The sequence below is a fragment of the Rickettsia endosymbiont of Ceutorhynchus obstrictus genome (assembly GCF_964026565.1).
Lineage (GTDB): Bacteria > Pseudomonadota > Alphaproteobacteria > Rickettsiales > Rickettsiaceae > Rickettsia.
Genome location: NZ_OZ032162.1, coordinates 1 through 56,318 on the forward strand (window position 1 = coordinate 1; position 56,318 = coordinate 56,318).

Genomic DNA, 56,318 nt, shown 5'->3' on the forward strand with positions numbered 1-56,318 from the left:
TGAATCAAATTTTTGAGCTTCTGAAGAACAACAATACTAATACTCCTATTTGGCTCATGCGGCAGGCAGGTAGATACTTACCGGAATACATGAAAATCAGGAAAACGGTAGATAGTTTTCTTGAGTTATGCTACGATATTGATAAAGCAACTGAGATAACCCTGCAGCCGATAAGACGTTACAATTTTGATGCGGCAATAATTTTTTCCGATATTTTAGTATTACCGCATGCACTTGGTTGGGATATAAGGTTTGAAGAAAATATAGGTCCTATATTACGCCGATTCAAATCGCACGATGATTTTAGATATTTAGAAAATGATCATAATAAAAAACTTTTTCCTATCTATGAGATAATCAGAAAAGTAAAAGCTGAGTTACCGAAACATACTTCTTTAATCGGTTTTACAGGTAGCCCGTGGACAGTGATGAGCTATATGTTAGAGGGAAAAGGCAAACAGGATTTTAAAATAAGCAAAAAGTTTATTTACGAAAATAAACAATTAGCCAAAGAGCTTTTAGGTTTTATTACCGAAAAAACTGCTTATCATCTCATAAATCAAGCAAAAGCCGGAGCAGATATATTAAAGCTTTTTGATTCATGGGCAGGAGTTTTGAGCAGCGAAGAATACGTAGATTTTGTATTACAACCTACAAAAAAAATAATAACGGAAATACGAAAATATTTTCCTAATATTCCGATTATCGGTTTTCCGAAAAACTCCGGGTGGCTATATGAAAAATACATAGCGGAAACAGCTATAGATATTATAGCTTGTGATCAGTATGTACCGCTTGAGATAATGAAATCGTGGAGCAATAAAATAATAGTACAAGGCAATTTAGACCCGATAGTGCTACTTACCGACAAGGATATAATTAAAGAAAAAGTGAATAAGATTTTATCGAATTTTAACGGTAAGAAGTTTATTTTTAATCTCGGACACGGTATTATGCCGGAAACCCCTCCTGAAAATGTTGAATTTTTAGTGAATTATGTTAGAGATTTTAAAGTAACATAACGCGAACTATGGATAATTCTTATCTATAGTTCGGTTTAAAATATTATAGTCTAAAAGGTCTTGTTGTATGGCTCGAATTTTTGCAAAGCGTTCGGTGTCATGCCGTGGCTTGACTCACTAGTGTACGAACGTTTAAATAAAGAGGTAAAAATTCTGTCATTCCGTGGCTACGACCACGGAATCCAGCTTATAATATCATAAAAAGATTCTAAAATAAGTCTAATATGGCTTTATTTTCCTGGATGCCGTGATCAAGTCACGGCATGACACAGCCTTTTTTCAACGTTCGTACAGTAGTGGGCTTGACTGGCCTTGTTGCCTGGCTCGAAAAGTAATAAAAATCCGTCATGGCGAAGCCACGAAGTGGCTGTGGCCATCCAGACTATCCCGAATTACATTCGGGATTTAATTAGAATACTAAACAAGTTTAGTATAAAAATATATTTATACTTAGATGGCCACGGCGCCAAGAGGCGCCTCGCCATGACGATTTGGGTATCCACACAACAATGCTGATCAAGCCACGGCATACACCATACTTATAATAACCATAATACGGTAAATTATGAGCCATGCAACAAAGCTTCATCAACTATGTATAGCAAAAAAATAAAATAAAATAAAATTCGTTTACTTTGACCTCTTATTTGTTATATCATATTTTAGACCTACAATTAACTATCTTTAAGGAATTTAAAGTTAGGTAAAAATATGAATCAATTACCGATAATAGCAAGACAAGCTGCAGAAATAGCCGAGAAGACACAAAATTTATCGGATAAATTAAAAGATTTAGTAATAGACGGTAGTTGGCAGGCAAGCAGCGGAGGTATTGATCCGTTAGTTTTTGCTATAACAATTTTTGTATTAGCTTCTTTTGTGGGATATTATGTAGTTTGGAAAGTAACGCCGGCCTTACATACGCCCCTGATGTCAATTACTAATGCTATTTCAGGTATTATAGTTATTAGTTCGATGATCGCGGCAAGTAGTGCCGCTTTTAGCTTCTCTAGTTTACTTGGATATTTTGCAACTTTTCTTGCATCTATAAATATTTTCGGCGGTTTCATAGTTACAGAAAGAATGCTTGAGATGTTTAAGAAAAAATGAAATTGTTTATTTATTGGATCGAGCAACAGCGCCGTCTGCTTCACCTATCATTTCCACAGATTCATTATTATCACTGAATTTATTTCAGGATATATTAAAAAAGATGCGCAAAACTTGTTCAGCATGACAAAGATTAGATTGCCGCGTCGGCATAAATGCCTCCTTGCAATGACGATTCCGGGGTTACTTAAAGACGTTGCAAGCTAAAATTTATGATAAAGCTTTTAAAAGCTTTATCATAAACCGGTTAAAATAATAAAAAATTAGCTATTAATTTTGTGATAATAAAACTTTATTTCATTATTTTTAAATACATCCTTTTTATTTTTAAAGCCCTTCTTTAATGAACCGCAGGAAAAATTATTTATACCGGCTTGCGCAATATCAGGTCCTTCTTGTTTAATTTTTTCCACATCTTTATTACTCGGTATAACTATAGAAGTATGGCCGGGTCTTTTAGGATTGATATTTTTATATATTGCGACAACTAAATATCCTTGGTTAGCTAATTTTTGTGCTTGGATAAAATTATTGTCCTTATCTTTATTTTTAATATAATTCCATCCTTGTTTACTTCCTTCTCTCTCATACCAATCGGCTTGTTTATTTGCAAGGAACGGAATAAAATCCGTATCGGTCTTAGGGTGAGGAGGTAAAGAATCTTTTGCTATATTAAGAGAAGATGCTACAGCATAAACAAAACAACTATCATGTGTAATACGACTACCGGTTTTTTTATGCTCACCGGTATATCCTTCTATAATTTCACCGGTTTTGCAATTAATAGTTTCCCCTTTTTGCCATTTTTCTTCAACTTTTAAGGAATTAACTATTTCTAAAATTTTTTTAGCCGGCTCTGCTATAGTTTCAGCTTGAGCTAAGCTACTAATAAAAAATAAGCAAGTTATTATAAATTTAAAAAGTTTAGTCATTATCTCTCTCATATTAATTTTATGCACACTATATATATTTTATTTATTTAAAATATTCAACTATTAATTGTATATATTTGTAATAATTTTAGTGATTTCTTTAAAAAGCATGTTTCCTTGACAAGTGCCGAGCTTTTAGATATGCTGCAAAGCGATAATAGTGTATATTATTAAGTAAATTATACTATTAATCCGCTCTTAAATATTAAATTGTTATTTTCATTTACCCGTGGTTTTTGGGCTTTGCTCATTACACATTTCACTTGAAAATACATTTATTCACTAGCACCCGTAGCTCAATTGGATAGAGTATATGACTACGGATCATAAGGTTAGGGGTTCGACTCCTCTCGGGTGCGCCAATCATTATTTTCGGATAAATTTACGAAATTATTGAACGGCGGGCGTAGATTATAATCAAGTTTCTCACTGTTTAATTCCAGGTTAGCAAATACCAAATTTACTAAACCCCTTTTGTCCTCGACAGTCGAACCTGTAAACCTGTCAAAGGTGTTGGAAGCTAACTCAATCAAGGAAATCAACGTTTTTGCAAAGCTATTATCTGCTTTATGGTGCGCTTCGATTTCTCTAATTATCTCTTCTTTTTTTTGTATTAATTGTAAGTGTTTATCCTCATGTGTTTTTTTGTCTAACTCTCCATCAAGGTATAAATCCATTAGCCTACCTACACGTGTTTTTATTTTTGTATCTTCGGCATATAACGCACTTAATCGTTGCTTATGATAATCTTTTTCTGCATTTGCCGAGTCCTTTATATATAATTGTATTTCTTCTAATAGATCGGGCTTTAACTGTATCGATTTAAAAACCTTCTCTACTTCTTTTAATAATACTTCTTCCCTCATATAAACCTTCTTATTATGATTATTTTTATCCCAACTGCCGAGATATGTTATTTTATATTCCGATCCATCCGGGCGTTTTCTCGTCTTAGTTTCGGCTTATGCTACTCTACCGGTATTGGCACAGGTAACTATTCCCCTAAATATATAATCTTTACCGCTGAACTTTATGGGTTGCTTCTTAAAGAAACCACCGGCCGAGTTTTTAGATTAAGCTAACCTCACTGACATCTTACAATAATATTCCTTAGTTATCGCCTCACTTTTTAACGTCATATTTAATTTGTTAATCTTTTTTTATTTGACTTGTTACTGATATACTTGTAATTATTTTAGCAAATATAAAGATTAATTTATGGTTAGCGGATATTAATAAATATAAGCTAAAGAGGGGGTTATGTTTACACCCAAGAAATCAATAAAATCATCATTTGAAAAAATAATAGAAGCTATAAAGTCAGAAAATCCAATAGAAGCACAAAATTTAATAAGCCAAATGAGTCAGAGCGAGTTAAGCAAAATTGATTATAAAGGCAATACGGCTTTAATTTTTGCTGCCTTTAATGGCTTAGCAAAAGTTTGCGAGATGCTTATTTCTAAAATGTCTGATCAGGCTATTAATCAGATTAATAAATACGGCAATACGGCTTTAACTTTAGCTGCCCGTAAAGACTTAGCAAAAGTTTGCAAAATGCTTATACCTAAAATGTCTAATCAGGCTATTAATCAGGTTAGTGATGATGGTTTTACGGCTTTAATTTGGGCTATCGATAATGGCTTACAAAAAGCTTGCGAAATGCTTATCCCTAAAATGTCTGATCAAGCTATTAATGCTATTGAAAAAACTTACGGCCATACGGCTTTAACTTTAGCTGCCGGTCACGGCTTAGCAAAAGTTTGCGAAATGCTTATTCCTAAAATGAACGAGCAAGCTATTAATGCTGTTGAAAAAACTTACGGCAATACGGCTTTAATTTGGGCTATCGATAATGGCTTAGAAAAAGTTTATGAAATGCTTATTAACAAAATGTCCAATCAGGCTATTAATCAGGTTAATAATGACGGCAATACGGCTTTAACTTTTGCTGCAAGGAAAGGCTTAGAAAAGGTTTGCGAGCTGCTTATTTCTAAAATGTCTGATCAAGCTATTAATGCTGTTGAAAAAACTTACGGCAATACGGCTTTAATTTGGGCTATCGATAATGGCTTAGAAAAAGTTTATGAAATGCTTATTAACAAAATGTCCAATCAGGCTATTAATCAGGTTAATAATGACGGCAATACGGCTTTCACTTTGGCTGCATCTAAAGGCTTAGAAAAAGTTTACGAAATGCTTATACCTAAAATGTCCAATCAGGCTATTAATCCGGTTAATAATGATGACCTTACGGCTTTAATGTGGGCTATCGATAATAGCTTAGCAAAAGTTTGCGAAATGCTTATTAACAAAATGTCTGTTCAGGCTATTAATCAGATTAATAAATACGGCAATACGGCTTTAACTTTAGCTGCGGGTAAAGACTTAGAAAAAATTTGTGAGCTACTTATTCCTAAAATGTCTGATCAAGCTATTAATGCTGTTGAAAAAACTTACGGCAATACGGCTTTAACTGTGGCCGCGGGTAAAGACTTAGAAAAAATTTGTGAGCTACTTATTCCTAAAATGTCTGATCAAGCTATTAATGCTGTTGAAAAAACTTACGGCAATACGGCTTTAACTTTGGCTGCCGGTAAAGCCTTAGAAAAAATTTGTGAAATGCTTATTTCTAAAATGTCTGTTCAGGCTATTAATCAGGTTAATAATAAGGGCTTTACGGCTTTAACTTGGGCTGCCGGTAACGGCTTAGAAAAAGTTTGCGAAATGCTTATTCCTAAAATGTCTGACCAGGCTATTAATGCTATTGAAACATACGGCTATACGGCTTTAACTTGGGCTGCCGGTAACGGCTTAGAAAAAGTTTGCGAAATGCTTATTCCTAAAATGTCTGTTCAGGCTATTAATGCTATTGAAAAAACTTACGGCAATACGGCTTTAACTTTGGCTGCCGAGAAAGGCTTAGAAAAAGTTTGCAAAATGCTTATACCTAAAATGTCCAATCAGGTTATTAATCATGTTACTAATGACGGCGATACGGCTTTAACTTTTGCTGCCGGTAAAGGTTTAGAAAAAGTTTGTGAAATGCTTATACCTAAAATGTCTGACCAGGCTATTAATCAGGTTAATAGTAAGGGCTTTACGGCTTTAACTTGGGCTGCAGGTACCGGCTTAGAAAAAGTTTGTGAAATGCTTATTTCTAAAATGTCTAATCAGGCTATTAATCAGGTTAATAAATACGGCAATACGGCTTTAACTTTTGCTGCCGAGAAAGGCTTAGCAAAAGTTTACGAAATGCTTATCCCTAAAATGTCTAATCAGGTTATTAATCACGTTACTAATAGCGGTAATACGGCTTTAACTTGGGCTGCCGGTAACGGCTTAGAAAAAGTTTGCGAAATGCTTATTCCTAAAATGTCTAATCAGGCTATTAATCACGTTACTAATAGCGGCAATACGGCTTTAATTTCGGCTATCGGTAATGGCTTAGAAAAAATTTGTGAAATGCTTATCCCTAAAATGTCTGATCAGGCTATTAATATTGTTGAAAAAATTTATGGTCACACGGCTTTAACTTTAGCTGCCTATAGGTCCTTAGAAAAAATTTGCGAAATGCTTATCCCTAAAATGTCTACTGAGGCTATTAATGCTATTGAAATAGCTTACGGCAATACGGCTTTAACTTTGGCTGCCGAGAAAGGCTTAGAAAAAGTTTGCAAAATGCTTATTTCTAAAATGTCTGTTCAGGCTATTAATCAGGTTACTAATAGCGGCAATACGGCTTTAACTTTTGCTGCCGAGAAAAGCTTAGAAAAAGTTTGTGAGCTACTTATTCCTAAAATGTCGGATCAAGCTATTAATGCTATTGAAAAAACTTACGGCAATACGGCTTTAATTTGGGCTATCGGTAATGGCTTAGAAAAAATTTGTGAAATACTTATCCCTAAAATGTCTGATCAGGCTATTAATATTGTTGAAAAAATTTATGGTCACACGGCTTTAACTTTGGCTGCTTATAGATCCTTAGAAAAAATTTGCGAAATGCTTATTCCTAAAATGTCTAATCAGGCTATTAATCACGTTACTAAGAATGGTGAGACAGCTTTAAGTTTAGCTCAACAAAATGGTTTTAAAGATATATGTAACTTATTACTTTTGAGAACAAACGAAATAACAACGTGGGCAGTAAAAGAAATAATTTATGACAAACCGCTTTTGAATCATCCGGAATTGCTAGGGGCTGCTAGGGATAAATTTAGCTTAAAGGAAATAGGCGAGCGGATTGATGAATTAAGCCCGTGTTTAATAGATGCAGCAATTAATAGCGAGGAGGGGGAGCTTATTATATTGGGTGGTTTGATGAGTTTAGACAATAGCGCAGCACCTACGGGCTAAAGATGTTGCTTGGCAGTATATTATTTAATCTTTTAAAGGAGGAAGATATGAAAGAGCTAATAGAGTATCTAGAAAAGAAAGGGTTTACTAAGGAAGCTAATAGCTTACGAAACGGCGGCACTTCTCTTAAACTTTCCGAGAAAAATATAGGAGATGTAGAAATTAAGGAAATCATCGAGTTACTAAAGAAAAATACTACTCTTATTTCTCTTAGTTTTTGGGGTAACAAAATAGGCAATGCAGGAGCTAAGGAAATTGCTAAACTGCTCAAAACTAATAAAACTATTACCTCGCTTGATCTTGGGTATAATAATATAACAGGAGCAGGAACAAAAGAACTTGAACAAGCTTTAAAAACAAATCTTACTCTTATTTCTCTTAATCTTGCGTGGAATCAAATAGACGCATTAATAGCTAAAAAGATTAGAGGATATTTATTAAGGAATCTCGGCATAGCAAACATAGCAAAGGAAAATGATAAAAAAGAAAGTTGTGTAATGAGTTTTGAAAGTATAGAGGTTTAGGGTTTAGCTTAAGAAAGGAGCAAATTGCCCCCGCTTGTTGAATAGGTTTTTATTACGATTACGCATAACCTTGTTTTATGGAAAAAGTGTTGTAAATTCCTATAGGAGGGACCAAAATATTTTCTTATTTCCATATATTATTTCCCCATAACATATCTAGAAACTCTCTTATAGGCCAAATAGTAATTTCTTTATTTTCTATAGTAATTACGCGTTTTGTTTTTTCATTACTAATAACATGTAATTTACAATCATGTTCTTTACCAAATTCTAAAAGTCCTTTTAGATGATTTTTTTGTATAGAAGAGGAAATTTTAACTTCAAATGCATTATCCTGTACAATAAAATCAACTTCATAACCTTCTTTTGTACGCCAATAAAATAACTGCTCTCTTTTATCGTTTAAGTATTTATAGGCTATCAATTCTAGAAACACATAATGCTCAAAAGCTTTACCTGCTTCAAATCCTACCATCTCTTGATATTCATATTTTCTTAAATAATTGACAAGAGCTATATCAAACAGATAAAATTTTGGCGTTTCCGTGATAATTTGTCGTTTAGCACGTGATTTATAAGGATATAAATGATAACCAAGATACATATCTTCTAATATTTCAAAATATGTCCTAACGGTTTTTGCGTCTACTGCACAATCTCGGGCAATATTACTATAATTTATCATCTCACCGTTAGAAATTCCTATAATTTCTAAAAACCTAGCAAAAGCTTCCCTTTTTCTAAGATTTGCCTCAAATTGAACTTCCGGTAAAATATAATCATATAAATATGAGGCTAAATATTTATGGATATTCAAAGGAGCTAAATAATGGTCAGGAATAAGTCCGTGATTAAATATTTTATGCCAATTCAGTTCTTTTAGTTCGGGATAACATAGCGGTAGAAACATATATCTCCAAGCTCTACCTCCAAGTAAATTAGCTCCGGTTGATTTTAATCTTCTTGCACTTGATCCGCAAAGAATAAACTGTAGAGATTTATTTGGTTCTATTAAATGATGGACTTCATCCAGAAGTAAAGGTACTTTTTGTACCTCATCGATAATAATAGTAGATATTTCAGTCTTTGCCTCTATTTCCTCACGTAAACGTTCAGGGTGCTGAAAATAAATTCGATATATATCCGCTTGTAATAAATCTATATACAGAGCTTTAGGAAAGCGTTCTTTTAAATATGTTGATTTACCGGTTTTGCGAGCTCCCCATAAAAAACAAGATTGTCCTTTCGGTAATTCCAAATTTAAAAATCTCTTTATAATCATGAGTATATTCCTAATAAATCCGATATTTAAGGATTATACTCCTAATATATCCATTTGTCTCTCATTTTTTATATAACAACTACCTTAAATTCTTACATATGTAATTCATTATAAATTTAGAATTTTGTTTTTATATAACTTTTAGTGCTGTATCATAAATTAATAAGTATGTTAAGTTTTAAATAAACTTTATTCAAAGCCATTTATGAGTTCGATATATCACATCCTTGACCATGCGCCGGCTATTTATGCCGAGGAGATGCAAATAGAATATGAATTATTAGCGCAGCAATTGATTAAGTCGGGAAAGCTGCGGATAGACACGGATGATTGTTGTAATTTTGCGCGGTTTTCCGATCCCACATTTAATATTAGTTTAATGGTCAGCAAAGAGGAGTTAACCTCGACTGATTTAATTCCTCACACTATTAATTTTTTTAAAGCTCTATATAAAAATTCAATTTCCGATAAAAAAATAGAAGCGATTTTTGCCGATTTAAAAAAACAAATCCATAAATTACGCCCCGTAAATAAAGAGGTTACAGAAAAATTAACGCGGATTTTTGTCCAATCAGCTCACCCGATCGTGATAAAATGGCTGTTATATGGCAAAGTCGAGGTATTTATTACTTACTCCCATAATATCGGCGACATGATGGATATTGTCGATTGGCAGCGTGCCGGCTCTAATAGCGGTATGCAAAGTACTAATGGTAAAGACGTTGCTATTTTTGTCTCATGCGGAGGTAACCCCTTCGGTGAGATAAGCAAAGATCATCCGACTTACGGCAACGGTTGGCCGGCAGTTGCAAGACTGCAAATTATAGCCGCTCAAGAGTTAGGTCATTTTGCCGATATACAACGCGATAATTTGGGGCGGCAAGTCGGTCGCCATTCCGCTAATTTTTCGGGTACCAAGGCATCCCCTGCAGCCAGCCAAAGCAGGAAAGACGATATAATAAATTGTAACACCTTACTTCATAAATTGCTTAAAGCCGGTATGAACAAACAAATACAATATGAAACAAAACTTAAATTTTATCATAAAAATAATATTTACGGTTTAAAAATTTATTGGCTCAAATTAATGATCTTTATATATAAATATCAACTTTTAAATTATGCCGATAAACACGATCTAATTTTTATTAGAAAATTCAAAAGCGATCGATATATGGGGTTAATGATTGAAGCAATGTTTAAGGATATGCAAGCTAATTTGTCCCCGATGGCAGATGTTTATAAAAATAAAAATCCGGAAATTGAAGAAGCTATCGCTTGTATCGAAGCACTAGCTAGGGTTCCGCAACAAGTGATGAAGTGGGGCTATTTAACGACAATGGCGACTATGAAAGACCTTTATAAAATATATTATAACGAGGTTATACCATCGCTGATTACAAGCTATACTCTCGTGACCGGCAGGTCTTATAAACGTAATTTAAAAAAACCGCAATCTCTGACTAATCTATTTTCCACAATAAATATTTTCGGCAATAAAAAATCAGTGCTAAAGCCACACAGAGAGTTATAGCTTTTATACTTTTTATGAGATTATTCACTGCATGGATACCGGAATCGTCTGAGCTAAGGAGGTACGTAGTACCGACGCGGCAATCAAGTATAAACATATTTTTATACTAAACTTGCCACCTATATAAATTTTTTGGTATTCTAATTAAATCCCTCATTATATTCGGGATAGCCTGGATTGCCACAGCCACTTCGCAATGACGGGTTTTTTGTGTTAATTTCTGAGCCATGCAACAACGCCCCACGTCGATGCTAAAGCATTTCCTCGCAATGATGACTTGGAGTTAACTACGGCTAAATTCAGAAAGCATAAGAGCTGATGAATTTAAAGACCGCTATACCATATCACCTTAACCCGCCACTTTTAAGCCGCCTTTTATTTTCATATCATTTTGCTTTATTGCATAATTTATAAGCTCATCAACAATAGAATTCTTAATAGTATTTGCTATATTTCCTTCTGAATTTTTTTGGATAGTTTCGGCAGCTAGCTTATCCAAGCTTATTGATTTGATATGCGCAAAATAAACTTTATTACCTATTTGAAAAACCGGCGTATTACTACCGGTTTTAGTTCTGAAAATCGATAATAATATCTCCGGAGATAATGTTGTATCATTTTCAATTTCAGATCTTATATAGCTTTGCCGGCTTACCTCGATTCCTACTCCGTTAAGGGTTTTAATATCTTCTTTATCTGATTTATATTCCTTTGCTAAATCTTTTATAGTTTGCAAATTAATATCTGCTAAATATTGTTTATTCCAGCTAACTGCTACTTGATTTTTGATAATAGAAAACTCCGGAATTTTTGCCGGTTGAATCGCTTTTAACTCTACTAATATAAGGTAACTTTTATCTTCAGATTCTATAGGATATGATAATTCGCCTTCTGCAAGTTCAAAAATACTATCGACATTCTCGGCAATTATTTTATTTTCAATGAGTTCTTCGTAACTTACGTAATTAACATTCTGCAACGGTAATTCATATTTTTCGGCAATCTCGACTAAGGTTGAGCCGGCGGCTACGTCATCCTCTAGATTTTTCGCAAGCTCCATATTAAGCATGTCAATTTTTTGACTTAGTAATAAATCATATAATTGCTTTTGTACTGCCTCAAAACTCTTATCACCGAACTCTTCTTTATTCTCATTATAAAAATCTAATAATTCTTCTTTAGTAATACTAATCTTTTTCTGTAAATTTTGATTAGATATCTTAATATAAGAAAAGCTACGTTTTTCCGGTATTTCAAATAAATTTTTGTTATTTTTATAAAAATCCTCTAGTTGTTCATCACTCGGCAGGGGAATTTTTAAATCTTTCGGTTTGTTTTTCAAATTTATTTGTAACAACTCAACATTTCTTTTTTCCGCCATATAATTAACGATGTTTTGCGTCATTACCTTAGGGACATAAAAACTTTCTAAAAAAATACTGACAAGAATATTTTTTAAAGTTTTTTCTTTGAAATTTAATAAATATTCTTCTTCATTAAGATAAGAATTTCTGAAATAAGTTTTAAAAATTCTTATATCAAAAACTCCTTGTTCATTTTTAAAAACAGGTGATTCCCTAACTAATTCCGTAACGGTATTATCGCTTAAATCAAAATCATAATAGGCAACTAAATAATCTAAAATATTATTATATATAAGCCTTTTCATAACTTGCTTATCGATATTTAACTGATTTATCTCTTCTTCGCTTAAATTCGTACCCATTTGTTTTTGAATAGCATTAATTTCCATAGATTTTGCTTTCAAAAAATCTTCTCGGCTTATATTTTCGGCATGAGTAAAAGTAACGAAGTCGCCGCCGACCGCTCTAGGTAGGATATCTTTAATCCCCCATCCGACAAAGGCAAAAGCAATCATGGCAAATAAAACGCGCATTACAAAGCTATCGGCAGTTTTTCTAATATTATCGAGCATAAATTTTTACTTAAACATTTTAAAAGGATAGGAATACTAATATAAAATAGTTATGAAGAGCGTTATCTGCAAGTTATTTCGTTTTAAAAGTGATTATTGTTTATTATATGGATAATTAAAACGTCACTGCGAGGAGGCATTGTTGCATAGATCAAAAGCGTTGCAAAAATTCCCGTCATTGCGAGGAGATGCGTAGCATCGACGTGGCAATCCAGAGAAAAAATAGCAAAAAATGCTATGAAATTTATTATTTTCTGGATTGCCGCGCTCCTTACAGTCGCTCGCAATGACGGACTTATGTTTTTGCTCCTTAAGTTGACACCCATGCACCACAGCTAGAAATGACATTGATGTAAAGCCAAGTTGCAAATAATACAAAGCTAGTATATAGTTAGGGCTTGGAATTAGAAAATATAGGTTACTTAATGATAAATATACTTCTTTTTATTCATATTGTCATCGCAGTTTTATTAATTATAGTTATTTTAATGCAACGTAGCGGTTCCGACGGGATTAGCGGGCTAAGCGGCGGTAATAATATGGGAGTAGTCAGTGCTAAAACGGTCGGTAACTTTCTAACTAAAAGCACCGTGGTACTTGCAACGTTATTTTTGGTGAATGCTATAGTACTTGCTAATCTTTCATCCAAGAAAAGACCTGATTTAGCTACTAAGATTAACCAAGAAGTTAATCAAGAAGGGAATAGTTTACCGATAGCGAAGTAATATAGGTTTTTCGATGTCATTCCCGTGCAGGTGGGGCGTTGTTGCATGGCTCGAAATCCTTATAAAAATACACCGTGCAATCTAGGAAAAAATAGCAAAAAATGCTATGAAACTTATTATTTTCTGGATTCCCGCCTTCGTGGGAATGACATACGGCACTTTTTTAGAGCCATGCAACAATGCCTAGAGGTATAGGGAATGACATATATACAAAATGTATCAATTAAGTTAGGAATATATGCAAAAAATAGTAGAACTAAAGAATATAAAAATAGGGAACGAACTGCCTTTTACTTTAATTGCTGGTCCTTGCCAAATTGAAAATTTAGATCATTCATTATTTTTAGCGGAAAAAATTGTAAAATTAACTAGCAAACTCGGCATTCCTTTTATTTATAAATCTTCTTTCGATAAAGCTAATAGAACTTCGGCAAACGGCGTTCGAGGTCTTGGACTTGAGCAGGGTCTAAAGGTGTTGGCTAAAGTAAAAGCAACCTTTAATTGTCCTATCGTTACAGACATTCATACGGCAGAGCAGTGCATAGAAGTCGCAAAAATAGTCGATATATTACAAATACCGGCCTTCTTATGCAGGCAGACGGATTTACTACAGGCAGCAGCACGAAGTAAGAAAATAGTGAATGTTAAAAAAGGTCAGTTTTTAGCTCCTTGGGATATGAAAAACGTGCATGCAAAATTGCAGGCTTTCGGCGCAGAAAATATTTTGCTGACGGAACGAGGCGCATGTTTCGGTTATAATAACTTAGTATCGGATATGCGTAGCCTTGCAATAATGGCAGAGACAAACGCCCCGGTAATTTTTGATGCTACCCACTCTGTTCAGCAACCCGGCGGCATGGGCAGTAGTAGCGGGGGGCAACGGAAATATGTTGAACTGCTAGCAAAGGCCGCTATTGCCGTCGGTGTTGCAGGGATTTATATGGAAGTACATCAAGATCCCGATAACGCGCCGAGCGACGGGCCTTGTATGATAAGGCTTGATAATTTAGAATCAGTCCTTATTAAGCTTAAAAAATACGATGAAATTACTAAGAGCTGAAACCCGTCATCAACAAGTGTAATTTTCTAGACAATGATAGTATCATATGATACTATCATCTTATGAATAATAAACCTCCTTTTCAAATAACTAATAAAATCCTAGAATTATTACAAAATATTTCTCATGAATTAGGTGTTTTATTCGGTGCTAAACTTTACTGCCCTCCCATAAAACTTAGAAAAAATAATCATATTAAAACTATACACTCTTCTCTTGCAATTGAAGGGAATACCTTAAGCATAAACCAAATAACCGATTTAATAAACGGGAAGAGAGTATTAGCTCCTGAAAAAGATATTATTGAAGTTAACAATGCTATCAAATTATATAATAATTTGAATATATTAAATCCCTTATCAATAAAGTCATTATTAGAAGCTCACAAACTACTGATGCAAGGTTTAATAACTGATAATGGGTGTTGGCGAAAAAGCGGTGCAGCTATATTTAAAGGTAAGGAAATAGCTCACCTTGCTCCTCCTGCAAATCGTGTATCTTTATTAATGGACGATTTGTTCTATTTTATAAACCGCAATAATAATATTCCGGGAGTGATTAAAGCTTGTGTGTTTCATTATGAATTAGAATTTATTCATCCTTTTTCAGACGGTAACGGCAGAATGGGAAGATTATGGCAACAATTATTATTAATTAAAACTAATGCTATTTTTGAATATATTTCTGTTGAGAGTTTAATAAGGAACAACCAAAGTGAATATTATAGTATTTTAAATCAATGTGATAAGCTTGGAGAATCTACATTATTTATTGAATTTATGACTGCTCAAATATTAGCAGCATTAAAACTATATACTAATGATGCCGTACCTACAGCTAATACTCCCTTACTACGGCTTGAGATTGCTAAAATTAATTTATCTGATAAATGGTTTTCTAGAAAAGATTATATTTTCATACATAAAGATATTTCTACTGCAACGGCTAGTAGAGATTTATCTTTAGCGGTAGACAAAGGAATTTTAATTTATAGAGGTGACAAAAATCAGGCTTATTACAAATTTAAAGAATAGTATTACAAGAGGGTTTGATACCTTATAGCTCTATAAAGTAATTTAATTCTTCTATTGCTTTGCCGAGTTTCGGCGCGTTGTTGCATGGATACCCAAACCGTCATGGCGAGGCGGCATTGTTGCATGGCTCTAAAAAAGTGCCGTATGTCATTCCCGCGAAAGCGGGAATCCAGAAAAGTATTTAAGCGAATTATATAGTATAATTTTGTTTATTTTAAGTGTTTTTTCCTAGATTCCTGCTTTCGCGGGAATGACATCGAAAATTTGAGCCATGCAACAACGCCGCCGCTGCAAGTGGTGCGGCAATCTAGAAAAATATAGTCATCCTGAATTTATTTCAGGATCTCTTTTAATAGATGCTGAAACAAGTTCAGCATGACAAGAACTGGATTGCCACGTCGGCATAAATGCCTCCTCGCAATGACGATTCCGGTAGCCGTGCAACAATACCGACTAAAATCTTTATGATTGCTTGGGGTTTTCCTTAGCGCGGGAAAATAGCCTTAGTGAAGGGTTTTATCAAGAGGCTTGTAGAACTCCATACTAATATTTAATAAAAAAATGAAGCGTTAGTTAAAACGCTTCATAATTCATAATAATTAGTAGGGTTTTTTTAAGATGAAGTTATAATATACTACAAGTATATCATCCTAACTCGTTAATTGTACTATAATGATTTTCTCCTGTCAAAGGTATTCCTTCTTCCTGTAACTGTTGTAACTGGTCAGCATTACTAAAAACTTTATCGCTATAGTGATCTTCTACTCTTGTCAAAGGTATTCCTTCTTCCTGTAACTGTTGTAACTGGTCAGCATTACTAAAAACTTTACCGTTTAATGTTGTAGTAGCGTTCTTTTTGCCCCAATAATAACCTATAGCCGTTCCTATGCAACCCCCAATCAATAATGTTGTTGTGGCTGCTGCTCCTACTATTAAATAAGGATTAATCTCTGTTCCCGATTCGTCATTATTCAAAGCCGGATTATATTCGGTAGTTAAGTTATTAGCAGCAATAGTGGTATTGATTAATTCGGTAGTAGTAGTCGTAGTAGTTGTCGTAGGGATAAGAGAAAAAAGATAATCTTGTACAGCTCTTAATGCGCTTTCGGTCGTACAATCCTCAAGACCTAAAAAACCGGCGATATCGTTTAAAGAAATTACATTATCCGTAACGTTATAACTTTTGCCCAAAATATTAGCAGTACCGTTTTCTACAGTTGTATGCTGCTCTAATATGAGAAATTTTTGAGTATCATCGTTGGTAAATATATCTTTAATATTTACAGGATTTTCGCAGTTAGTTTGTAAGGCAAATGGATTAGCATCGTTTAATTGCTTTATGAGATTATTAAAATTACATTTTATGCTTTCAACAAATATACCGCTTATTTTTTTATTATCTTCAGTAAATATAGAGGTATATACTTTATTGCCCAAGTGATGAAAGCCTTGTTTTGTATTTCCTACAAGAGTGCTAAAAATTTCATTTTTAAATATAGGTATTAGACAAGAAAAGTTAGGCATATAATTATCCTTTTATTTAATTAATTTAAATGATTAATATTAATCATATTATTTGAATTCAGATTTGTGGTTTTTCATAAATCTTAGTAATAAAAAGATTTATAAAATGATATTTATTAATCAGGAGGAGTTATTAAGGTAATTTAACTATTATGTCAATAATAATATGAAGATTATTTAACACATAACTTAAAAATATTGTATAAATTTTAGAAAATATAATTAATTATGTTTAAATTTGAAGGAATTAAAGTATAATGCAATTACTAAAATCGATGCTTATGAGCGATGTCGCAGAGATGAATTAAGAAAAAATAATTTAGTTATTTGCTGGGAAATCTTGCTTTAGCAATTTCTATTAATGATTCAAAAATTTCGTTTACTTCATCGCCGGAGAAATAAGTTGAAGTTTCTTGGTTAACAACTTTAAAAAAATAGTCGTCTAATGCTTTAAGTATTAAGCTTAATTTGCTTTCATTTTTTTCCCAGCGAACAATCAAATGCGGTTTAATAATCTCAAGAGCCTCTAGCGCAATTTTAGCTGTTATTTCATATTCATTTTCGGTGAATTTGTGTTTCGTAAGTTTCAGCAATTCATCGTAAAATGCTTGAGCATCAGGGTTATTGTGTATTTTGCTAGGAAGCTCTTTAACAAAATGTCCTAAAGCTAATTTTGTAGCTAATTCCTTTACTTCCATTATATGATCTTCTTCAAGTAGCTCTTTTTTTATATTATCTTTCTCACTTAAACGTTTTTTTCGATATTCTTCAATTTTTTTATTTAAAAGTTCGGAAAATTCTTGGTAAAAAGTAGGTGATTCATTCATCCGCTCGACAATAGTATTTTTCATTGCCGCAACAATACAATCGGCTTTTGATGAATTACTTACGCCTTGTTCGGCAATAATTGCCGTCAGTTGGCTCAAATCATGAATATTAACCTTTTTAATAATAGTGTAGGCAGGAAAGGCAATAATATGATCGTCAAGGAGCTTATGAATTTTCGGCTCATATTCTTTGATATTAAACATCTCTTGGTAACGGTTTCGTACGGCATTTTTAAGTTCGGTAAAATTCTGCCAGTCGGTGTGAAATATATTTAGCTTTTCAGGAAAAATTTCATAGACTTTTTCGGACGCTAAAGCAATACGCATATAAGAGGTAAATTTTTGAAGTTTTAAATAAAAATCATTCCTAATAATATTATCGGCTAAATGTTGCTGTAATTGTTCAGTATCTGATTTATTCGGTACGCTTGCAAAAATATCCCAAATATCTTGATGCAATTTAGGAATTTCTTCTAATTTTTTTTGAATATCATACACAGTACCCTTTAAATCTTTTTCATCAAAATTTTTAAGAACACGATATTTACCAAGCGTTTTATGTAAATTTCCAAGTAATCCTTCATAATCAATTATATATCCGTGTTGTTTAAGATTACTGTCCTCCTCTTCAAATAAGCGATTTACACGAGCAATTGCCTGCAAAAGAGTATGTTCCTTTAATTGCTTACATACATAAAGAACAGTATTGCGTGGAGCATCAAAACCGGTTAGTAATTTTGAAACGACAATTAAAATTTCCGGATCGCTAGCTCCTTTAAAAGCCTCAATTATTTTGTTATTATAATTCCCTTCTGAATGGTATTTTTTTAGCATATCTTTCCAGAAAGTCTGAACATGATTTCTAGAAGTACGATCCACTTCCTCATTATCTTCACGATCATCCGGCGGAGAGATAATAACCTCACATGTTACGTGACCTATCTCGTCTATAATATTCTTAAAGCGAATAGCAGCAGCTTTAGAAGGTGCTACTAATTGAGCTTTAAGACCGGTTCCTTGGCATGTTTGCCGATAATGTTCGGAAATATCTATAGCTTTGGCGTAAATAGTTTGTTTAGTTTGAGACAATTTAGAAGCACAAGCAAATTTTGATTTTAAAATATCTTTTTTATCATCCGTTAATCCTTTAGCAACACGCTCAAACCATTCGTTAATTACTTTGCTGCCAAGCTTTTGCTCAATATACCGGCTTTCATAAATTAAAGGAACTATAACGCCGTCACGTACCGCTTCATCTATGGTATATGTATGAATAAACTCGCCGAATTTTTCCGTGCTGGCTTTTTCTTTTTTTAAAAGAGGCGTACCGGTAAATCCTATATAGCAAGCTTTCGGCAAGATACGTCGCATCTTTTGAGCAAAAAGACCTGCTTGAGTACGGTGTCCTTCATCGACAAGCACAAAAATATTACTATCATCGTCTTCAAAATTTTGGCTAGCTATTTCCGTATTAAATTTAGCCGTATTAAACTTATTAATTACGGTGGTTATAAGCGTCTTTCTATTCTTAATTAATTCAATTAAGTCTTTTCCCGAACTGGCACATACCGGCTTAAACTCGCAGGATTTAAACGTATTTTTAAGTTGGTTATCAAGATCAGTGCGATCGGTAACCAAAATAATACGAGCATTAATTATATTCTTGATTAGTGCTTTGGTAAGCATTACCATAGTTAGGGATTTACCCGTGCCTTGCGTGTGCCATATTACTCCGCCTTCTCTCTTCCTTGTTTTATCAAATCGGCTTACTCTTTGCATAGCGGCACGTACACCAAAAAATTGAGGATAACGTGCTAATTTTTTTATTCGCCCGTCAAAAATACAAAAATCGTGGATAAGTTCAAGTAAACGCTCAGGACGACATAACGCATAAAGACCACGATCTTGTGCAGTAACCTTGAAAAAGCCTTGCGCTTGTTTTTTCTTAAAATTAGTTTCTTCAGATGCAAAATCTCCGGAAAAAAGTGTTAGTTTTTCTTGATTTGTCAGAGGTCGATTAATAAGTTTGTAAATATCCTCCTCCTTATCTTCCGTGTCGTGCCAAATTTGCCAATGTTTTTTGGGAGTGTTGACTGTACCGTATTTTACTTGCGTGGTACTAACGGCAAGTAGTAATTGAGCATAATGGAAAAGATGCGGGATTTCGTCCGCTCCTTGATTACGTATTTGCTGAGAAATAGCTTGCTCAATAGATATATCAGGGTTTTTATTTTCAATAATAACAAGAGGGATGCCGTTAACGAATAACACAATATCACAACGACGGGTTTTAGAGGAATTACTGCATTCTACACTCATTTCAATCGTCGCATGATAAATATTATTGTGCGGATTTTCCCAATCGATATATTTGAAAGAGAAGCTTTTTCGGGTGCCGTCAATAGTTTTTTCGATACTAGTACCTAAAATTAAGTCATCATAAATTTTTTGATTAGCATCCATTAAACAGTTTTGCGTGGCAGATGAGAGTTTAAGCTTGTGGATTGCTTCTTTAGCGTCTTCTATGTCAAAATTGTAATTTTTATCACGAAAGGTAAAATTATTAAATTCTAAGGTTTTTTCTATTAATATATCTTCAAGCAACACATTACTTAGTTTACCGCGCCTTTTTTGTACCTCTTCTTGCGAAAGCGGTATATAGCCAAACGTAATCAGCGATATCATCGCCGGCACCTGAGAAGTAGCTTTTTCGTTAGGCTTAAAGGTCATAGTTTGTAACCGTTTTAAAGATATTTAAAGTCTTCCTATATTAAAAAATTTTGTGTATTACTAAAAATAAGGATTGGGCTTTTCCCGGTCGACAGTAGGGTATTGGTCTATCCGATGCCCTATTGTTTTTTAAGATTGCACAAAACATCTACTATCTCACTTCCTCATCCACTTTCACCCGCCACTGACCGGTTAATAGCTTTTGCATCAAACCTTGTTTTTGGTTTTTAATAATGGAAATTTGCTTTTTATATATTTCTAGTTCGCTATATAAACTACCAAGCAAATTAGCAATTTTGTTTTGCTTATCGATAGGCGGTATATGGACAATATAAGTATGTACGGCTTCTTTTTGAATATTGGGTAAGCCTGAGCCGGTTCTTAATTTCATAATCTTAGGCTCATTTGTTTTAAGCTGAAAATATAAAAAATATTTATTGATATTTGCAGCTAAATCTGTAACGGCATAACAATGACCACCAAACCAAAATTTTTCTTTACAAAGATTTATGAACCCGCAAGAATTTCCTCCTTCGCTAATAGTAATAGTATCTGCCTCCATATTCCATTCGTCAGTAAAACCTGATGGAGTTATACCGCCATTCCAAACAGGATAAATACCGCCTTTCATATCAAGACGATTTAATTGTTTACCTTTTCGGATATTTGAGATGCTAGAAAGTGAAGCAGGCAACCATTTTTCATTTATTGCTTGATTCTTAAAAATATTTTGAGTAATTGCCTTATATTTTTTTTCTTTAGCTGTGTATAATTTCCCTAGCTCCCATATCGCCTTATCCCAAGTACGTAAGATAGAGGCAATTTTTTGTTGTTCCGGTAAAGGAGGAAGAAAAATTTGATAATTTTCAATAAAAGATAACGGAACACGTTTATGAGTAGAGCCGGTTTCTTCTAATTTTCCTTTTACTCTAAAAGATTTACTTAAAGTTATATTAAATAAAATGTAAGGATTAATTTTTTTAGTGGCTCGAAGGACATGGAACTCTGTACTTCCAAATCCTATACCGTTAATAAGACCGGTAGCTAATGCACCTTTACCGTTTTCAAAACAACACCCAATTTTTGCAACTAATACATCTCCTTCAAGAAATTTAGAGTATCCTTTTGACAGATTTGAGTATGTACAACGATGATTATTTATAATTGTTCCTTCTTTTGAAATATCAGCCATGCCTAGAAACGATACCTCCGTATCAGGAGATATTTTTGGCATTTTTAGCGGTATTTCTACAACGTCACCTAATTTAACAAAAAGACTAGGGCTTTCCTGCATTTTAGTATCTTTTAATTTTTCTTGCATCACACCTCAATCCCCAGCTCCTTTAAATAAACTTTCATCTGCGTATGTATGTCTATTAATTCACCTTCAATTTGGCGGATTTCTTTTTGTAGCTCTGCTATATCAATTTCCTCTTCTTCTTCAAAGGTATCGACATAGCGGGGGATATTAAGGTTAAATTTATTCTTGCGGATTTCTTCAATCTCGGCTAGATACGCATATTTATCGACCGATTTACGTACGCGGCAAGTATCAACAATTTTCGTAATATGCTCTTCTTCTAAGTAATTTTGTCCTTTGCCTGCACGAAAAAATTTGCTAGCATCGATAAATAACACATCTTGACGTTTTTCATTTTCTCCTCCCGATTCTCGTGAGCGATCAAATACTAAAATAGCCACAGGTATACCGGTTGAGCTAAAGAGATTGGCAGGTAACCCAATTACTGCATCTAGCAAATTTTCTTCAATTAAATGCTGTCGTATTAGCCCCTCGGATGAACCGCGAAATAGCACGCCGTGCGGTACGACTATTGCCGCCCGTCCCTTACGAGATTTAGTGGTTTCAATCATATGGCTGATAAAAGCATAATCGCCTTTAGTTTTAGGTGGAACGCCACGCCAGAAACGTTTATGCTCATCATTAGAAGCATTTTCATACCCCCATTTGTCTAAACTAAATGGTGGGTTAGCAACAACAACATCGAATTTCATTAACTTATCACCGTCCAGTAACGTGGGGTGATTTAGCGTATCTCCCCAATCAATATGCGCATCGTCCTTTGCATGCAAAAACATATTCATTCGTGCTAATGCCCAAGTAGAGCCGTTCATTTCCTGACCGAAAAGTGCATAGTTATCACTCCCCACTTCTTCGGCTGCATAAATTAAAAGTGAACCGGAACCGCATGCCGGATCGCAAATTATATCCCCGGATTTTGGTGCTGCGAGTTTAGCGAGCAACCGTGATACTTGCGCAGGAGTATAGAATTCGCCGGCTTTTTTGCCGGCATTCGAGGCAAAATTTGAGATAAGATAAATATAACATTCGCCTATAATATCTTCATTTACCCGACTAGGGTTTAAATCCAATGCCGGTTTATTAAAATCTTCTAACAAACTTTTTAAACGGCTGTTACGTTCTTTGGTTTTGCCGAGGCTAGATTCGGAATTAAAATCAATATTACGGAATACGCCGGCTAATTTAGAACGGTTTGCCTCTTCTATTTTCTCTAGTGCCGTATTAATAAGTTCTCCGATATTTGCCTCATTGCGTTTAGCGAATAAATCGTAAAAACTAGTACCTTCCGGCAGAAAAAAACGTTCGTGTTCTAAGCGTAGGCGAATACGTGATTCGTCGCTACCAAATTCCTTAATGAATTTCGCTTTGTGATCTTCCCATCTATCGGATATATATTTGAGAAACAACATTACAAGAATATAATCCTTGTAATTTGCCGGATCCATTACCCCACGAAACGTATCACAAGCAGCCCATGCAGCTCTATTTATTTGCTCCTGTGTTATTTGCTTGTTCATATAGTGGTATTGTCCTTATTATTTATAATTAAGCTATCTTTGATAAAATTAAAATTATGTTAAATAATTTAGTTATTTTAATAAGCACTAAAAATTATTTATTCAACCAATTAATGAAAATTATAGATGTAAAATATTTAATCGGTAATAAAAATACCATGAAGTTTTTTTTACTATCGATAAATAAAGAAAAGGATAAAGGAAGTAGTTGATTGGTTTGCTAAGTTCTGTGCAGGAATTTTAAATCTTGTTATATAGCGTCATCGCAATCGCTTGATACAAGCGAATTTTTCTGGATTCGCCTGTGTTCCGTATTATTAACGGCTAGCGCAGACTCATCCTTAAATTCATCTTGTCTAAATCTTTCTGAATTTAGCTGTAGTAAACTGATTTGAAGTTTGGCAAGCACAAGAAAAAATTATTACGTTTTTGATTATGTAGTCGGTCATGAAAACCCCTATAGTAAACTTAAAATTACGGCAAGTTTTGACCACCAAAAAACCGAGTTAAAAGCCCTTAGGCGGCCGGGGAGTTAGTAAAACCGCAAATGACAGCTATGGTAACTTTTAGGCTTATAATTATTAACTATAAGCCTTGTACATAGTTACCATCTCCCCAACCATTATAAGTCGAGGATGGTATCATTTTTTGGCTGATACCTACCACATTTGCAAAAGGTTACTACACCCCAAAATAGCTTTGCAGCTATTCTAGTCATAATTTTAGCTAAATACATATACAAGTCAACTTGATTTTTAATAAAACCTATAATTAAATTATAAAATTACTTATTCTACTTTTAAATTGACGGTAAAAAATTATCGATGAAGCTCACTGCGTAGTAATTCTACTTTATCCAATTGCTCCCAAGTAAAATGCTCATCCTCTCGACCGAAATGTCCGTAAGCAGCTGTTTTTTGATAGCATGGAGTATGGAGTTTAAGATGTTTGATAATTTTACCGGGACGCATATCAAAATGCTTTGTTATTATTGCGGTAATTTGTTCGTTGTCTAATTTACCGGTACCGAAAGTTTCGACGTAAATCGAAACGGGTGCGGCAACGCCGATTGCATAGGATATTTGTATTTCGCAACGATCCGCAAGACCTGCGCCTACTATATTTTTAGCAATATAGCGTGCCATATAAGCCGCCGAGCGATCTATTTTAGTCGGGTCTTTGCCTGAAAAACAGCCGCCGCCGTGTCTTGCCGTTCCGCCGTAAGTATCTACTATAATTTTTCTGCCCGTTAAGCCGCAATCCGCAACAGGTCCGCCGATCACAAACCTACCGGTCGGATTAATAAAATATTTAGTATCTTTATTAATCCAGTCACTCGGCAATTCAGGTTTGATAATTTCATCCATTACTGCTTCCTTAAGACTTGCGTACGGTATATTCTCACTATGCTGCGTTGATAAAACTACCGTATCAATTGCTATGGGTTTATTATTTTCATATCTTAACGTAACTTGCGATTTCGCATCAGGACCAAGCCACGGCAGAATACCTTGCTTACGTAATAAAGCTTGCTTTTTCATTAAGCGATGAGCGTAATAAATAGGAGCGGGCATTAAACTTTCCGTTTCATTACAGGCATAGCCGAAAACCATACCTTGATCCCCTGCTCCTATTTCATCTTCATTAATATTGTTAACACCCATCGCTATATCCGGTGATTGTGTGGAGATTGAAGATATTACAGCGCAAGAATCACCGGTAAAGCCGAGAGATAAATCATTATAGCCGATTTCCTTTACTTTATTGCGAACGATTTGAGGGATATCAACCCATGCACTGGTAGTAATCTCACCGCCGACAAGTACCATACCCGTTGTTACGAACGTTTCGCAAGCTACTCGGCAATCAGGATCAAGAGCAATAATTGCATCAAGTACGGTATCGGAAATTTGATCGGCGATTTTATCAGGATGCCCCTCTGAAACCGATTCTGACGTGAATATTGTGTTTTTCATAAATTACTCCGTATTACTACTTAACTTGCAATAGATAAAGTACGTATCCTTTGAGACGTTACCTGCCAACCATGATCATCTGCTAGCTCTAAATCATATTGATTTTGCATATTCATCCACCAGCGAGGATTTACATTAAAGTATTTTCCTAATCGCAAAGCCGTATCAGCCGTAATAGAGCGATGATGTTTAATTATATTATTTATCCTAGTAACAGGCACATCAATATCACGAGCTAATCGGCTTTGGCTAATGGCTAAAGGCTGCATAAATTCTTCTAAAAGAATCTGACCGGGCGATATAGGCGGCAATTTTTTTGTCATATAATACCTATATTAATTTAATGATAATCAACAATTTCAACATCGTGAGCATTCCCATTATACCAAGTAAAGCATATGCGCCATTGTATATTAATACGAATACTATGTTGATGTTTACGATTACCTTTTAGAGCTTCTAGACGGTTTGAAGGTGGAATACGTAAATCTTCCAAATTAACCGTAGTATGAAGCATAAAAAGTTTTTTACGTGCAATTTCTGCAAAGGCTTCAAAACGTTTTACTAACTCTCTATTATGCAATTTTTCAGTATGTTTGCATTTAAAGCTTATTATCATTTTATAACATTATCAGTTTAACTTCAAGCGTTATAACATTTACATTAAATTCTATATCTCTTCAAGAAAATTATAGTAAATTTTATGAACTTAAAGTAATAGTATTATTAACATAGCTTTTTTGCGGTATATCAAAAAAGTTTTGATATAATAACATTTTATAGATTATTTCTTTTTTTATTAGCTATTGTTTGTTGCCAGTCGGGATATTTAGTATATTTTTCTATCCAGCCGTCTTCGGTATATAATTCTCCGCATAAACCATCGCTAATTTCTATTAAAGAGTGAGATGCACCTGTATCATCTTGCATTGTTAATTGCATTTCATCTTGATATTCTTCCAACATAAAAAGAGTATAGTGAATAGAGGTTCCTAAAATCTCCATTACTAATTCTTTTATAATGTGAATTTGTTCATCATCAAAATTTTGTAAATTCTTCATCAGAGGTAATAGTGCAGGAGCACGAGCTTTCTGCTCTATTAGACTTTTAAATGTATGTAATGCTGAGTCATATACAAAGTTAATATATATTTTTCCAAATCTTTCTAGTAACTCTTGCTTTTTCATAGGTATTTTTAAAAATTAAATATGGTTTTGTGTTATGTCCTTAAAAGTAATTATACGAATTAGTATTATTGCATGATAGGAAGGAATAACAGCGAAAATTTGATTTGTGCAATACTCCGTAGGTATAACATCTTTTATTTTAATACTATTCATTACGAAAATTTTTAAGATTTTCTAAAGCTTTCTCACCTGAAATTAATTTGCCTTGTGCTGCTTGGTCTAAACCAATTTGAACTTCCTGATTAAGCCACATTTTATAATTTTCAAATTCAACATTTGAAGACTTATTTTCTGATTTAACCATTAAACGTAAGGCTGCTCTTATAACTTCGCTTGAAGAATGATACAAACCGCTTTCAACTTGTTTAGTTATATATTTTTCCAATTCCGGCGTTAAAGAAATATTCATATAGTGCCTATAAATTAGTAACAATAATTGATATTACCATAACAATATATGTTACTTCAATAAAATTTTATGAACTTAATGTATTTCCATCCAGCTATTGCCTACTCGTGTTTCGGCGATAATCGGTACCTTGATATCAGTAGAATTCTCCATAATTTTCTTGATGATCGGTACAATAATTTCTACCTCATCAACCGGTGCTTCAAATAGCAATTCATCGTGAATTTGCAGTATTAACCTAGTTTTAAGTCCCAATTTTTCTATTTCACGGTCTAAATTAATCATGGCAATTTTTATTATATCGGCGTTGGTGCCTTGAATAGGGGCGTTAATGGCGGCTCTTTCCGCAAATTGCCGTAGCGACGCTTTTTTATCGTAAATTAACGGCACAAAACATTTCCTACCGAATAAATTAGTAACATAGCCTTGTTCTTTAGCTTGGGATTTTATTGATTCCATATAGCTTTCTACTCCCTTATACTCGGCAAAATACTTCTTTATATAATCCGAAGCTTCTTTGGAGCTAACATTTAATTGCTTAGCCAGACCAAAGGCACTAATACCGTAAATAATACCGAAATTTATTGCTTTTGCTTTCCGCCGATGCTCATGGGTTAGCTCTTCTTTTTTCAGATTAAAAATTTGGCAAGCGGTTTGACTATGTATATCTTCACCGTTAATAAATGATTGTTTAAGCTCCGGCATGTCTGCAATATGGCTTAATATTCTCAGCTCGATTTGTGAGTAGTCGGCAGATATTAATTTATGCTCTTTTTCAGCTATAAAAGCTTCTCTAATTTTATTGCCTTCTGTTGAACGGATCGGTACGTTTTGTAAATTAGGATCGTGAGAGCTAAGCCGTCCGGTGGTGGTAGAAGTTTGCAAAAAAGTTGTATGAACTCTGCGTGTTATAGGATTTATTTGTTTCGGTAAGCTATCGGTATAAGTATTTTTTAGCTTACTAAGCTGCCGCCATTTTAACAATAAATCGGCTATCTCGTAACCGTGTTCGCTAAGCTTCTCAAGAATTTCGGCACCCGTGGAGTAAGAAGCTGCTTTAGCGGAAGTTTTGCCGAAGGGTAATTGCATTTTATCAAATAATATTTCGCCTAGTTGCTTAGGTGAACCGATATTAAATTTAAGTCCGCTAAGAGTAAAAATTTCCTGCTCAAGCCTTATGATTTCCTCACCGAATTCTGCGGATAATTGGTTAAGATAAGCGGCATTTATTTTTATGCCGGCTTTTTCCATTTTATCTATTACGTAACATAGCGGTAAATCGATTTCCCTATACAACTTAAAAGCCTTATTATCTTTAAGCTCTCTAAGCCACTGTTCATAAAGAGCAGTAAAACCGGCAACTATTTTTGCCGATTCGGTAATTATATTTTCAATTTGGCTTTCTTTCTTAGCTTCTAGAAATAAATCTTTTTGAGGCATTCCCGCCGACCTTGCATAATGCATTAGCTCCAAATCCTCAATTGCCGAAATTTTATTTGTTTCTTGAATAAATATTTTAAGTAAGTGCTTTAAGCCGTAAGTAATTTTTCTGATAGATGTATCATATAGTAGTTTATGAATAGTCGGAAAAAACCAATTACTTTCAGTTTGTTTGGTTGTCGTTGCATGATTCCTCAAAACACCCTCGATGTCATTCCCGCGTAGGCGGGAATCTAGAAAAATTAAGTCTGGATCCCCGTTTTCACGAGGATGACATCGAGCGTTTTGTTTATTACTATAAGAAAAAAGGTCTTCGGCTGAATTGGATGTTTTTAGAATATAGCTTTCATTTTTTAGCGATAAAGCTAAAGCTAGTATTTGTCCTTTATGTTCTATCGGATAAATAGCTATGACTCCTTCTTTTTCTGCTGCTTTTAAAACATTATCAAGTTCTTCAGTATTATTAATTTCTTTTATAGTAACTGCTTTGTTCTCTTCTATTATTTCTTTATGCTCGGTAAGTTTAATATCAAATAAATTTTCCGCTCTTTTATATAAAGATTTAAAACCGTATTCGTGTAGGAAGTTTGATAATTTATCGACATCGGGCGGCGACCATTCCAATGAAGTTAATTCAAAATCTAAATCAACGTTAAAATCAAGCCCGACTAATTGCCAAGAGATTAAAGCAAGCTCTTTGGAAGATTGTAAAATTTCTCTTTGCCTTGGGCTGGCTATTTGCTCAAGAGAATTTAAGATATTTTCTACCGAATCAAATTGCTCAATAAGCGCGCCGGCGGTTTTCGGTCCGATAGACGGCACGCCCGGAATGTTATCCGATCTATCGCCCATTAAAGCCATAACTTCACGGACTTTGTTCGGTTTCACGCCGAATTTTTTGATAACCTCGTCTTCCGTAATATATTTTGCTTTTATCGGATCATATATTTTTACGTGATCATTCATTAACTGCAACAAATCTTTATCGGAAGAAATAATAACGACATCTTCTTCTAATGCAGCTGCTTTTGCAGCAAAAGTAGCAATAATATCATCTGCCTCATAACCGTTTTTCTCTAAGATAGGGAAATTAAGATTACTTGCTGCGTGACGTACTAGCGGTAATTGAGTAATTAAATCTTCTGGAGGCGTTGGTCTATTTGCCTTATATTGATCGTAAATTTGATGACGAAAATTTTTACCGCCGGTATCAAAAACCACCGCCGCATGTTTCGGTTTAAAGTCATTTAAGACCTTAAGCAGCATTGAAGTAAAGCCGTAAAGAGCGCCGACAGGTTCACCGCTCGGCGAGGTTAACGGCTGCTGTACATGATAGGCACAAAAAACAAACCCGTAACCGTCTATTAATAGTAAAGTATTTTTTTTAGTCATTTTATTTAATTATTAAAGTGTACGGTAGCAAAAGAAATTAAATAGTCATTCCCGCGGGCGTTGTTGCATTGCTCAATATTTTTGCACAGCAATTCGGTGTCATACCGTGGCTTGACCACGGTATCCAGAAAAATACTTTTAAGTCATCCTGAATTTATTTCATGATCTACTAAAAAAGATGCGCAAAACTTGTTCAGCATGACAAATAAAAGTCTGGATTCCCGCCTTCGGGCGTTGTTGCACGGCTCGAAAATTAATAAAAAACTCGTCATTGCGAAGCCACGAAGTGGCTGCGGCAATCCAGGCTATCCCGAATGTAATGAGGGATTTAATTAGAATACTAAACAAGTTTAGTATAAAAATATGTTTAACTGGATTGCCACGTCGGCATAAATGCCTCCTCGCAATGACGATTCTGGTAGCCATGCAACAACGCCCCGCCTTGAGCTAGGAATGACATCGAAAATTTGAGCCATGCAACAAAGCCAATGCCCCGCGGGAATGACATCAATTTACTATATAATATCATTATAACTTAACTAACTTAATAAACTAAACATTATTTTCACTTAAATCTATTATTAGTATTACCGGTTTTTATTTGGCATTCTTTGCTATTACAAAATATAAGTATTACCGGTGTTTTGTCTAAAAAATCTTTGTTAACGGTAATTAGGTTGCCGACGCATTTAATATTGTAAGTAAGATTAATATATATTTCTGCTTCCCGGCACTTTTTACTTTTTATAAAATTCTCGTCGCCGATAATAATTTTCTGCCCGTAATTAGTGATAAAAATATTATTTTTTAAAGGATATATAGTGCTATCTTTTTGCCCAAACCAGTTAGCCCAGTAGAGTCTGTTGAATGCCGGCATTTTCTCGGCATAAATTTCTAGCTCATTATCTTTATTTTTAAATCCTACGGCATTTGCGCCGGCATCAAATATTAAATCCGGCTTCGGCGAGTAGAGCATTAATATAAAAGATACGCCCATAATCCCCAATCCCCAAAGACGCCAATTTGTTTTCCATATGCAAATCCAGAAAAAGCCGAATAAAAAGAGTAGAATACTTAAATTTGTTATATAACCGAAATACCATACCGCCCCCGGTAAATTATTAAAATACTCTGCCGAGTTAATAATTATGCTAATGAAAAACCCCATTATTTTTAAAACAAAGCCGTCTATATTTAGCCACATTAAAGGTAATGACAACAGTGCTAAAGGCATTAGGAAAAACGACATTATCGGTACGACGATAAGGTTATTGGGGATTGAGTAGGTCGAGAATATAAAAAACTGATTTATTACCACCGGTGCCGTTATAATGCTGGCTAAAAAACTAGAATAAATATTTGATGCCGTATAAAATTTTATTGAGGCAAAAATTCCTTTATTATTACCGAGTAACCATTGATTTTTTAAATAAAACTCATAGCCTGCTACTAACGAAAGTACGGCAATAAAAGACAGCTGAAAACTAGGATGGAATATATATTCAGGGTTCAAAGATAATATTATAAAAGCTGCAACGGCAAGAGAACGTAGAGGAAAACAAGAGCGTTCTATAATGATGGCGTAGATAAAAATCGCTGCCATAATAAAGGCTCTGGTTGCGGCAATCTGCATGCCGCTTAGCCCTAAATAACCGAAACTACCGATCAGCGAACAGCTAGCGGCAATTAATTTTACATTAAAATTATAAGCAAGATAATTAGAGAGATTTAATAAAAATCTTGTCGATATAAATAAAATCATCGCCACTAGCGATAAATGTAGACCCGAAACGCAAAGCACATGGGAAATACCGCTTTGCCTCATATTTTGCATTAATTGCCGGTTGATACCTTTCGTTTCACCGAGCAATATCGCGGCAGCAAAATTACCTTTAATGCTCCCTAATTTTTTCACTAAATTTTGATAAATATTAAATCTAATTTTATAGATAACCCTGTTAATATATTTTTCTTGGTGTAATAAAATTTTCGGCGGAGACATTGCATAGCCGTTTGCGCCTATTTCGGATAAATAGGCATAAAATCCAAAATCATACCCACCGGGTAGAATGCTATTTTGCGGCTTATAGAGCTTAGCCAGCAAGCTAATCTTATCACTGACGGTAGTTTCTTTAAGGTATTTTTTCGGTAGGCTTAGCCTGATTTTTTTAATATTTTTATTGATCTTCTTAATTTTTATATCGTTTAATACTATTTGTGAGCCGTGAATAGTCGGCTTAATGGTTTCTATTGTGCCGATCACTTCCGAGATTATCGGCTTACCGATAGTGCGGCTTCGTAAATTTAAAATCCTATATTTACTAATTAGCAAAGCAAAGGCAAAGGCGATAACTAATCCACAGATAAATTGCCAAAATATTCCATATTTTTTAGTAAAAAGTAATAGTAAAGAAAAGAAAAAAATAGCTAGAATTGCTAAAAACGGTGGCTCAAAATTTAGCGAAAAATAAACGATAATACCGCAAATAAAACTAACAAAATACCATAAGCTAAGATTATTATATTCTTCCTCAAGAATATCTCTTAAATATTTTATCACTTTTACAACTTTAGGTTAAAGTTGGCATTATATGCGGTTAAGGGCTAAGTGCAATGGATTTATTAGGGTATTGTGAGCATTTGTGAATAATTAAAACATCTTCTATGCCCATTCCCGCGAAAACGGGGTGTTGTTGCATGGCTACCAGAATCGTCATGGCGAGGCGCTGTAAGCGTTGTTGCATGGCTCTAAAAAAGTGTCGTATGTCATTACCGCGAAGGCGGGAATCCAGGCTTTTCTTTGTCATGCTGAACTTGTTTCAGCATCTCTTTAACATATCCTGAAATAAATTCAGGATGACTATAATTTTTCTAGATTCCCGCTTTCGCGGGAATGACATCGAAAATTCGAGCCATGCAACAACGGCTGAAAACGGGAATCCAGGCTTTTCTGTCATGCTGAACTTGTTTCAGCATCTATAATATTTGATCCTGAAATAAATTCAGGATGACTATAAGTATTTTTTCTAGATTCCCGCCTTTAGCTAGAATTGACATACGGCACTTTTTTAGAGCCATGCAACAAAGCTAATGCTACACGGGAATGACAATTATATTTCTTAAACTGACTATAATTATATACCTAAAGCTTGGCGATAAAGCTCAAGCATCGCATCTTGCTCGGCTAATTTATCTCTATCAAGTTTTTTTAATTTTAAGATAGCTTTCATTGCTTTAGCATCAAATCCATGAGAAGAAGCATCTTGAAAAATAGATTTTACTTCTTCGGATAATTCTGCTTTTTCTTGTTCTAATCTCTCTATTTTATTTATATATTGTTCTAATTGTTCTTTTACTATTACTTCCGACATAAAAATTATTTAACCATTTAAAATTTACTATATAGTAGGCTCTGTGAACAAAATTTAAATTAATCTATTTTAGTTCTTTTTAACTGCAAATTATAAGATTTTTTTGAAATAGGAATAGCTATTACTGCAAAAATCTTATTAATTTTCGTGTAAAAATACCTTAAAATATAAATAATTTAAATTTTGTTCACAGAGCCTAGACAAAATTGAAAAATTATTTTTCTTGTTAATTTTATAGATAATTTTAATAAAAATACTAGAAGAATCTTGAAAAGGTTTATCTTTGATTAAAGCGCTTATAATTATTGAAAATACAAAGTTTTTGTATATCTTTTAATTTAGGTTGTTTATAAAAAATTAATTTAATTAAAACTATAATAATGCAATTATATCCTTTAAGACTGTTACCAGATAAAATCAATTTTGATTTTATGAATTTTAAAAAAATAAGTTATACGTTATCTATTATATTATCGTTAATCAGCATATTATGGGTAGGTATCTATAAATTTAATTTCGGCATTGATTTTGCCGGCGGTATTGTTATCGAGGTAAGGCTTGATCAAGCACCCGACTTACCGAAAATGCGTGAAGTGCTAGGAAATCTAGGAATCGGTGAGGTAGTACTGCAGAATTTCGGCAGTGAGCGCGACTTATCTATTAGGTTCGGTAGTAGTAGCGAAGATAATTTAAGGAAAAATATTGAACTCATTAAATCGACTTTACAAAATAATTTTCCTTATAAATTTGAATATCGTAAAGTAGATTTTGTCGGACCTCAAGTCGGGCGGCAATTAATTAACGCAGGCATTTTGGCGATGTTATTTTCCTTCGCGGCGATTATGGTTTATATTTGGATAAGATTTGAATGGTATTTCGGTCTTGGAATATTAGTGGCTTTAGTGCATGACGTTATTTTAAGCCTTGGCTTTATGAGTATGACAGGCTTAGATTTTAATTTAAGTACCATCGCGGCAATTCTGACTATAATAGGTTACTCGGTTAACGATTCTGTGGTAATATATGATAGAATCAGAGAAAATTTACGTAAATCTCATAAAAAAGTTATTACCCAAATTATCAATGTTAGTATTAACGAAACATTATCAAGAACTATCTTAACGGTCGTTACTACGTTACTTGCCAATTTGGCACTAGTAATTTTCGGCGGTGAAGCGATTCGTAGCTTTAGCGTATTAGTATTTTTCGGTATCATAGCGGGGACTTATTCGTCAATTTTTATTTCTGCTCCGATACTCACGTTATTTGCTACTAAGAAAATAGCTAAATGACGATTTTTGCTAAACATTTTCGATGTCGTTTCTAGCTGCGGCAGGCTTTGTTGCGTGACTCGAATTTTCGATGTCATTCCCGTGAAAACGGGGCGTTGTTGCATGGCTACCGGAATCGTTATTGCGAGGAGGCACGAAGTGCCGACGCGGCAATCAAGTATAAACATATTTTTATACTAAACTTGTTTAGTATTCTAATTAAATCCCGAATGTAATTCGGGATAGCCTGGATTGCCGCAACCACTTCGTGGCTTCGCAATGACGATGTTTTTTATTAATTTTTGATCCACGCGGGCATTGCCACGCGGGAATGACATTGGAAGGGTGGAATGATGTCGGAGATGGATACAACATTAAGTTAAATGAGATCAATCTTTATTAAGAGCAATATATGCTAAAAGCAGAAGATAGAATTTTTACTAACCTGCAAGGGGCAGAAAGCCATGATATAAAAGCTAGTAAAAAGCGCGGAGATTGGGCTGATACCAAAGCTTTAATGAGCAAAGGGCGGGAATGGATAATTGAAGAAGTAAAAAAATCGGGTTTACGCGGTCGTGGCGGTGCCGGCTTTTCTACCGGTACGAAATGGTCGTTTATGCCGAAGGAATCGCTTAAACCTTCTTATTTAGTAGTCAATGCCGATGAATCCGAGCCTGGAACTTGCAAAGATCGTGATATTTTAAGATTTGAGCCGCATAAATTAATAGAAGGGTGCTTGCTAGCAAGCTTTGCGATATGTGCGCATATATGTTATATCTATATTAGGGGAGAGTTTTATAATGAAGCTTCTAATATCCAACGAGCTTTAGATGAAGCGTATAATGAGGGATTAATCGGTAAAAATGCTTGCGGCTCCGGTTTTGATTGCGATATTTATTTACATAGAGGAGCAGGTGCATATATTTGCGGTGAGGAAACAGCGTTACTTGAAAGTTTAGAGGGTAAAAAAGGCATGCCGAGGTTAAAACCGCCTTTTCCTGCAGGCTACGGCTTGTATGGTTGCCCGACCACTATTAATAATGTTGAATCTATAGCTGTAGTGCCGACTATTTTAAGACGTGGAGCCGGGTGGTTTAGCAGTATCGGCAAACCGAATAATACCGGCACTAAAATTTTCTGCATTTCAGGACATGTCAATAAGCCTTGTAATATTGAAGAAAAAATGGGCGTTCCTTTAAAGGAGCTAATTGATAAATATGCCGGAGGGGTACGCGGTGGCTGGGATAACCTTAAAGCTATAATCCCTGGCGGCTCTTCCGTGCCGTTATTACCTAAATCTTTATGTGAAGTGGATATGGATTTTGATAGTTTAAAAGCTGCCGGATCGAGTCTTGGAACCGGCGGTATTATCGTCATGGATCAATCTACCGATATTATTTATGCCATTGCCAGATTAAGCAAATTTTATATGCATGAGTCGTGCGGTCAATGCACTCCTTGCAGAGAGGGGACAGGCTGGATGTGGCGGGTTATGATGCGTTTAGTGCAAGGACAGGCAAAAAAGCATGAGATCGATGAGTTGCTTGAGGTAACCAAAGAAGTCGAAGGGCATACTATTTGTGCTTTAGGTGACGCTGCCGCTTGGCCTATTCAAGGGTTAATACATCACTTTCGTGATGAGATTGAAGAGCGTATTAAGTATACTCGATGAACTTCAAAAATTGGCTACGTCGTCTTATAAGTTCTGCGGTACTCACGTATTAAGTATACGCTGCGTTCCTCGACTTATAGACTCCTTGCTCTTTTTGAAGTTGATCTTCGTCTACTAATCCTTCATTTTATAGGAGTACATAGTGTTAACAGTTGGCATACTATAATAGATATTGAAATAAATTCAGGATGACTATTATTTTTCTGGATTCCCGTTTTTACGGAAATGACATAAGGGGCAGCAAGAATGACATACTGCTGCTTTTATCGAACTATGCAAGAATCACGGTATGACAGAATAACTAACCATATTAATTATAAAATATATATGCAAACAAATATTGAATCGCAGAAAAAACAAATAAACTGGCAAGAATGGCGTTCTTTTTCTTTAGTTATATTGATCGCTTTAATGATTAGAATATTAGTCATGGAGCCTTTTACTGTTCCAACCGCTTCAATGAAAGCGACTATTTTAGAAAATGATTATATCTTTTCAACAAAATATAATTACGGTTACAGTAATTACTCCCTATCTTTCTTCGACTATTTTAATCTCTTTAAAGGAAGAATATTTGCACGCCAACCGCAAAGAGGAGATATAGTAGTTTTTCGTCCGCCTCATAATATGGATGTTAGATATATAAAGCGTTTAATAGGCTTGCCAGGGGATAAAGTACAATTAATTGATAACGTAATATATATTAACGATCAAAAAATAGAGCGCTCCGAAGCAGGAATTTTTATAAGTGAAGAAGGTCGAAAATATAGAAGATATAAAGAAATATTACCGAACGGCGTGTCTTATTTTTCTTATAAAGTTGCTCCGATTAACGGAACATTAATAGAAAATAAATACGGTAATACGGAAGTTTTTTATGTGCCGCAGGATAAATATTTTTTCCTAGGCGATAACAGAGACGAGTCAAATGATAGTAGGATAGATTTAGGTTATGTACCGTTTGAAAATTTCATTGCTAAAGCGCAGTTTATTTACTTTTCTACCGAACTAAAATTATGGGATAACGATATCGGTATTATAAAACAAATACTCCGAATCGGTCCTTGGTTTTCCTCTATTAGATTTAATAGGATATTTAAAAGCCTTTATAAAATGGACTCTGCATAATGGAAATACAGCTAAATTCAGAAAAGTTTAGACAAGATGAATTTAAAGACGAGACTGCGCTAGCCGTCAATAAAGTACGTGAACACAGGCGAGTTCTGAAAAATTCGCTTGTATCAAATTTTCTGAATGACACTGTAATTGATCAAAAATTAGAAAAGCTATTAGGGTATAATTTTAAAGATAAAAATCTTTTAATCGAAGCATTAAGCCACCCTTCCTTAAAACAACATTCTTCAAATCAATATATGGATTATGAACGGCTGGAATTTTTAGGGGATGCCATATTAAGTTTTCTAGTTACCGAAATTTTATTTACTAATTTTGCCGATTACGATGAAGGGAAATTAGCGAAAATTAGGGCCTATTTAGTTTGCAAAGAAACACTTTGCAAAGTTGCCGCTAACCTTAATTTAAGCAATTATATTATAATGACGCAAGGGGAGGAGCTTTCAGGCGGGCGTGATAATCCGAATAATATAGAAGATGCGACGGAAGCTTTAATTGCGGCTATTTACCTTGATAGTGATATTAGCGTCACGCGCGAAATCGTTCAAAATCTGTGGGCTGACTTTATTGTCGTTAAGGATTTAACTAATTACGACCCTAAAACCCCATTGCAGGAATGGGCGCAAAGCAAAGGATTTCATGTGCCGATATATAAGGTTATCAACAGGAAAGGCGCTTCTCACTCTACGACTTTTACAGTATCGGTAACAATAAAAGACCACACGCAAACCGGTACCGGTCATTCCATTAAAGAAGCTGAAAAAGACGCTGCACGAGAATTGTTGCGTACAATTGGATTATTATAAAAATATAATAAATTGATAAAAAATAATATGAAAAAATATTTCCAGACTTTATTTTTTGCTTTTTTATCACTAGGAGCTAAAAGCGATAAAACAATTTCTTATATAGATTACTATAATGAAGCTGTCGAATTACATAATTCCGGTCAATACGAGTTGGCTATTAAGTTGTATGATAAAGCTATTAAACTAAATCCTAAGGATCCAGATTTATATAGTAATAAGGGAGCCGCTTTAAATGATTTAAATAAATATCATTTAGCTATTAAAGCCTGTAATAAAGCTATTGAATTAAATCCCACACACATAAATGCCTATAATAATAAAGGCGTTGCTTTACAAAAATTGGAGCAATATGAGTTAGCTATTGATATTTATAATAAAGCTATCAAAATAGATTCTAATGATCCGACTTTATATAATAATAAAGGTACGGTATTGGTTAAATTAAGCAAATATGAATTAGCCATTGAAGCCTTTGACAAAGCTATCGAATTAAATCCTAATAATTCAAATTTGTATAATGATAAAGGTGCGGTATTGGCTAAATTAAGCAAATATGACTTAGCCATTGAAGCCTTTGACAAAGCTATTGAGTTAAATCCCAACAATTCGGTTTTGTATACTAATAAAGATTTAGTATTAGGTATGTTAAGTAAATATAATTTAGCTCTTAAGTCATGTAATAAAACTGCTGGGACAAGTCCTGATAACCTAGACCCAACATCTCCCTTATCTAAACTTGATGAACATGATTTTTATAATTTTAGCGTAGAAGCTTGTAGCAAAGCCATTGAATCAAACCCTAGTGATTTTAAGTCATATTATGTAAAGGGAATAGCTTTATATAATTTAGGTAAATATGACTTAGCTATTGAAGCATATGATAAAGCTATTAAATTAAATCCTAATAATTCAGATTTTTATTATGAAAAAGGTGTAGCTCTGTCTAAACTAGACAAGTACGACCTAGCAATTGAAGCCTTTAACAAAGCTATTGAATTAAATTCGGATAATTGGAATTCACACTATGATAAAGGGGTAGCTTTATATAATTTAGGCAAATATGACTTAGCTTTAGAGTCCATTAACAAAGCACTTGAGTTAGACCCTACAAATTCTGACACTCAGCAAGCTAAACAATTTTTAATGAAAGAACTAGAAAATTAAGGCACATATATGTCGATTTTGTGACAAAGCAAGCTCAAAAAACTATATCTGTCTGTATAATCGGTAGACCGAATAGCGGCAAGTCGACTTTATTGAATAAACTTATCGGGCAGAAAATTTCCATAGTTACTCCGAAAGTTCAAACTACCCGCTCTATCATTACCGGCATAGTTACCATTAAAGATACGCAAATAATTTTGTATGACACGCCGGGTATATTTGAGCCGAAAAGCCGTCTAGAAAAAGCTATGGTTCGGTGCGCTTGGTCAAGTTTACATAGCGCCGATATCGTGATGTTAATTATCGATAGCTTAAAGCCTTTGGATAAAATTACTCTTGAGATATTAAAAAAACTCTCATCTCTTAAAATAACACCGGTATTTTTACTAAATAAAATAGATGTTAAATCTCAATATATTGACGATATTAATGCTAACTTAACTGCTGATCACCCTGAAAGTTTGGTTTTCCCTATCTCTGCTTTAGTTGGCAAAAATATTGATGAGTTGCTTGGGCATATTACTGCGCAAGCAAAATTCTCTCCGTGGCTTTACGAAGAGGACGACATGACCGATTTGCCGATGCGCTTTATAGCGGCAGAAATCACGAGGGAACAGTTATTTTTAAACCTGCATCAAGAATTGCCTTATAAGCTAACCGTTCAAACCGAAAGCTGGGAGGAACGGAGCGACAAGTCGGTAAAAATTCATCAAGTCATAGTCGTAACAAGAGAAAGCTATAAAACTATAATACTCGGAAAGAACGGCAGTAACATAAAAGAAATCGGCACACAAGCACGGCAAGAAATGGAGCAATTTTTTAATTGCAAAGTCCATCTTTTTTTATTTGTAAAAGTTCGCGAATTGTGGGAAGATAATCCTGATTTTTATCGTCATATGAAATTATAGAAAAATTTATAATGGGAATAATATGAAAAAATACTATCAATAATTTTTACTAAAAAAATAGCTGTTTCATAATATGAATTTACGGTAACCTCACCTACCTTAAGCTGTTCCTCATACTTCGCATCTTTTAGGTGTTGTTGCATAGCTCAATATTTTTGATGTCATTCCCACACCCCATTATGTCATTCTAGCTAAAAGCGGGAATCCAGAAAAAAGTACCACAAAGTCATCCTGAATTTATTTCAGGATCTTTTTTAATAGATGCTGAAACAAGTTCAGCATGACAAGAACTAGATTCCCGCCTGCGCGGGAATGACATACTGCTGCTTTTATCGAGCCATGCAACAATGCCCATCTTTTAAAAACCGCTCTCTTCTCTTCCCCTAAACTTAAATTATTTTAAACCCTTAACCTATAGGGTTTTGCTACTGAAAATATATAGAAAAACCATGAAACGTGGTTTTTTATTGACAATGGGAGCAATTTATAGTAAAAATTTTCCTCAAGAGTTTACTTAAATTTTATCAAATTTAATTTATAAAATATATAAAAAACTAATTTTTTGGAGAAATCGTTACACCCGCAGTTAAGATTATTTAAATTAAAATTTGTTCTAACTTTAGAATCCATACTTTTTTCGTATCTTAAGTTAACGAACTAGTATGCAATTTTAAGGTTAATTTAAAAGAATGCATCAATGGTAAAGCCTATAATGTACAGCTAAATTCAGAAAGATTTAGATAAGATGAATTTAAAGGTGAGCCTGCACTAGCCGTTAATAATACGTGAACACAGGCGAATCCAGAAAAATTCGCTTGTATCAAGCAATCGAGATGACGCTGTAGGGCATAATAACCATGTCTATTTTAAGTCCTATCATTGACTATAATAATAATATAGTGAGTATAATATACTATGAATAAAGATAGCAATGCCGAACATAAAAATGATGAATATACCGAAGCATTAAAAAAGATAAATAGTAAATTAATGAGTTTGTCAGGTAATTTGCTCGCAATGAGATCGGATAATAGCGAAGAGCAAAAAAAAATATCGAATGACTTAAAGGCATTAGTTAAACAGCTAAATAGCATAAAAAGAAATGTAGAAATGTATTTTATCGCTATGTTATTATTAGTGATTATAGTAATTCAAAAAATGCTATGGACGGGTGCGACCTCCAACCTTTTTTTCTCTTAATAAAAACTATTTATTTTTTCTAGCGTTTTCTTAAAATCACTCGAATATATCTAGCTATCGAAATTTTTTTTCAAAAACTCTTTTTCTATAATTTTTGCGGCTGATAAAGAAGGAGTTTGGCTTGACTTAAAACCTAGTTCTTTTAAGACTGCTTGACTTTCTACTATTTGCGCATGCGATTTTTGGGGACTCAATAATAATTCTTCAAGTTTTGAGGTAATAAGAGTGGAGCAGCAGTTAAATTGAATAAGCTCCGGAATTATTTCTTTGCCGGCTATAATATTAATTAAACAAGCATATTTAATTTTGATTAATAGTTTTATAATAAAAAAGCTAAATATATTGAGTTTATAAGCGACAATCATCGGCGTGTTAGACGCGGCTATTTCTAATATATTAGTTCCCGATTTTGCTAAGGCTAAATCAGCTATCGCATAACTTTTTAGCCGCTCGTTAGAAAATACATAATTAAATTTTGTATTTATCAAAAATGGTTGTATTATTTTTTCGTGACTTGGGTCGGCAAGGGTAAATATTACCGTAAGACGGTGGTGGTTTTCAGCAATATTATTAATAGCAGGGATAAAAATCGGCAAATGTCTTAAGATTTCTCCTCGCCTACTACCTGCCGTTACGCACAAGATTTTTGTGCCGTTCATTATTTTAAATTCTTCTCGCAAAGCTAATTTATCGTTATAAAACTCCTGTTCTATTATCGGATGACCTATATATCGGCAATCGAGTCCTACCTTAGTAAAATAAGGTGGCTCGAAAGGTAGCAACGCAAATAAACAATCATAAATTTTTGCATATTTTATAGCTCGCCTTGGCTTATATGCCCAAACCGACGGTGCTACTATATGAATCATTTTTAAACTAGGTAAGATTTTTTTTAGCCGTTTTGCTACTCGATAAGTAAAACCAGGGGAATCGATAGTAATTAATATATCCGGCGCGCTTTTAATAATATCGTCTACGGTAAGATTAATTAATCGTTTAATCTTTAAAAATTTCGGTATAATCTCGATAAATCCCATCAGGCTTATTTCGGAAATAGGAAATAAGCTTTTAGTAATGCCGGTTTCTTCCATCCTTTTCCCGCCTATACCGGTAAATTCGAGTTCCTTGTTATTTCTCAGATGCCGGATTATTCGGGAACCAATAAAATCGCCCGATATTTCACCGGCTATAAAATAGATTTTTGCCATTAACTTATCCTATATAGCGTCATCGCGATCGCTTGATACAAGCGAATTTCTCAGAACTCGTCTGTGCTCACGTACTTTTGACTGCTTGCGCAGACTCGTCTTTAAATTCATCTTGTCTGAAGCTTTCTGAATTTAGCTGTATCTGTTTTCCACATAAACTTAAATCTTTATCAATTATTTCGGAACCAATATTCAGGCAATCAAGAATTGAGTGGAAAACATAATCATGGCTAATTTCGCTATTTACCTGATTTTCTATAGAGGCTACTAACTTTGGGTGTGCGGATTTAAACTTGTCGGAAACCCACGCTATAAAAGGCACGGTTATTTGCTGATCTAATAAAGGACCGCCGTGACCGTAATATCCATCTTCACCCAAAGATTCACCGTGATCAGAGACATAAATAAAAAATGAATTTTTATCTTTTAATAAATTTATTACGTTATGCAAAAAAAAATCGGTGTATAAAATTGAGTTATCGTAACTATTAATTAATGCCGATTTGTCGCAACTGCTAGGATCGGCTTTGGCTATAACGGCACAAGTATGGGTAAAACGCTCAAATTCTTTCGGGTATCGTGTGGTATAATTCCAGTGGCTTCCTGAAGTATGAATAACTAAAAACTGCTTTTCTGCATGCTTTAACATTTCTTCTATAAAAGGTAGCATTTTTGCGTCATAATCATTTAGGGCAAATAATGCCGAGCCGCCTGGGATAATCGTAAAATTAACTTCATCATAAATGGTGCCTAAGTTAAAATTTGCGAAATTCCTCATTAAAGTTTGTGTGCCTATCCAATCGGTATTAAAGCCTAATTTAGTCAAAACCGATAAAAAACTAGTTTCTCGCTTGCTATCTTCTAAGTTACTTGCATTATGACGCGAAAGCAATGAAGGCACGGAAATATAAGTAAGATTTGAGGAGGATTTAGCTTTAAAGGAAAATACATTAGGAGTAGAGCTTAAATAAGGAGTAGTATCTCGCACGTAACCGTTAATACCGAAATGATCAAACCTTGCAGATTCACCTATAACCAAAACACCGATAATAGCTTGATCGGACTTATCGACAAAATTATATTTTTGGCTAATATCTATTTTAGCTAAATGTCTATTACTAAAGTTTTGTGCAAAATTTAAATAAGTATTATGTAAATATTGCACAGGAAAATAGTTATTTAATATTTTAAACGGCGGCGAAATAATAGTGTTAACAAAAATAAGTAGGCAAATCGCCGATAGTAATTTAGTAATAAATGAGTTAGTATTAGTAATAGTAAAGTTTTTCAGAGTATAAAGACAGGCAAATAAGCTAAAAATTAACCATATTATCAATCTAATACTTATTAATTCATAAATTTCGTTTAGATCGGTTGAAAAAAAGCTGCCCATCATTTCTTTAGTGGGCTTTATCTTAAAAAAGTAAAGATAGTAACTAGCTATAGCCGACGTTACAAATAAGAAAATTGTGCCGATCGTTAAAATTAGCCGATGTACGGTAAAACCGAAGAATATTATAAAAGAGAATATATAAATATAACAAAAATCTTTTGTTAGTTCTAATATAGCTTTAAAAAAACTAGCCTTGTAATAATCAAATTTATAGATTAGCACGGCAGAATTAAAAAGCAGACAATAGATAAAAGCTAGAACTAAGGCTAATTTAATTAATTTAGTATCTAAGTGTTTTTGTATTATTTTAAGCATATACTTAAGTTAACCTAAAGAGTTGTGGTTTATGTTATTGTTTTAGCATTGTTGCTTGGATAGGAAAATAGTAATTTTTGACCATCTTTTGCAAAGCGTTCTGGTGTCATACCGTGGCTTGACCACGGTATCCAGAAAACTTAATAAAAAAGACTGGATGCCGTGGTCAAGCCACGGCATGACACCGAATGACATCAAAAAACAAGGCAAATAATAACATAAAAGCTAATAATTAACTACCATGATAATAAAAAATCTTCAAGAATTTTATCGACTTTTACCGGTTAATTCTCCTCTTATCGCCTTAGATCACGGGACTAAAAAGATCGGCGTTGCGATCTCTAACCAAGAGCGTACCATTGCTATGCCTTTATGCGCTACAAATGCAATAAATAAAAAAGCCCAAATTACTACTATACTAAATTTAATCGAAAAATACAAAGTTTGCGGTATAGTTATAGGGTTGCCGATTAATATGAGCGGCGAGATAGGAACGCAAGCGGAAATAGTATTAAAATTTGCCGAAGATTTTACGAAATATACCGACCTGCCGATATTTTTACAGGATGAGAGGCTTACTACGAAAGCGGCGAATAATTTGCTTAAATCATTCGGCGTAAAACGAAAAGAACGCAATAATAACGATGATGTAATAGCCGCCAGTATGATTCTAGAAACTACTCTTGATTCTATTAAGAAAATTTAAGCGGTAAGGGTGAAAGACCGGATAAAAAAAATCCGGAATAGCTTTTAGGCTATTCCGGGGGGCGTAGAAACCTCTCAATTTAAGCGGTATCAACTTGTTGCATGGCTACCGGAATCGTCATTGCGAGGAGGCATTTATGCCGATGCGGCAATCAAGTATAAACATATTTTTATACTAAACTTGCCGCCTATATAAATTTTTTGGTATTCTAATTAAATCCCTCATTACATTCGGGATAGCCCGGATTGCCGCAGCCACTTCGCGGCTTCGCAATGGCGTGTTTTTTATTAATTTTTGAGCCATGCAACAATGCCACATCAACCATAAAAGGATACAATCCTCAACTCATACAGCTAAATTCAGAAAGCTTCAGACAAGATAAATTTAAAGACGAGCTAAGCTACCGTACTAGAGTACGTGAGCACAGGCGAATGTCGAAAAATTTGCTTGTATCAAGCGATCGAGATGACGCTGTACTATAATCAAAAAAAAGTAGCTTTGTCTACTTAAAGTTTAAAAATAAATTTTTATATTATAGGACCACTTTAGCCGTTGCTTAAAATCCTTCAAAGACCTTTATGTAAAGGCGGTTCTCATATGCCTGAACTAAAAGAATAGTAACAGACAGGGATGAAATCCTGAAGTAATAACTGTAGTCCCAGGTAAATATTAAGCTGACGAGCTAAGCAGTCCCATTTTGTAAGATATCACTTTCCCATCTTTTGTGCAAGGTTTTCTAGATAACTTGCTATGGTAGTTAATGTTTCTGCAAATTTCTCTTCATCACCGCGGGCATTTTTAATATCCATTTTATCAAATTTTTCCGTTAAATTTTGCATTTCCGATTGAATACCAAGGGCTGCCATAACAAGTAATAACTCAAAGGAAGCAGTAGGGTTTACTAATTTAATTTCAATTATTTTGTCGTTTAATTTAGCTGCTAAATTAAATAATTCCTTTTCTCCTCCATCATTACAATAAAGCTGAAAATTTTTATTATTTAATGTTATTGTGACAATTGACATAATTATTTTTGTATTTAATGGTACTCGAATGATTTGAAGAATTGAATTTGTTAGCAAATGGGAAGTAGCGCACAGCGTACACTCGGTACGTGAGTACACGAAACCATGAAGATAACGAAGAGCAATTTTTCAAAGCATTCGAGTATGTTTTATTTCTTCAAGTTCCTCTATATAAACAGTAATTTGTGTAAGAATTTTTGAATAATTATCCGTTAACTGCTTATTTTCAGATTGCAACCGACTAATCTCATTTTGTTGATTTGCTATTAATAGCAATAATTTATCAATCTTATGATCAACTTCTTGCATTAATCTTTGCAATTGTTCATTCTCTACTGTCATTTAAATTTTTGATACTATACTATTGGATAAATTATAATTATTACTAATAACATTAAGATCGATATGACCACTAATTGTTTTTTATGTTTATAATTAACTAATGATCTATTTCGTATGTCTTTTAATGAGTCTTCTTTTTCATAAATTTTATCGTTAATCGGCTCTAAATTAACTTCATCTTTTATATTAAGATAATCTAAATATAATTTTAAATAACCCTTTACATATACTTCACCCGGTAAGAGCTCGAAATCCTCCTCTTCAAGAGCTACTAAATATTTTTTTCTAATTTTTAAATCGGAAGATACTTGTTGAAGAGTCTTACCGGAATCTAGTCGTGCTTTTTTAAGGGCAGATGACATAATTTACTCAAGTTTTTGTAAGAATTTTTCAAATTTTTTATTTGCTAAAATAATGATATTTAAATCTACATTCTCTTGAAGTTTAATTTCCTTCATAAAATCAAGAAAATTTTGAACTAAACTTTTATTATTATCAATCCACAAATCTAAATCAATAGTTGATTTTGATTTATTTATTATTTTGATCAATAATTTTCTTTGTTTGTCATATAAATCATCTTTTAAAGACTGAATGCCGAGCCTACTCCAATAAGAATTATTTAATTGTTTCTCACAAGCTTTGCGAAGCCAATCAATGTTAAATCTATTGCCGACGGAAAAGTACAAACTTGCTATCTCTATATTATTGCCCCCTGTTTGTTTAGTAATATATATTATATCAAAAACTGAAACTAAACTGTCAAGTGTGACTATTATATTCGCAAATGATTCATCTACCCCGGAAGCAATATAGTATTTTAATTTATCTTCCAGCTTAGCTTTAGCTTCTTCTACCAACATTCCGCCGACTATCTTCCTTAAAATTTGTGTAGGTTCAAAAAACTCTTCGATAGTATCGCTAATATTAATAGGATGTTTCACATGTTTAATAAACCACGCAATACCGCGACGCATAAGTTTAGCTATTTCAGTGAACATATCAATTTTAATATTATAATCGATATTAACGGGTAGTGACTCCGCTTGCTCCCAAATATTATCAAGATCAAATATTTCGCAAATAATTATAAATGAGCGTACTATATCACAAAGTGCAGTGCCGGTTTCACGTTTTAATATACTAACTAAAGGACCGCCGAGGTGATTAATGATTTTATTGGTTACGACGGTTCTAATAATTTCATGTTTAAGCGGGTGTGCTAAAATCTCTAAACGGAATTTATCCCTCATTAACTCGGGGAAATAATTTATAAGGCAAGAATCAAAATATTTATCATGTGAAAAGGTAGCAGTTATTAATTCGTGATAAGCCGACCTTTTACTATAAGAAAGAAGGACGCAAAGCTCAGGACGGGTTAACGGCTCACCGTTCACGGCTCTTTTGTTTAACTCTTCGGCCGTCGGTAAAAACTCGTTACTTCGTACTAATATTTTTTCCTCTTCTAAAATATCGATAAATTGGCTAAATATTCCAACGGTTGAAGTAGGAGATAGCTGCATAACGGTTATAGCTTGAGTTTGTTTATAATTATCGACAAGTACTAACTCTTCCACTTGCTTTGTCATATCTATTAGTAACTTATTGCGCTCCTCCAAGGTAATTTTACCGGAAGTTACGGCACCAGTTAGGGCAATTTTTATATTCACTTCATGATCCGAGCAGTCAACTCCGGCTGAATTATCTATAAAATCGGCATTTATTCGCCCGCCTTTCTTAGCGTATTCAACTCTACCTTGTTGAGATACGCCGACATTTCCTCCTTCAGCTATAACTTTTGCTCTGATTTCTAAGCCGTTGCATCTAAGATTATCATTTGCTTTATCGCCGATTTCTAAATTACTTTCCGTTTTGCCCTTAATATAAGTTCCTATTCCACCGTTCCAAAGCAGATCGACATTTGCTTTTAAAATAAATCTTATAAGTTCTTCGGGCGTTGCTTCGTTTTCATTTATTTCAAGTAATGCTTTAATTTCCGGTGTTAATTTAATTGATTTACTACTACGTTCAAATACTCCGCCGCCTTGTGAGATAAGCTTAATATCATAGTCCGACCAATTAGATTCACGTAAATTAAACAGACGCAGGCGCTCATTAAAGCTAAGCAACGGATCAGGAGACGGATCAATGAATATATGTTTATGATTAAACGCGGCAACTAACTTAACTACCTTCGATCTAAGCATGCCGTTACCAAACACGTCGCCTGACATATCACCGATGCCTACCATTGTAATAGGGTCTTTTTGAACATCTATTCCCATGATTTGGAAGTGATTTATTACCGCAATCCAAGCACCTTTAGAAGTGATTGCCATTTTCTTATGGTCATAGCCGGCAGAACCGCCTGAGGCAAAAGCATCACCGAGCCAATAGTTATATTCATGTGCAACGCTATTTGCATAATCCGAAAATGAGGCCGTACCTTTATCGGCGGCAACTACTAAATAAGGATCCTCTTGATCGTAAATAACGGTATCTTTCGGTTGCACCACTTTCCCGTCAATAATATTGTCGGTAATATCTAGCATACCTCGCAGAAAATTTTTATAGCACTCAACTACTTTTGCCATATATTCTTCGCGTTTAAGTCCATCCAGGGTAAAGTTAATAAAAAAGCAACCTTTAGAACCGACCGGTACGATAACCGAGTTTTTAGTCATTTGCGCCTTCATTAACCCTAGTGCCTCTAGCCTATAATCCTCTGCTCTATCTGACCATCTAATCCCCCCGCGCGATACCTTACCGCCCCTAAGATGGACAGCTTCAAAATCCTTGGAATAGACAAATATTTCGGCAAAAGGGATGGGCTGCGGTAAATTCGGTACTTTACTTGAGTCGAACTTAAAAGCAAGACAGTGTTTATTAACAACCTTATTATCGGAGTCGTTAGGTACAAGTTGATAATAGTTAGTTCTTATAATAGCTTCGATAATATAAAACATGCTACGCAGCACTTGATCTTCGCTGCTGATAGTTACTGTAGCAAGATAATTGTTAATATTTTCCTTAATCTCGGTTAATTTTTTATCAGATAAACGTACCGGATTAAATTTTATATTAAACAAACCAACTAACATTCTAGTATATACGGGGTGTTTTATTAAGGTAAGTTGTACATAACCCTTGCCGTACATAAAACCGGTTTGATGTAAATATCTAGTTAAGGCTTTTATTAGTTTTACTTGCTTCCAATTAAAGCCGGCAAGTACTATCAGCTTACTTAAAGAATCGTTGGCAAGAAGTCCGGAAGTCATTTTATCCAAAGCTTCTTCAACATTTATTTTTAATTCTGTGATATCGTCTTTCACCGGTACGGAACTAGTCAAGATAAAGTTATATACCCAGCTTCCTTTAATTTCCCCTACTTCTTTAATAACAAAGCTTTGTTCATCAATTGCTTTAAAGCCTAAATTCTCTATCGGTGGAAGTATATTAGAAAGGATTAGTTTCACGCTAGGGCTATATATTTTTAAGTGAAACTCAGATTCATTAATAGCTACTAAATTAAACAGACATTTTTGTTTATTACTAGCTTTTGTTAGATATTCAATATCTATTAACGCTATTTCGGGAGGAAATTTTTGGCGATAATCTGCGGGGAAAACGGCATCGAAAAGTTTTAAATTAATTCCTGCCTGATATTCGCCGAATTTTTTAGAAAGTTTAAGATAAAAATCTTCACTCCAGCGAGTGGAAATATGGTCTAAATCTTGTTGAATTATTTCCGCTTCAAAATTTATTTGATTTTTATCAACAGCTTCTAAAGTAACAAATAGATAGGAAAAACTTCCCGCTACTTCCGTGATATAGTTAGATAATATTTTGCTACCGAATTTTTCCGTCAAATAACAATCTATTTTATTATGTATCTCCGAAGTTAGCCGTTCTCTCGGTAGAAAAATTATTATATTAAGGAAAGAACTTGACCAATCATATTGAATGAATAATTTAAGCTTTTTGCTCATCATACTTGAAAGCATATGCAGACACATACAATATAAATCGCCTTCATCAACTTGTATAAAAGCTTCCCTAGGTAGCGATTCCATTAGAATTTTTAATTTATCGGCATTATAACCCGATAACGAAAATCCGGCTTTTTCTAGTACAAAATTAAGTTTTTGTCTTAACAGCGGAATATCACTTATTGATTGGTAGTATATAGGGAAGTTGTAGATGCCGAAAATGATACTTCCGGAAATATATTCTCCGTTTTTATCAAGGTTTTTAACTAAAATATAATCTACTAAATTATCGGGATGAATAAGCGAAATGCTATTCACTTTACCCAAAATAATCAATTGATTTTGATGTAGCGGGTTTGCCGAGCATTTTATAATATCGTCGATCTCCGATTTTATATTTTGCCATATTTTCGTTACGCCTTCTTCTTTCGTTAATTTTAAAGATTTTACGTCAAAATCAAGCATCCCTAAGAAAATTAAATTATCATTCTTTAACCAACGCAGAAACTCACTAGACTCGTTACAATTTAATTTGTCATTGTTGCATAGTTGTTGATTTTTGGAAATCAGCATAGCTAGCTCATCTAGCCGAGCTATTAATTTAGGTGAAACGTTATACCCTTGCTCAAGCTCGTCTAACCTTTCGCTTAACGCTTCTTTTAAAGCGGTAATAGCTTCCTTATCAAGATTGCCTAAAATTGATATATGCAATAACGATTCAGCTTTTGCTTCATCATTAGCGGGAGTATCTACTATCTTTAATAATCCCCCCTTATCGTCTCGGATACAATTAATTACCGGATGTAGCAAAAATTTAGTCGGTAAATTAATATTGGCAAGTAAACATACTATAGCATCAACTATATGAGGCTTGTTATCCATTAATATTAAAATATTAACAACCGGATCATTTTCAATAATGCTAGTTGTGACTGCTAACTTTTTACTTCCTACTCTTCTTTTTTTAAAAAATTCAAAAGCTTGGTCGGCAAAATTTTGAAATAATTCTCGTCTATTATTAAAATCATAATCTATAGGTATATAGGTTAAAAATTTTTGAATAAATTCAATATAAAATAATTCTCCTTTACGTGACGTACTAAGCTCTAAAATCTCTGTTTTATAACTCGGTACTTGGCAATTTAATCTACTTGAATTGAACGACGATAAGTTTGTTACCATATTTACCCTAAAATTATAATTTTACTATATAATGTGAGCTTGAGGGATTTCTCTTAATGTCATTCCTGCGTAGCATTGTTACGTGGATTGATTAAAGCATCTTCGATGTCATTCCCGTGAAAACGGGAATCCAGAAAAAACACTTTTAAGTCATCCTGAATTTATTTCAGGATCTATTAAAAAGATGCTGAAACAAGTTCAGCATGACAAAAAAAGCCTGGATTCCCGTTTTCACGGAAATGACATCGAAGGTGTTTAATAACACTCACGCAAAAATGACAATATAGTCAAAATTCCCTTAAACTCACATTATATATATGCTATAGATAGCATTATATCACACCACACGACTAACGCAAGAGGCATAGAAATATAGTGGAAACGATTTTTGCTCAAAGTTCGGCTCAAGGTAGAGCCGGGGTAGCAGTTTTTAGAATTTCCGGTCCTAAAAGTTTAGACTCTTTAAAAATGCTAACTAGGAAAAAGAATTTTAAACCGAGATTTATGTATTATCAAAAACTTATCGATCCCGAAACCGGTGAGCTAATCGATAATGCCATGGTAGTATATTTCCCTTCCCCCGCCAGCTTTACCGGCGAAGAGACGATAGAGATTTATGTACACGGTAGCAAAGCAATTGCAATAATGCTTACGAGTGTGCTACTAAATATTGCGGGTCTTAGAATAGCGGAAGCAGGGGAATTTACCAAAAGAGCTTTTTTAAACGGTAAATTTGACTTAACCGCTGCCGAAGGGATTGCCGATTTAATTGAAGCAGAAACTATTATGCAACATAAGCAAGCAATCAGACAGGCAGGAGGAGCGCTTGAAGATTTATATAATGGGTGGCGTGCGAGTCTCTTAAGGATAATCAGTTTACTTGAAGCCTATATAGATTTTCCCGACGAAAATATTCCAAATGTCGTACTTACTGAAGTAATGAATATTAGTACTAAACTCAAAGACGAATTAACAAGTTATCTTAACGATAATCGTCGAGGGGAATTACTCCGAAGCGGTATACAACTAGCAATAGTCGGGGCGCCAAATGTCGGAAAATCTAGTTTGCTAAATTTTTTAATGCAACGAGAAATAGCCATTGTTTCAAATATAGCAGGTACTACGAGGGATATAATTGAAGGTCATTTAGATATCGGCGGCTATCCTATTATTTTACAAGATACCGCCGGTATAAGATCGGGAAGTAATGATTTAATTGAACAAGAAGGCATTAAACGAGCTATAGAATCAGCTAAAAAAGCCGATATTAAAATCATTATGTTTGACGTAGAACAATTAATCTTATTAGATTCAAATTTAAATGAGGCTATTACTGATTTAATTGATAATAATACTATAATAATTATCAATAAAATCGATTTAAGCGACTTGGATAAAGTATTTTCCATTGAAGACAAATATAACTGTTTAAAAGTTTCAATAAAAGAAAATATCGGCATGCAGGAGATACTCAAAAATATTGAAAATATTGCCGCAGATATTGCCGGCTTAACCGAAACACCTTATATAACTAAGGAACGTCATCGTCGTTATTTAAAGCAAGCCCTAGCGGCGTTAACAAGTTTTAATTTGGAGAAAGATTTAGTTCTAGCCACCGAAGATATTAGAATGACAATTAGAGCTATTAGTGCAATTACCGGCTCCATCAATATAGAAGAAATACTAGGTGAAATATTTAAAAATTTTTGTATAGGGAAGTAAAAAAGAAATTATTATAGGCAAGTTAGTTGAGCGGGATAGTATGTAGTCAAGCAATTATAATTTATATCTAACGAGTGCGTTCGGTAGGTTTAAACGGTTTTCTATGTTGTCCACTTGGTTCTTTATTATTAGAGGTGCTATTATATTTAAATTTTTTTGCGTCTTCTCTTATTGCCATAAGTGATTGTTGTGCTTCAGGGGCTAACTTGCTCAAAAATGCCGGTATTTTTTGTTCATCCTTTTTAAATATATTCTGATCTTTCTCATTTTTTACTTTTACCTCTTGTAACGATTCCTTAACCTTCCTGCCTAATACTTCATCTAAAGAAGCATTTTTATATTTTGCTAATTCCACGACTGTACCGCTATTAAGTGTTTTTGTACCGCCTTTTAGAAAACTTCCAAGTACCGTTTCACTACAACCCATAATTCTGCTCAACTCATATGAGCTTAATCCATCTTCTTTTAACGTATTATTTATAAAATTTCTTAAATGCTTACTATACTCACCTTTTGAATATTCTTTTTTAACACCGCTCATTATTACTTTTCCCCGTAAAATTTATCTTTAAGAAGCATTGAAGGCCTACAAAAATTTATTTCTAATGAACGAATTTATAGTTTTAAACCTACCTATCTATATTGACTATGACTTATTTTATAAGAACCGTCACATATATTATTAAAACTAGCACTTTTTTAATTATTAATTTCTTAAGAGTCCTGCTTTTGCTTTTTAAGTTATATAAGCCTAGCCTTGAGAGCAAAGGGGTATATAGCAGAGGAGTAAAATAAACACCAAATAAGCCATTAGCTCAAGATTTTACACCATCCAAAAAATTTTATTTTTTTTAATATATATCTAATAAGCCGTAAATAGAAGATATTTATACGGAAATTATTAAGTTTAATATATTAAATGAACACTAATAAAACAAATTATACAAAATCTAGTCATAATATATAATCGGTAGCGGTATATATATTTTGCTCATATTTTGGGGGGTGTTGCATGGCTCGATCTTACCCCGTCATTGCGAGGAGGGACGTACAGCGTCATTCAGAAAGGTTGATACAAGTGAATTTTTCCGGATTCGCCTGTACTCACGTACTCTAGTACGGTAGCTTAGCTCACCTTTAAATTTATCTTGTCTAAATCTTTCTGAATTTAGCTGTAGTCTAGAGTGGCAATCTAGTTTTTGTCATGCTGAACTTGCTTCAGCATCTCTTGCAAAAGATCCTGAAATAAATTCAGGATGACTATAATTTTTCTAGATTGCCGCGCTCCCTTTGGTCGCTCGCAATGACGATTCCGGTAGCCATGCAACAACGCCATATTTAAGAGATAGCAGACGATACTTCAAAGAGATTATGTAAATTACAGATTGTTTTTTCGGTATCTTGATCGTTTATCAAGAGAGAAATTTTAATTTCTGATATTTGCACCATTTTTATTGTTATATTATCTTTTTCTAAATTAGCTAATATAGTTTCAAGTAAGCTATGATCATTTTTAATGCCGTAACCGATTATTGACACTATAGCGATTTCGACATCAAGAACAAAATTACCTATTTGATTATTTTTCTTTAGATTAGTGAGCAAATTTTGTAAGTTATTTTTATCAGTTAAACCGGTGATGAAACTATATTGTTTTTTCGGTTCAATTTCCTGCATTAATTCGATATGGCTATTGCTTGCGGCAAGCATATTGGCGGTTTTGATAAAACTTATTGTCGGATTTTCTATTAATATTTTTAATAAGTTTTTATTAGACGTAATACCGGTAATTACTCTATTTTCCATAATTTTATCCTTTGAAGTAATTAATGTACCGGTTGCTTTTGAAGTGAAAGAAGAAAGAACACGCATAGGTATTTGATAGCGCTTTACTATTTCTGCCGCTCTAGGATGAAGCACCTTTGCCCCGCTTGAGGCAAATTCGAGCATTTCTTCAAAATTCAGATGATTTAATTTTTTTGCCTTGGGAACAATTCTTGGATCGGCAGTAAATACCCCTTCAACATCGGTATATATATCGCATCTATCGGCTTTCATCGCCGCAGCAATTAAAGCCGCGCTAGTATCCGAGCCGCCTCTACCTAAGGTAGATAGCCTACCCAAGTAATTTATTCCTTGAAAACCGGCAATTACCGGAATAATGTTGAGATTTATACATTCTTTTAATAAGGATGTAGATATTGATTCGACTAAAGCTTTGCTATAATTACTATCGGTTATGATGGGTAATTGCCAAGCGAATACTGATCTAGCATTTATTTCTTCTTCCTGCAATCTTAAAGCAAGCAACGAAGAGGTAACCATTTCACCGCTACAAAGAGCAGCATCATATTCCGCCAGTTGATTTGCATTGCTAAGATGTGATATCTCATTACACAAGGTAACTAGTTGATTTGTTACCCCTGCCATAGCGGAAACAATCACTATTACCTGATTATTTTGTGTTAGCTCAGATTTAATTATAGGAATAATTTCGTTTATTCTATTGATGTTGGCGACGGAAGTACCGCCGAATTTTTGAATTATTAAGGCCATAAATTATAAAAGCCTTGTTATTGAGGGGAAGGCGTTATTGTACATAGACTTTAATTTAGGGAATAATCTCTGAAGATGTCATTCCCGTGAGGTAATGGCTTTGTTGCATGGCTCAAATTTTCGATGTCATTCCTAGCTGCGGCGCATGGGTGTCAACTTAAGGAGCAAAAACGTAAGTCCGTCATTGTGAGGAGGAACGCAGTTCAGAGCGGCAATCCAGAAAATAATAATTTCCATAGCATTTCTTGTTATTTTTTTCCTAGATTGCTGCGCTCCTTCCAGTCGCAGCTTTGTTGCATGGCTCAATAAAAGCAGCAGTATGTCATTCTAGCTAAAAGCCATAACTGTCCGAAGTTAAAAAATTAAGATTATTAAATAGTACTTTTTTTGCCGTTAATGCTAAAAATACTACTATTTTGATATATAATAGAGTGAAAAACTCAAACAGTTTCTCTATTTATTTTTCAACTTCGGACAGTTATGGCTAAAAGCGGGAATCCAGAAAAAACACCCAA

At 34.1% G+C, this 56,318-nt stretch carries 62 protein-coding genes, 1 tRNA gene and 2 pseudogenes; 29 read left to right on the forward strand and 36 right to left on the reverse strand.

Features of this window, described 5'->3' with window-relative positions; genetic code table 11:
- Window positions 1-56 precede the first annotated feature (56 nt).
- The 4 genes from hemE (at window position 57) to AAGD64_RS00020 (ending at window position 2,132) form a co-directional block, all read left to right on the forward strand.
- Window positions 57-1,022 carry a uroporphyrinogen decarboxylase gene (gene hemE, locus AAGD64_RS00005; RefSeq protein ID WP_341793396.1) on the forward strand — a complete coding sequence of 322 codons (966 nt, stop codon included), beginning with the start codon at window positions 57-59 and terminating at the stop codon, window positions 1,020-1,022.
- 63 nt (window positions 1,023-1,085) lie between these two features.
- Window positions 1,086-1,223 carry a hypothetical protein gene (locus AAGD64_RS00010; RefSeq protein WP_341793397.1) on the forward strand — a complete coding sequence of 46 codons (138 nt, stop codon included), beginning with the start codon at window positions 1,086-1,088 and terminating at the stop codon, window positions 1,221-1,223.
- Between the two features lie 114 nt (window positions 1,224-1,337).
- Entirely contained in the window at window positions 1,338-1,538 is a 201-nt protein-coding gene (locus AAGD64_RS00015) for a hypothetical protein (RefSeq protein WP_341793398.1), read from the forward strand.
- 195 nt (window positions 1,539-1,733) lie between these two features.
- On the forward strand, window positions 1,734-2,132 hold the full coding sequence (locus tag AAGD64_RS00020; protein WP_253308278.1) for an NAD(P) transhydrogenase subunit alpha: 399 nt from the start codon (window positions 1,734-1,736) through the stop codon (window positions 2,130-2,132).
- Window positions 2,133-2,395: 263 nt separating this feature from the next.
- On the opposite strand, the gene AAGD64_RS00025 is transcribed toward AAGD64_RS00020, so the two are convergent.
- Window positions 2,396-3,064: a hypothetical protein gene (locus AAGD64_RS00025; protein ID WP_341793399.1), complete on the reverse strand. Its 669-nt coding sequence runs from the start codon at window positions 3,062-3,064 to the stop codon at window positions 2,396-2,398.
- Window positions 3,065-3,349: 285 nt separating this feature from the next.
- On the opposite strand from AAGD64_RS00025, the gene AAGD64_RS00030 reads away from it, so the two are divergent.
- A tRNA-Arg gene (locus tag AAGD64_RS00030) sits at window positions 3,350-3,426 on the forward strand.
- Here the strand turns inward: AAGD64_RS00030 and AAGD64_RS00035 are convergent.
- Entirely contained in the window at window positions 3,397-3,930 is a 534-nt protein-coding gene (locus AAGD64_RS00035; RefSeq protein ID WP_341793400.1) for a hypothetical protein, read from the reverse strand. The two genes, AAGD64_RS00030 and AAGD64_RS00035, sit on opposite strands and share 30 nt — an antisense overlap.
- Window positions 3,931-4,324: 394 nt before the next feature.
- Here AAGD64_RS00035 and AAGD64_RS00040 point away from each other — a divergent pair, with 394 nt between their 5' ends.
- Window positions 4,325-7,417, forward strand: a complete 3,093-nt coding sequence (locus tag AAGD64_RS00040; RefSeq protein ID WP_341793401.1) for an ankyrin repeat domain-containing protein — start codon at window positions 4,325-4,327, stop codon at window positions 7,415-7,417.
- 47 nt (window positions 7,418-7,464) lie between these two features.
- Complete coding sequence (locus tag AAGD64_RS00045) at window positions 7,465-7,941, forward strand: hypothetical protein (protein ID WP_341793402.1); 477 nt, start codon at window positions 7,465-7,467, stop codon at window positions 7,939-7,941.
- A gap of 124 nt (window positions 7,942-8,065) precedes the next feature.
- Here the strand turns inward: AAGD64_RS00045 and AAGD64_RS00050 are convergent, their stop codons facing one another.
- Together AAGD64_RS00050 and AAGD64_RS00055 are read right to left on the reverse strand one after the other, a co-directional pair.
- Complete coding sequence (locus AAGD64_RS00050) at window positions 8,066-8,641, reverse strand: ATP-binding protein (RefSeq protein WP_410526095.1); 576 nt, start codon at window positions 8,639-8,641, stop codon at window positions 8,066-8,068.
- Window positions 8,642-8,881: 240 nt separating this feature from the next.
- Window positions 8,882-9,223: pseudogene (locus AAGD64_RS00055) on the reverse strand (AAA family ATPase); the annotation flags it as partial.
- Window positions 9,224-9,428: 205 nt separating this feature from the next.
- Between AAGD64_RS00055 and AAGD64_RS00060 the strand changes: the two are divergent.
- The gene (locus tag AAGD64_RS00060) at window positions 9,429-10,757 is read left to right on the forward strand and encodes a DUF2748 family protein (RefSeq protein ID WP_341793403.1); all 1,329 of its coding nucleotides are present in this window, start codon (window positions 9,429-9,431) and stop codon (window positions 10,755-10,757) included.
- Window positions 10,758-10,863: 106 nt separating this feature from the next.
- Here the strand turns inward: AAGD64_RS00060 and AAGD64_RS00065 are convergent, their stop codons facing one another.
- The 3 genes from AAGD64_RS00065 to AAGD64_RS00075 form a co-directional block, all read right to left on the reverse strand.
- Window positions 10,864-10,986 carry a hypothetical protein gene (locus tag AAGD64_RS00065; RefSeq protein WP_341793404.1) on the reverse strand — a complete coding sequence of 41 codons (123 nt, stop codon included), beginning with the start codon at window positions 10,984-10,986 and terminating at the stop codon, window positions 10,864-10,866.
- A gap of 120 nt (window positions 10,987-11,106) precedes the next feature.
- Window positions 11,107-12,693 (reverse strand): SurA N-terminal domain-containing protein, encoded by a 1,587-nt coding sequence (locus AAGD64_RS00070; RefSeq protein WP_253308242.1) that lies wholly within the window; start codon window positions 12,691-12,693, stop codon window positions 11,107-11,109.
- A 123-nt stretch (window positions 12,694-12,816) separates the two neighbouring features.
- Entirely contained in the window at window positions 12,817-13,041 is a 225-nt protein-coding gene (locus tag AAGD64_RS00075; RefSeq protein WP_341793405.1) for a hypothetical protein, read from the reverse strand.
- A 77-nt stretch (window positions 13,042-13,118) separates the two neighbouring features.
- On the opposite strand from AAGD64_RS00075, the gene secG reads away from it, so the two are divergent.
- The 5 genes from secG to AAGD64_RS00100 all read left to right on the forward strand — a co-directional run bounded on the left by secG (window position 13,119) and on the right by AAGD64_RS00100 (window position 15,697).
- Complete coding sequence (secG, locus tag AAGD64_RS00080; protein ID WP_253308241.1) at window positions 13,119-13,418, forward strand: preprotein translocase subunit SecG; 300 nt, start codon at window positions 13,119-13,121, stop codon at window positions 13,416-13,418.
- 45 nt (window positions 13,419-13,463) lie between these two features.
- Window positions 13,464-13,613: a hypothetical protein gene (locus AAGD64_RS00085; protein ID WP_341793406.1), complete on the forward strand. Its 150-nt coding sequence runs from the start codon at window positions 13,464-13,466 to the stop codon at window positions 13,611-13,613.
- Window positions 13,614-13,656: 43 nt separating this feature from the next.
- On the forward strand, window positions 13,657-14,478 hold the full coding sequence (kdsA, locus tag AAGD64_RS00090) for a 3-deoxy-8-phosphooctulonate synthase (RefSeq protein ID WP_341793407.1): 822 nt from the start codon (window positions 13,657-13,659) through the stop codon (window positions 14,476-14,478).
- Window positions 14,479-14,540: 62 nt separating this feature from the next.
- Complete coding sequence (locus AAGD64_RS00095; RefSeq protein ID WP_341793408.1) at window positions 14,541-15,512, forward strand: Fic family protein; 972 nt, start codon at window positions 14,541-14,543, stop codon at window positions 15,510-15,512.
- Window positions 15,513-15,571: 59 nt separating this feature from the next.
- A complete protein-coding gene (locus AAGD64_RS00100; RefSeq protein WP_341793409.1) occupies window positions 15,572-15,697 on the forward strand; it encodes a hypothetical protein in 126 nt (41 codons plus the stop codon).
- Between the two features lie 460 nt (window positions 15,698-16,157).
- Here AAGD64_RS00100 and AAGD64_RS00105 read toward each other — a convergent pair whose 3' ends face one another.
- From AAGD64_RS00105 to AAGD64_RS00120, 4 genes are all read right to left on the reverse strand, one after another.
- Entirely contained in the window at window positions 16,158-17,036 is an 879-nt protein-coding gene (locus AAGD64_RS00105) for a DUF5460 family protein (protein ID WP_341793410.1), read from the reverse strand.
- Between the two features lie 323 nt (window positions 17,037-17,359).
- Entirely contained in the window at window positions 17,360-20,593 is a 3,234-nt protein-coding gene (locus AAGD64_RS00110) for an HsdR family type I site-specific deoxyribonuclease (protein WP_341793411.1), read from the reverse strand.
- 151 nt (window positions 20,594-20,744) lie between these two features.
- Complete coding sequence (locus AAGD64_RS00115) at window positions 20,745-21,914, reverse strand: restriction endonuclease subunit S (protein ID WP_341793412.1); 1,170 nt, start codon at window positions 21,912-21,914, stop codon at window positions 20,745-20,747.
- Complete coding sequence (locus AAGD64_RS00120) at window positions 21,914-23,431, reverse strand: type I restriction-modification system subunit M (protein ID WP_341793413.1); 1,518 nt, start codon at window positions 23,429-23,431, stop codon at window positions 21,914-21,916. Before AAGD64_RS00120 ends, AAGD64_RS00115 begins: the two co-directional genes overlap by 1 nt.
- 56 nt (window positions 23,432-23,487) lie before the next feature.
- On the opposite strand from AAGD64_RS00120, the gene AAGD64_RS00125 reads away from it, so the two are divergent.
- Window positions 23,488-23,643: a hypothetical protein gene (locus AAGD64_RS00125; RefSeq protein WP_341793414.1), complete on the forward strand. Its 156-nt coding sequence runs from the start codon at window positions 23,488-23,490 to the stop codon at window positions 23,641-23,643.
- A 38-nt stretch (window positions 23,644-23,681) separates the two neighbouring features.
- Here the strand turns inward: AAGD64_RS00125 and AAGD64_RS00130 are convergent, their stop codons facing one another.
- The 7 genes from AAGD64_RS00130 to polA form a co-directional block, all read right to left on the reverse strand.
- Complete coding sequence (locus AAGD64_RS00130) at window positions 23,682-23,840, reverse strand: palindromic element RPE3 domain-containing protein (protein ID WP_253308233.1); 159 nt, start codon at window positions 23,838-23,840, stop codon at window positions 23,682-23,684.
- A 409-nt stretch (window positions 23,841-24,249) separates the two neighbouring features.
- Complete coding sequence (gene metK, locus AAGD64_RS00135) at window positions 24,250-25,407, reverse strand: methionine adenosyltransferase (RefSeq protein WP_341793415.1); 1,158 nt, start codon at window positions 25,405-25,407, stop codon at window positions 24,250-24,252.
- Window positions 25,408-25,427: 20 nt separating this feature from the next.
- Window positions 25,428-25,730 (reverse strand): HigA family addiction module antitoxin, encoded by a 303-nt coding sequence (locus AAGD64_RS00140; protein ID WP_341793416.1) that lies wholly within the window; start codon window positions 25,728-25,730, stop codon window positions 25,428-25,430.
- Window positions 25,731-25,747: 17 nt separating this feature from the next.
- Window positions 25,748-26,026 (reverse strand): type II toxin-antitoxin system RelE/ParE family toxin, encoded by a 279-nt coding sequence (locus tag AAGD64_RS00145; RefSeq protein WP_341793417.1) that lies wholly within the window; start codon window positions 26,024-26,026, stop codon window positions 25,748-25,750.
- 158 nt (window positions 26,027-26,184) lie between these two features.
- Window positions 26,185-26,595, reverse strand: coding sequence for a hypothetical protein (locus AAGD64_RS00150; protein ID WP_341793418.1), 411 nt, complete (start codon window positions 26,593-26,595; stop codon window positions 26,185-26,187).
- 145 nt (window positions 26,596-26,740) lie between these two features.
- Window positions 26,741-27,004, reverse strand: a complete 264-nt coding sequence (locus tag AAGD64_RS00155) for a type II toxin-antitoxin system ParD family antitoxin (RefSeq protein ID WP_341793419.1) — start codon at window positions 27,002-27,004, stop codon at window positions 26,741-26,743.
- Window positions 27,005-27,079: 75 nt separating this feature from the next.
- Window positions 27,080-29,836, reverse strand: a complete 2,757-nt coding sequence (gene polA / locus AAGD64_RS00160) for a DNA polymerase I (RefSeq protein WP_341793420.1) — start codon at window positions 29,834-29,836, stop codon at window positions 27,080-27,082.
- Window positions 29,837-30,034: 198 nt separating this feature from the next.
- Between polA and AAGD64_RS00165 the strand changes: the two genes are divergently transcribed.
- Both AAGD64_RS00165 and AAGD64_RS00170 read left to right on the forward strand, forming a co-directional pair.
- The gene (locus AAGD64_RS00165; protein ID WP_341793421.1) at window positions 30,035-30,172 is read left to right on the forward strand and encodes a hypothetical protein; all 138 of its coding nucleotides are present in this window, start codon (window positions 30,035-30,037) and stop codon (window positions 30,170-30,172) included.
- Entirely contained in the window at window positions 30,123-30,287 is a 165-nt protein-coding gene (locus AAGD64_RS00170) for a hypothetical protein (RefSeq protein ID WP_341793422.1), read from the forward strand. The genes AAGD64_RS00165 and AAGD64_RS00170 overlap by 50 nt, the downstream gene beginning before the upstream one ends.
- 114 nt (window positions 30,288-30,401) lie before the next feature.
- Here the strand turns inward: AAGD64_RS00170 and AAGD64_RS00175 are convergent, their stop codons facing one another.
- From AAGD64_RS00175 to AAGD64_RS00185, 3 genes and pseudogenes are all read right to left on the reverse strand, one after another.
- Entirely contained in the window at window positions 30,402-31,661 is a 1,260-nt protein-coding gene (locus AAGD64_RS00175; RefSeq protein ID WP_341794208.1) for a ComEC/Rec2 family competence protein, read from the reverse strand.
- A gap of 225 nt (window positions 31,662-31,886) precedes the next feature.
- A pseudogene (locus AAGD64_RS00180) lies at window positions 31,887-32,396 on the reverse strand (DUF4131 domain-containing protein); the annotation flags it as partial.
- 37 nt (window positions 32,397-32,433) lie between these two features.
- Window positions 32,434-32,643, reverse strand: coding sequence for a hypothetical protein (locus AAGD64_RS00185; RefSeq protein WP_341793423.1), 210 nt, complete (start codon window positions 32,641-32,643; stop codon window positions 32,434-32,436).
- 49 nt (window positions 32,644-32,692) lie between these two features.
- Here AAGD64_RS00185 and AAGD64_RS00190 point away from each other — a divergent pair, with 49 nt between their 5' ends.
- Entirely contained in the window at window positions 32,693-32,818 is a 126-nt protein-coding gene (locus AAGD64_RS00190; RefSeq protein WP_341793424.1) for a hypothetical protein, read from the forward strand.
- A 152-nt stretch (window positions 32,819-32,970) separates the two neighbouring features.
- On the opposite strand, the gene AAGD64_RS00195 is transcribed toward AAGD64_RS00190, so the two are convergent.
- Window positions 32,971-33,207 (reverse strand): DUF2312 domain-containing protein, encoded by a 237-nt coding sequence (locus AAGD64_RS00195; RefSeq protein ID WP_253308228.1) that lies wholly within the window; start codon window positions 33,205-33,207, stop codon window positions 32,971-32,973.
- Between the two features lie 380 nt (window positions 33,208-33,587).
- On the opposite strand from AAGD64_RS00195, the gene secF reads away from it, so the two are divergent.
- Window positions 33,588-34,499, forward strand: a complete 912-nt coding sequence (secF, locus tag AAGD64_RS00200; protein ID WP_253308227.1) for a protein translocase subunit SecF — start codon at window positions 33,588-33,590, stop codon at window positions 34,497-34,499.
- On the opposite strand, the gene AAGD64_RS00205 is transcribed toward secF, so the two are convergent.
- Window positions 34,433-34,666 carry a hypothetical protein gene (locus AAGD64_RS00205; RefSeq protein WP_341793425.1) on the reverse strand — a complete coding sequence of 78 codons (234 nt, stop codon included), beginning with the start codon at window positions 34,664-34,666 and terminating at the stop codon, window positions 34,433-34,435. The genes secF and AAGD64_RS00205 overlap by 67 nt on opposite strands.
- A gap of 27 nt (window positions 34,667-34,693) precedes the next feature.
- On the reverse strand, window positions 34,694-34,816 hold the full coding sequence (locus AAGD64_RS00210) for a hypothetical protein (RefSeq protein WP_341793426.1): 123 nt from the start codon (window positions 34,814-34,816) through the stop codon (window positions 34,694-34,696).
- Between the two features lie 74 nt (window positions 34,817-34,890).
- On the opposite strand from AAGD64_RS00210, the gene nuoF reads away from it, so the two are divergent.
- The 5 genes from nuoF (at window position 34,891) to era (ending at window position 40,165) form a co-directional block, all read left to right on the forward strand.
- The gene (gene nuoF / locus AAGD64_RS00215) at window positions 34,891-36,150 is read left to right on the forward strand and encodes an NADH-quinone oxidoreductase subunit NuoF (protein WP_341793427.1); all 1,260 of its coding nucleotides are present in this window, start codon (window positions 34,891-34,893) and stop codon (window positions 36,148-36,150) included.
- A 327-nt stretch (window positions 36,151-36,477) separates the two neighbouring features.
- Entirely contained in the window at window positions 36,478-37,278 is an 801-nt protein-coding gene (gene lepB / locus AAGD64_RS00220; protein ID WP_253308225.1) for a signal peptidase I, read from the forward strand.
- Entirely contained in the window at window positions 37,278-38,090 is an 813-nt protein-coding gene (rnc, locus tag AAGD64_RS00225) for a ribonuclease III (RefSeq protein ID WP_253308224.1), read from the forward strand. Before lepB ends, rnc begins: the two co-directional genes overlap by 1 nt.
- Before the next feature lie 27 nt (window positions 38,091-38,117).
- Complete coding sequence (locus tag AAGD64_RS00230) at window positions 38,118-39,257, forward strand: tetratricopeptide repeat protein (protein WP_341793428.1); 1,140 nt, start codon at window positions 38,118-38,120, stop codon at window positions 39,255-39,257.
- A gap of 20 nt (window positions 39,258-39,277) precedes the next feature.
- On the forward strand, window positions 39,278-40,165 hold the full coding sequence (gene era, locus AAGD64_RS00235) for a GTPase Era (protein ID WP_341793429.1): 888 nt from the start codon (window positions 39,278-39,280) through the stop codon (window positions 40,163-40,165).
- Here the strand turns inward: era and AAGD64_RS00240 are convergent.
- Together AAGD64_RS00240 and AAGD64_RS00245 are read right to left on the reverse strand one after the other, a co-directional pair.
- Complete coding sequence (locus AAGD64_RS00240; RefSeq protein WP_341793430.1) at window positions 40,150-40,308, reverse strand: hypothetical protein; 159 nt, start codon at window positions 40,306-40,308, stop codon at window positions 40,150-40,152. The genes era and AAGD64_RS00240 overlap by 16 nt on opposite strands.
- An 83-nt stretch (window positions 40,309-40,391) precedes the next feature.
- The gene (locus AAGD64_RS00245) at window positions 40,392-40,520 is read right to left on the reverse strand and encodes a hypothetical protein (protein ID WP_341793431.1); all 129 of its coding nucleotides are present in this window, start codon (window positions 40,518-40,520) and stop codon (window positions 40,392-40,394) included.
- A 560-nt stretch (window positions 40,521-41,080) separates the two neighbouring features.
- On the opposite strand from AAGD64_RS00245, the gene AAGD64_RS00255 reads away from it, so the two are divergent.
- A complete protein-coding gene (locus AAGD64_RS00255) occupies window positions 41,081-41,365 on the forward strand; it encodes a hypothetical protein (protein WP_253308221.1) in 285 nt (94 codons plus the stop codon).
- Window positions 41,366-41,415: 50 nt separating this feature from the next.
- Here AAGD64_RS00255 and lpxB read toward each other — a convergent pair whose 3' ends face one another.
- Both lpxB and AAGD64_RS00265 read right to left on the reverse strand, forming a co-directional pair.
- Entirely contained in the window at window positions 41,416-42,573 is a 1,158-nt protein-coding gene (lpxB, locus tag AAGD64_RS00260; protein WP_341793432.1) for a lipid-A-disaccharide synthase, read from the reverse strand.
- Window positions 42,574-42,640: 67 nt separating this feature from the next.
- Complete coding sequence (locus AAGD64_RS00265; RefSeq protein ID WP_341793433.1) at window positions 42,641-44,281, reverse strand: sulfatase-like hydrolase/transferase; 1,641 nt, start codon at window positions 44,279-44,281, stop codon at window positions 42,641-42,643.
- A 55-nt stretch (window positions 44,282-44,336) separates the two neighbouring features.
- Between AAGD64_RS00265 and AAGD64_RS00270 the strand changes: the two genes are divergently transcribed.
- Together AAGD64_RS00270 and ruvX are read left to right on the forward strand one after the other, a co-directional pair.
- Complete coding sequence (locus AAGD64_RS00270; protein WP_341793434.1) at window positions 44,337-44,495, forward strand: hypothetical protein; 159 nt, start codon at window positions 44,337-44,339, stop codon at window positions 44,493-44,495.
- 27 nt (window positions 44,496-44,522) lie between these two features.
- Window positions 44,523-44,987, forward strand: coding sequence for a Holliday junction resolvase RuvX (gene ruvX / locus AAGD64_RS00275; RefSeq protein ID WP_253308217.1), 465 nt, complete (start codon window positions 44,523-44,525; stop codon window positions 44,985-44,987).
- A gap of 174 nt (window positions 44,988-45,161) precedes the next feature.
- On the opposite strand, the gene AAGD64_RS00280 is transcribed toward ruvX, so the two are convergent.
- Complete coding sequence (locus tag AAGD64_RS00280; RefSeq protein ID WP_341793435.1) at window positions 45,162-45,290, reverse strand: hypothetical protein; 129 nt, start codon at window positions 45,288-45,290, stop codon at window positions 45,162-45,164.
- On the opposite strand from AAGD64_RS00280, the gene AAGD64_RS10540 reads away from it, so the two are divergent.
- Complete coding sequence (locus AAGD64_RS10540; RefSeq protein ID WP_410526075.1) at window positions 45,260-45,469, forward strand: palindromic element RPE3 domain-containing protein; 210 nt, start codon at window positions 45,260-45,262, stop codon at window positions 45,467-45,469. The genes AAGD64_RS00280 and AAGD64_RS10540 overlap by 31 nt on opposite strands.
- A gap of 225 nt (window positions 45,470-45,694) precedes the next feature.
- On the opposite strand, the gene AAGD64_RS00290 is transcribed toward AAGD64_RS10540, so the two are convergent.
- The 4 genes from AAGD64_RS00290 to AAGD64_RS00305 all read right to left on the reverse strand — a co-directional run bounded on the left by AAGD64_RS00290 (window position 45,695) and on the right by AAGD64_RS00305 (window position 51,525).
- A complete protein-coding gene (locus AAGD64_RS00290; protein ID WP_253308216.1) occupies window positions 45,695-46,012 on the reverse strand; it encodes a cell division protein ZapA in 318 nt (105 codons plus the stop codon).
- Window positions 46,013-46,141: 129 nt separating this feature from the next.
- Window positions 46,142-46,354, reverse strand: a complete 213-nt coding sequence (locus AAGD64_RS00295; RefSeq protein ID WP_253308215.1) for a hypothetical protein — start codon at window positions 46,352-46,354, stop codon at window positions 46,142-46,144.
- Between the two features lie 14 nt (window positions 46,355-46,368).
- Entirely contained in the window at window positions 46,369-46,716 is a 348-nt protein-coding gene (locus AAGD64_RS00300) for a helix-turn-helix domain-containing protein (protein WP_253308214.1), read from the reverse strand.
- 3 nt (window positions 46,717-46,719) lie between these two features.
- On the reverse strand, window positions 46,720-51,525 hold the full coding sequence (locus AAGD64_RS00305) for an NAD-glutamate dehydrogenase (protein ID WP_341793436.1): 4,806 nt from the start codon (window positions 51,523-51,525) through the stop codon (window positions 46,720-46,722).
- A 375-nt stretch (window positions 51,526-51,900) separates the two neighbouring features.
- Between AAGD64_RS00305 and mnmE the strand changes: the two genes are divergently transcribed.
- Window positions 51,901-53,247: a tRNA uridine-5-carboxymethylaminomethyl(34) synthesis GTPase MnmE gene (gene mnmE, locus AAGD64_RS00310; protein WP_341793437.1), complete on the forward strand. Its 1,347-nt coding sequence runs from the start codon at window positions 51,901-51,903 to the stop codon at window positions 53,245-53,247.
- Window positions 53,248-53,314: 67 nt separating this feature from the next.
- On the opposite strand, the gene AAGD64_RS00315 is transcribed toward mnmE, so the two are convergent.
- The 3 genes from AAGD64_RS00315 to AAGD64_RS00330 all read right to left on the reverse strand — a co-directional run bounded on the left by AAGD64_RS00315 (window position 53,315) and on the right by AAGD64_RS00330 (window position 55,803).
- A complete protein-coding gene (locus AAGD64_RS00315) occupies window positions 53,315-53,788 on the reverse strand; it encodes a helix-turn-helix transcriptional regulator (RefSeq protein WP_341793438.1) in 474 nt (157 codons plus the stop codon).
- 651 nt (window positions 53,789-54,439) lie between these two features.
- Window positions 54,440-54,574 (reverse strand): hypothetical protein, encoded by a 135-nt coding sequence (locus tag AAGD64_RS00325; RefSeq protein WP_341793439.1) that lies wholly within the window; start codon window positions 54,572-54,574, stop codon window positions 54,440-54,442.
- 11 nt (window positions 54,575-54,585) lie between these two features.
- The gene (locus AAGD64_RS00330) at window positions 54,586-55,803 is read right to left on the reverse strand and encodes an aspartate kinase (protein WP_341793440.1); all 1,218 of its coding nucleotides are present in this window, start codon (window positions 55,801-55,803) and stop codon (window positions 54,586-54,588) included.
- Window positions 55,804-55,926: 123 nt separating this feature from the next.
- On the opposite strand from AAGD64_RS00330, the gene AAGD64_RS00335 reads away from it, so the two are divergent.
- Window positions 55,927-56,112 (forward strand): hypothetical protein, encoded by a 186-nt coding sequence (locus tag AAGD64_RS00335; RefSeq protein WP_341793441.1) that lies wholly within the window; start codon window positions 55,927-55,929, stop codon window positions 56,110-56,112.
- Window positions 56,113-56,318 lie beyond the last annotated feature (206 nt).

What these genes read in the sequence shown, in the direction of transcription:
- AAGD64_RS00095 (WP_341793408.1), top strand. Translation starts at nt 14,541, where the DNA reads ATGAATAATAAACCTCCTTTTCAAATAACTAATAAAATCCTAGAATTA.
- AAGD64_RS00240 (WP_341793430.1), bottom strand. Translation starts at nt 40,308, where the DNA reads ATGCAACAACACCTAAAAGATGCGAAGTATGAGGAACAGCTTAAGGTA.
- hemE (WP_341793396.1), top strand. Translation starts at nt 57, where the DNA reads ATGCGGCAGGCAGGTAGATACTTACCGGAATACATGAAAATCAGGAAA.
- AAGD64_RS00105 (WP_341793410.1), bottom strand. Translation starts at nt 17,036, where the DNA reads ATGCCTAACTTTTCTTGTCTAATACCTATATTTAAAAATGAAATTTTT.
- AAGD64_RS00065 (WP_341793404.1), bottom strand. Translation starts at nt 10,986, where the DNA reads ATGGCTCAGAAATTAACACAAAAAACCCGTCATTGCGAAGTGGCTGTG.
- AAGD64_RS00255 (WP_253308221.1), top strand. Translation starts at nt 41,081, where the DNA reads ATGAATAAAGATAGCAATGCCGAACATAAAAATGATGAATATACCGAA.
- AAGD64_RS00060 (WP_341793403.1), top strand. Translation starts at nt 9,429, where the DNA reads ATGAGTTCGATATATCACATCCTTGACCATGCGCCGGCTATTTATGCC.
- secF (WP_253308227.1), top strand. Translation starts at nt 33,588, where the DNA reads ATGCAATTATATCCTTTAAGACTGTTACCAGATAAAATCAATTTTGAT.
- AAGD64_RS00205 (WP_341793425.1), bottom strand. Translation starts at nt 34,666, where the DNA reads ATGTTTATACTTGATTGCCGCGTCGGCACTTCGTGCCTCCTCGCAATA.
- AAGD64_RS00045 (WP_341793402.1), top strand. Translation starts at nt 7,465, where the DNA reads ATGAAAGAGCTAATAGAGTATCTAGAAAAGAAAGGGTTTACTAAGGAA.
- AAGD64_RS00150 (WP_341793418.1), bottom strand. Translation starts at nt 26,595, where the DNA reads ATGAAAAAGCAAGAGTTACTAGAAAGATTTGGAAAAATATATATTAAC.
- AAGD64_RS00110 (WP_341793411.1), bottom strand. Translation starts at nt 20,593, where the DNA reads ATGACCTTTAAGCCTAACGAAAAAGCTACTTCTCAGGTGCCGGCGATG.
- AAGD64_RS00120 (WP_341793413.1), bottom strand. Translation starts at nt 23,431, where the DNA reads ATGAACAAGCAAATAACACAGGAGCAAATAAATAGAGCTGCATGGGCT.
- AAGD64_RS00315 (WP_341793438.1), bottom strand. Translation starts at nt 53,788, where the DNA reads ATGAGCGGTGTTAAAAAAGAATATTCAAAAGGTGAGTATAGTAAGCAT.
- AAGD64_RS00020 (WP_253308278.1), top strand. Translation starts at nt 1,734, where the DNA reads ATGAATCAATTACCGATAATAGCAAGACAAGCTGCAGAAATAGCCGAG.
- secG (WP_253308241.1), top strand. Translation starts at nt 13,119, where the DNA reads ATGATAAATATACTTCTTTTTATTCATATTGTCATCGCAGTTTTATTA.
- AAGD64_RS00115 (WP_341793412.1), bottom strand. Translation starts at nt 21,914, where the DNA reads ATGCAAGAAAAATTAAAAGATACTAAAATGCAGGAAAGCCCTAGTCTT.
- AAGD64_RS00085 (WP_341793406.1), top strand. Translation starts at nt 13,464, where the DNA reads ATGGCTCGAAATCCTTATAAAAATACACCGTGCAATCTAGGAAAAAAT.
- AAGD64_RS00230 (WP_341793428.1), top strand. Translation starts at nt 38,118, where the DNA reads ATGAAAAAATATTTCCAGACTTTATTTTTTGCTTTTTTATCACTAGGA.
- AAGD64_RS00040 (WP_341793401.1), top strand. Translation starts at nt 4,325, where the DNA reads ATGTTTACACCCAAGAAATCAATAAAATCATCATTTGAAAAAATAATA.
- rnc (WP_253308224.1), top strand. Translation starts at nt 37,278, where the DNA reads ATGGAAATACAGCTAAATTCAGAAAAGTTTAGACAAGATGAATTTAAA.
- AAGD64_RS00335 (WP_341793441.1), top strand. Translation starts at nt 55,927, where the DNA reads ATGTCATTCCTAGCTGCGGCGCATGGGTGTCAACTTAAGGAGCAAAAA.
- AAGD64_RS00075 (WP_341793405.1), bottom strand. Translation starts at nt 13,041, where the DNA reads ATGTCATTTCTAGCTGTGGTGCATGGGTGTCAACTTAAGGAGCAAAAA.
- nuoF (WP_341793427.1), top strand. Translation starts at nt 34,891, where the DNA reads ATGCTAAAAGCAGAAGATAGAATTTTTACTAACCTGCAAGGGGCAGAA.
- AAGD64_RS00025 (WP_341793399.1), bottom strand. Translation starts at nt 3,064, where the DNA reads ATGACTAAACTTTTTAAATTTATAATAACTTGCTTATTTTTTATTAGT.
- AAGD64_RS00145 (WP_341793417.1), bottom strand. Translation starts at nt 26,026, where the DNA reads ATGATAATAAGCTTTAAATGCAAACATACTGAAAAATTGCATAATAGA.
- AAGD64_RS00165 (WP_341793421.1), top strand. Translation starts at nt 30,035, where the DNA reads ATGACAAATAAAAGTCTGGATTCCCGCCTTCGGGCGTTGTTGCACGGC.
- AAGD64_RS00185 (WP_341793423.1), bottom strand. Translation starts at nt 32,643, where the DNA reads ATGACAAAGAAAAGCCTGGATTCCCGCCTTCGCGGTAATGACATACGA.
- AAGD64_RS00155 (WP_341793419.1), bottom strand. Translation starts at nt 27,004, where the DNA reads ATGAATATTTCTTTAACGCCGGAATTGGAAAAATATATAACTAAACAA.
- AAGD64_RS00035 (WP_341793400.1), bottom strand. Translation starts at nt 3,930, where the DNA reads ATGAGGGAAGAAGTATTATTAAAAGAAGTAGAGAAGGTTTTTAAATCG.
- AAGD64_RS00295 (WP_253308215.1), bottom strand. Translation starts at nt 46,354, where the DNA reads ATGACAGTAGAGAATGAACAATTGCAAAGATTAATGCAAGAAGTTGAT.
- AAGD64_RS00265 (WP_341793433.1), bottom strand. Translation starts at nt 44,281, where the DNA reads ATGCTTAAAATAATACAAAAACACTTAGATACTAAATTAATTAAATTA.
- polA (WP_341793420.1), bottom strand. Translation starts at nt 29,836, where the DNA reads ATGACTAAAAAAAATACTTTACTATTAATAGACGGTTACGGGTTTGTT.
- AAGD64_RS00195 (WP_253308228.1), bottom strand. Translation starts at nt 33,207, where the DNA reads ATGTCGGAAGTAATAGTAAAAGAACAATTAGAACAATATATAAATAAA.
- kdsA (WP_341793407.1), top strand. Translation starts at nt 13,657, where the DNA reads ATGCAAAAAATAGTAGAACTAAAGAATATAAAAATAGGGAACGAACTG.
- AAGD64_RS00175 (WP_341794208.1), bottom strand. Translation starts at nt 31,661, where the DNA reads ATGAGGCAAAGCGGTATTTCCCATGTGCTTTGCGTTTCGGGTCTACAT.
- AAGD64_RS00305 (WP_341793436.1), bottom strand. Translation starts at nt 51,525, where the DNA reads ATGGTAACAAACTTATCGTCGTTCAATTCAAGTAGATTAAATTGCCAA.
- AAGD64_RS00280 (WP_341793435.1), bottom strand. Translation starts at nt 45,290, where the DNA reads ATGGCTCAAAAATTAATAAAAAACACGCCATTGCGAAGCCGCGAAGTG.
- AAGD64_RS00245 (WP_341793431.1), bottom strand. Translation starts at nt 40,520, where the DNA reads ATGGGCATTGTTGCATGGCTCGATAAAAGCAGCAGTATGTCATTCCCG.
- lpxB (WP_341793432.1), bottom strand. Translation starts at nt 42,573, where the DNA reads ATGGCAAAAATCTATTTTATAGCCGGTGAAATATCGGGCGATTTTATT.
- ruvX (WP_253308217.1), top strand. Translation starts at nt 44,523, where the DNA reads ATGATAATAAAAAATCTTCAAGAATTTTATCGACTTTTACCGGTTAAT.
- AAGD64_RS00070 (WP_253308242.1), bottom strand. Translation starts at nt 12,693, where the DNA reads ATGCTCGATAATATTAGAAAAACTGCCGATAGCTTTGTAATGCGCGTT.
- metK (WP_341793415.1), bottom strand. Translation starts at nt 25,407, where the DNA reads ATGAAAAACACAATATTCACGTCAGAATCGGTTTCAGAGGGGCATCCT.
- AAGD64_RS00125 (WP_341793414.1), top strand. Translation starts at nt 23,488, where the DNA reads ATGTTAAATAATTTAGTTATTTTAATAAGCACTAAAAATTATTTATTC.
- AAGD64_RS00330 (WP_341793440.1), bottom strand. Translation starts at nt 55,803, where the DNA reads ATGGCCTTAATAATTCAAAAATTCGGCGGTACTTCCGTCGCCAACATC.
- AAGD64_RS10540 (WP_410526075.1), top strand. Translation starts at nt 45,260, where the DNA reads ATGGCGTGTTTTTTATTAATTTTTGAGCCATGCAACAATGCCACATCA.
- lepB (WP_253308225.1), top strand. Translation starts at nt 36,478, where the DNA reads ATGCAAACAAATATTGAATCGCAGAAAAAACAAATAAACTGGCAAGAA.
- AAGD64_RS00300 (WP_253308214.1), bottom strand. Translation starts at nt 46,716, where the DNA reads ATGTCATCTGCCCTTAAAAAAGCACGACTAGATTCCGGTAAGACTCTT.
- AAGD64_RS00190 (WP_341793424.1), top strand. Translation starts at nt 32,693, where the DNA reads ATGACTATAATTTTTCTAGATTCCCGCTTTCGCGGGAATGACATCGAA.
- AAGD64_RS00210 (WP_341793426.1), bottom strand. Translation starts at nt 34,816, where the DNA reads ATGTCATTCCCGCGTGGCAATGCCCGCGTGGATCAAAAATTAATAAAA.
- AAGD64_RS00140 (WP_341793416.1), bottom strand. Translation starts at nt 25,730, where the DNA reads ATGACAAAAAAATTGCCGCCTATATCGCCCGGTCAGATTCTTTTAGAA.
- AAGD64_RS00290 (WP_253308216.1), bottom strand. Translation starts at nt 46,012, where the DNA reads ATGTCAATTGTCACAATAACATTAAATAATAAAAATTTTCAGCTTTAT.